Consider the following 56,803-nt stretch of genomic DNA (forward strand, 5'->3'; position numbering starts at 1 on the left):
GGGAAACCTCAAACTGATTTTGCAAGGAAACAGCCCGTTCGGTGGCTGTTTCCGGCAATTAGAAGATCTGCAGATCCTTCGATTCCTATGTCTAATCAGCAGCTTCCGTGTTCTTCACGGCCGACTACATAGAGCAGGGAAATCCAGTGCTGGGCATCCGCGTCGCTGATCAGTTCCGTGGCGCCGAGAAGGTTGACGCGGCCGATCGATAGGCCGGTTTCTTCTTCCGCCTCGCGTCGAGCCGCCTGCTCGGACGGCTCCATATGATCGACCTTGCCGCCCACAATGCTCCAGTGGCCGGCTTCAGGAGCGCGCATGCGCCTGTAAAGCAGGATCTTGCGGTCGCGCAAAACCACCAGGCCAACGCCAAGGCCCGGGAAATCGATGCCAGGCGTGCCCATATTCGTCAGATCTTGGCGTTGGCCGTGATCAGCATGAAGGCGGGAATTTCATCACCGAAGCCAACCGGCGTCGGACCGTCGTCGTGGTCGCGATAGCGGCGGCGGTCGCGATTGTCGTCGTTTGCCGGGTAAGGACGAGCGGCGCGCGAGCTCTGCTGCGGCTTGTTTTGTTCTGCTTTGCGCTCTTGCTTCACGCTTTCGACCTTTGCTGGTGCTGCTGTTTCCATCGTCTCGACGTCATTATCTGCGACGGCGATTTCAGATTTATGACCTCGACGGCTCTTGCCGCGGCCGGTGTCCTTGTCCCGGCCCTTGCGACGCGAGCGATCGTCGTCGCGGCTGGGTTCGGGCGGAGGCAAGGCGGAGAGGTCGCCGTTCAACCACTCGACCTTCTCGCCGATCAACTTTTCGATCGCGTCGGCATGTTTCTGGTCGTGGCGGGTGACGATGGTGAATGCAGCGCCGGAACGGCCTGCGCGGCCGGTACGGCCGATACGATGCACATAATCCTCGGAATGGATCGGAACATCGAAGTTGAAGACGTGGCTGACGTCGGGAATATCGAGACCGCGAGCGGCGACATCGGAAGCCACGAGAAGCTGGAGATTACCGTCCTTGAAGTTCTGCAGCATGGCCATGCGCGAACGCTGATCCATGTCGCCGTGCAGAGCGCCGGCGGAAAAGCCGTGGCGGTCGAGCGAACGGAAGAGATCGGACACGTCCTTCTTGCGGTTGCAGAAGATGATTGCGTTCTTCAGATCGGTTTGAGCCTTGATAAGATCGCGCAGAACAGCACGCTTCTCATAATCCTTGCCATGCGAGGCAACGAAGCGCTGCGTTACCGTCTTTGCGGTGGATGCCGGCTTGGCAACTTCGATCCGCTCCGGATTCTGCAGGAAGCGATCCGCAAGCTTCTGGATCTCGGGCGGCATGGTTGCCGAGAAGAAAAGTGTCTGACGGGTGAACGGGATAAGCTTTGCGATGCGCTCGATATCCGGGATGAAGCCCATGTCGAGCATGCGGTCGGCTTCGTCGATGACGAAGATTTCGACAGCACTCATCAGAAGCTTGCCGCGTTCGAAATGGTCGAGCAGGCGGCCCGGGGTGCAGATCAGAACATCCGCGCCACGCTCGAGCTTGCGATCCTGATCTTCAAACGAAACGCCGCCGATCAGCAACGCGACATTCAAGCGGTGGTTCTTGCCGTACTTTTCGAAGTTCTCCGCAACCTGGGCGGCTAGTTCGCGGGTCGGCTCGAGGATCAGAGTCCGGGGCATGCGGGCGCGGGCACGGCCCTTTTCCAGCAGCGACAGCATCGGCAGAACGAAAGACGCAGTCTTGCCCGTTCCCGTCTGCGCAATCCCGCAAATATCGCGGCGCTCAAGCGCAAAGGGGATGGCACCAGCCTGAATTGGGGTTGGCGTCGTGTAACCCGCGTCGGTCACGGCGGAAAGCACTTTTTGGCTCAAGCCAAGATCAGCAAATGTCGTCAAAGGGAAAACTGTTTCCGTTCCGGTTCGGCCGTACTCTGGTTGAGTCGGCGTGATTGCGTGGCGCAATGCAGCGCGACATAAGCCGAAACTCTCCTTAAGTCAAGGAATACAGGCCTTGCAGCCAGTGCAGAGGTAAAGACGTGGTTAGCGCGCGTAGTTACTGTATGTAACTCGCAAGCTTCAAGCCCGCATTCATGAAGTAAATGGGATCAATGGCACGACCATCCTGACGGACTTCATAGTGTAAATGCGTACCGGTGGACCGGCCGGTGCTGCCGGCAAGGCCAATCACGTCCGTGCGGTCGACTTTGTCGCCAATTTTCACGAGAATTTCCGACATGTGGCCGTAACGCGTGGAAATGCCCTTGCCGTGATCCACCTCGACCATGTTGCCGTAGCCGCCAGTCCAGCCGGCCGCTATGACCTTGCCGGGTGCCGTCGGGTGAACCTTTTCGCCAGGCGCAAAACGGAAATCGATGCCGGAGTGGAGTGCGAGGCGGCCGAGGAACGGATCACGCCGGTTCCCAAACGAGCTGGTGATCTCCTTGCCGGCGGCCGGATTCTGGAATGGCAGCGATTCGGCCATGCTCCGTACAGTCTCCAGGCGGGTGAGGGCATCGTCCAACTGCGCAAGCGACGTATCGAAATCATCGTTGCTCTCAGGCTCTACGTAAGGGCCGCCGACTGCGGTGTCATCCTGCTTCAAGCGCTCGGCCGGGACCGAAATCCTGAACCGCGTCAAGACCTTCGATATGGCATTGGCGGCGCCGCCGGCATCGCTCGTCAGTTGCGCGATGCGGGTGCGTTGCTTCTGCTCAATATCCTTCAGAGACAGCGTTACCTTGGAAAAAACCCGGTCAGCTCGGTCGCCGACGGTTTCCTTTGCCGGCACATCAGCCAGCGTCGCGTTATCAGGCGTCGCCTCAGCAGGTTCTACAGCGCCGGCAAGCTGATTCTCGATAGCCAGAACTGCGCCGGAGAGCGAGGCATGCTTCTCGTTTGCGTCGGGCGCGTAGGACTGGAGTGGTGTGGCCGCCTTGTTTCCGAGCCCGGAACTTTCGGCCCGGTCAAGAAGGGAGCCCAACTTGCCGTGGCGTGAGGTGAGCGCCAGTTGTTGCTCCATCAATTTGTCGACCTTGTCTTCGACGACCTGCTGATCGAGCAACTGGCGGGAGGTAACGCGATCGACCTGAGCTCGCAGAGCGGCGATCCGGTCCTCATAGTCGTGCTGCATGCGCGCCTGTCTGGCCATTGCCGCGCCGATCAGGTCGTCACGCAGCACGAGATAGGATGTGGCCAACAGATAGCCGATCGCAAAGACCCCGACAAAACATAAGACAAGCGCCGCCATCCACGGCTTGACGGTGAGGTGACGGACCCGGTCACCGCTCGCCAGGATCAGGATATGCTCTTGTTTTCGCTGACCGAATACGCGGCTATGCTGTGCATGCGTCACGGAGAATCTCCCAATCGAAGGCCGATGCCTCAATTGCCGCAATTACGCACGATTATGGTTAATATTTACTTAGGTCAGTATGGCTGTCGTGATCGGATCAGGCATTGCTTGTCGATGTCAGCGATCGGTAGAAGGATGGCGTCAGTCCTGCTTCGGCCCGGGCGATGTCGTTGAAGGGAGGCTTCAACGGTCCGCGGAAATTGGCGCGTACCAACTCGTGGAATGTCCGTGCCGGATCCCGCTTTTCTCTGGCGCAAAGGAAGCGGAACCATTTGGCGCCTATCGCAACGTGACCTTTCTCGTCGTTGTAGATGACATCGAGCACGGCAGCGCTCTCCAAATCCCCGGTTTCGCGCATCTTGGCCTGCAGCGACGGTGTGACGTCCAACCCGCGAGCCTCGAGAATAAGCGGGACAACGGCGAGGCGCGCCGTCAGGTCATTCCTCGTCGCGTGCGCGGCCTGCCAAAGGCCGTCATGGGCGGGGAGGTCACCGTAGTCGGCGTCGAGGTCATTCAGGCGGGCGCGCACCATGCGGAAATGTTTCGCTTCTTCGAAGGCAACCTGCATCCACCCGTCGAAGAAGGAGTTCGGGACGGGTTCGGTCGCGAATCGCGCAACGATATCAAGCGCCAGATCGACGGCGTTGAGTTCGATGTGGGCGATGGCATGCAGCAGCGCGATGCGCCCCTTGACGGTATGCAAGGACCGCCTCTCCACCTGCGTCGGCGGTATCAAGTCCGGCTTATCCGGACGGCCCGGCCTCTCAGGCAGCGGCGCGTCAAGTGGCGAACGCAGGGACAGTGTGCGAGCAAACCAACGCGTCGCAGTTTCCTGGGCGAGCGTCGTCTTCTTATCGAGATCAGTTGCTCGGATAGCGTCGATCGCTCCGCCGCGCAGGGACGTGATGCTGGAGCGAGAGGTCATCGCGACAGGTTCTGCACGGCGGCAAGAACGATTTCTGCGTGGCCGGGCACCTTCACCTTCTGCCAGATCGTTCCGATGGTCCCATCCTCACGAATGAGGAAGGTTGTGCGCTCCACGCCCATGAAATTGCGTCCATACATGCTCTTTTGTTTCCACACGCCGTAGGCCGCCAGCGTCGTCTTCTCTTCATCGGACGCCAGGACAACCGAAAGACTATGCTTCTTGATGAAGCGATCATGGCATTTTGCGGAATCGGGAGACATGCCGATGACGGCAGCACCGGCCTTTTCGAACTGGTCTGCAAGCGCCGTGAAAGCCAACGATTCGGCCGTGCATCCTGTCGTGTCGTCCTTGGGATAGAAGAACAACACCAGCGGCTTACCACGGAAATCGGCAAGCGCGACGCGGCCTCCGCCATCGCGCGGGAGATTGAAGTCAGGCGCCGTCGTGCCGATGCTGACATCCGTCATGGAGAGACCTTTCTTTTGCCGAGTTTATGGATAACAGGTGATTTGCCAGATATATATTGGACGGGCAGTCGTCCAGCCAGTCTGGTCCAAACCGCAAATTAGGGAGTTAGGCGAGACGCATGTCGGCGATCCGCGGCGAGAAAATTACATTCCGCAAGAAAGACATCGTCGCACTGCATGAGCTCCCTTCGGCGCAGGCCGAAGATCCCATGATCGTCAGTTGCCCGCCGTCGCGTTCGCGCATGCGCAAGACCGCCGGCGCCACGGGTGGCTGCATCGCCATTATTTTCTTCGTGCTCGCTGCAATTGTCTTCACGGTAGAAAGCGGCATATTCGACGGGCCGCTGACGCGGCAGGCGCAGGCTGCACTCAATTCGGCCATCGGGCCTCGCTATAGGGCGGAGGTCGGCTCCACTGCTATCCGCTTTACCTCGAACCTGCGCCTTGCGCTCGAAGCTCGCAACGTCAACATGATTGACGAGAAGAGCGGACAGCACCTGTCGACCACACATGCGATGCGCATGGCGCTCGACCCGCTACAACTCTTTCGCGGTCGGATTGCGATTGCGCAGATCGAGGCGGAAGATATCGCACTCGACACAGCGCTGCTGCCGTCTGGAAAGCCGCTCAAGCTCGATGACGTTCGCATCGACGAGATTCCGACGGCGATGGAAGCTGCGTTCGCTCAACTCGACATGATCGACAGTTTTGTCGAGCGGGGTGGGACGCGCTCAGTGAAACTCTCGGGCATAGATATCAAGCTGGCCGATACGGCGAATGGTCCACTCTCGATCGTCGTCGACAGCCTGGACTTCACAAGGACACGCCAAGGCGCGCTGGCGCTGGATGGTGAGGTCGCGATCAACGGCAAGGCAGCGACGCTCAGCGTCATCACCGAAAGAACCGGCGAACGTACCTCGAAGTTGACGGGACAACTGGCGGGCGTCGACCTGGGACCGTTCACACTCAAGCGGAATGTCCAGGGTCAAATCCGGCAGGGCATCGACGGCTCTGGTGATGTGACGATCTCGGCAGTTCGCACCGGCGATCAAGCCGAGCCGGCGCTCGGCGCGTCAGTCGACCTGGAGCCTGGGCAATTCTATATGGATGGCGACCAGCAGGAGTTGAGCGGAGGGCGCATCAACCTCGCCTACGACTTTGACAAGCAGAAGCTTGAGATCGCGAAATCGCGTGTTCAGTTCGGCGCGACATCCGTACCGCTTACCGGCGCTCTTATCGATCTGGACAAGATCGATGCCGCTGCAGGAAAGGGCTTCGGGATAGATCTGCTGGTCAGTGGCGGCACCGCGGCCCCCACCGCGTCAGGCGAGCAACCGCTCGCCTTCGATATCCAGGCGACCGGTCGCTACCTCGTTACGGACCGCGAACTCGAATTCCCGAACATGCGGGTTTCGAGCCCTGCTGGCGGTCTTTTTGGCTCGCTGCATGTTCGTCTGGGCGACGTGTCGCCGGAGATCAGCTTTGCCGGGCAGTCACAGCAGTTGCAGACAACGGCCGTCAAGCAATTGTGGCCATTCTGGATGGCGTCGAAGGGCCGCGAATGGGTTCAGCGCAACCTCTTCGGGGGCACCGTCACCGACGCATCAATCTCCGTCTTCATTCCGTTCGGACGCCTGGACGAGGCGGTCGGCAAAGGTCTGAAACTCGACAAGAACCAGATCCGGATTGCTTTCGACATCGCAGATACCCGAATGAACGTGGCCGGCGACATCCCGCCAATCCGCGATATGAATGCCCACTTTGATCTGAGCGGTCCGCGGGCGACAATCTCGATCAAGAGCGGGACGGCATTCTTTCCGTCCGGACGATCGGTGAGCGTCGGCGAGGGCACGTTTGTCCTGCCATCGACCTACGACAAGCCGCTCATGGCCGAACTCAATCTTCCCATTTCCGGCGCGGCTGACGCGGTCGGCGAATTGCTCACCTATAAGCCGATCCAGGTGTTACAGCGCGCGGGCTTCGTGCCCGAGGACCTGAAGGGCAAGGTGTCGGCGAAAGTGCAGGCTCGCATCGGGCTGATCTCGTCGCAGAGTCCTCCTCCTGCTGAATGGAAAGCGGTCCTGCAGCTACAGGATCTCGATGTCGCCAAACCGTTTTCGGGCCGCAAGATCACTGGTCTCGACGGCGTGTTGAACGCGGATCCAAAGCAGGTCAGCCTCGACGGAAAAGGGCTGATCGATGGCATTCCCGCCGGGATCAAGCTTGTCGAGCCGACGGACAAGTCGTCCAATGTCCAGCCGCAGCAGACCATTACTGCCACCTTGAACAATGATCAGCGGGAAAAGGTGCTGCCCGGTCTCAACGACATCGTCGATGGTAGCGTCGACGTGGAACTCAATCGCATCGATCAGGACCGACAGGCGGTCACTGTCGACCTTGGAAGGGCGCGGCTGTCTCTCCCATGGATCGGCTGGTCCAAGGGCGGCGGGATCGGCGCGACGGCCACATTCGAGGCCTCCGGCCCTGCAGACAACACCGAGTTGAAGAACTTCGTCCTCAAGGGGGATGGATTCGGGGCAAATGGCTCGCTTGTTATCGGCAAGGGCAATCTCGTGAAGGCGGATTTCGACAGTGTCAAACTGTCGTCGCTGGACGACTTCTCCGTTTCGGTGAAGCGCGGCAAGGGAGGGTTTGATGTCTCCGTGTCAGGCGAGAGTGCAGATGCACGTCCGATCATCGCGAGATTGAAGTCCAGCAGCGGCGGTGACTCCGACCACAGCGGCAGCATATCCGTTCGAGCCAAGCTCGGCCGCGTCGTCGGTTTCAATGACGAGAAGTTGCGCAATGCCGAGATGACCTATGTGTCGTCAGGCGGGAGGCTGCAGACACTGAATTTTACCGGCGTCACCGACAGCGGCGAGGCGTTCGTAGCCCAGACGAAGGGAAATGGCGTTATCAATGTCACGAGCGGCGATGCCGGCTCTGTTTCCCGCTTCGCCGACCTCTATCAGCACATGATGGGCGGCTTGCTCAATATGCAGATCCGCCTAGGGGCGGGCGACAATTGGGATGGCTCCATCGACATCAGGCGCTTCTCGCTTATCAACGAACAGCGCTTGCACTCGATCGTTTCGACGCCGGTCGGCGAGGAGCAACGAAGCCTGAATTCAGCGGTAAAACGGAACATCGATACATCGGCGCAGCGTTTCCAGCGCGGCTTTGCGCGCATTGTTTCTCAGAACGGCGTCGTCAGTATCGAGAACGGCGTGGTGCGTGGTGACCAGGTCGGCGCGGTGTTTCAGGGAACGGTTCGTAACCAGCGCGGCAGGATGGACATGACGGGTACCTTCATGCCTGCATATGGCCTCAACCGGCTGTTTGCCGAATTGCCGTTGATCGGCATCATCCTTGGGAACGGCACGGATCGCGGCCTGATCGGCATTACCTTCAAGCTCACAGGAAAGTTGGAATCGCCGGATCTGATCGTCAATCCGTTGTCGATCATCGCGCCGGGCGTTTTCCGCAACATCTTCGAATTCCAGTAGGCACAAAAAAGCCGGCGCGAGGCCGGCTTTCTGTCTGAGACGTTGACCACGCTTAGGCAGCGCGGCGGATCAGGATGTGCTTCTTCTTGCCGAGCGATAGCTTGATCACGCCATCAGCGGTGATCTCTTCGCTGCCGATGATCTTGCGCTCGTCGCTGACGGCCTGGTCGTTGATGCGCACCGCACCGCCCTGAACGTGGCGGCGGGCCTCGCCGTTCGAGGCTGCAAGGCCGGCGCGGACGATCAGCGACAGAAGGCCGATGCCACCGTCGAGTTCGGCAGCCGGGACGTCGACAGACGGAAGGTTCTCGGCAAGGCCGCCTTCCTCGAAGGTCTTGCGGGCGGTTTCGGCAGCCTGCTCGGCGGCAACACGACCATGCAGGATCGCGGTGACCTCAGTCGCCAGGATCTTCTTGACCTCGTTGATCTCGGAACCGGCAAGCGCTGAGAGGCGTGCGATTTCGTCCATCGGCAGCGTGGTGTAGAGCTTCAGGAAGCGCGAGACGTCAGCGTCCTCTGTGTTGCGCCAGTACTGCCAGAAGTCATAGGCCGACAGCATGTCCGCGTTGAGCCAGACAGCGCCGGTCGCAGACTTGCCCATCTTGGCGCCGGAAGCGGTCGTCAGCAGCGGCGAGGTGAGGGCGTAGAGCTGCGGCGTCCCCATGCGGTGACCGAGGTCGATGCCGTTGACGATGTTGCCCCACTGATCCGACCCCCCCATCTGCAGACGGCAGTCGTAGCGCTTGGCCAATTCGACGAAGTCGTAGGCCTGCAGGATCATGTAGTTGAATTCGAGGAACGACAGCGACTGTTCGCGGTCAAGGCGCGTCTTGACGCTGTCGAAAGCCAGCATGCGATTGACCGAGAAGTGCCGGCCGACATCGCGTAGGAATTCGAGGTAGTTGAGCGATCTCAGCCACTCTGCGTTGTTGATCATCAACGCATCCTTCGGGCCTTCGCCGTAGGAGAGGTAGTTCGAGAAGACGCGCTTAATCGAAGCGATGTTGCTCTCGATGGTATCGACGGTCATCAGCTGCCGCGCTTCCTCCTTAAAGGAGGGATCACCGACCATGCCGGTGCCGCCGCCCATCAGCGAAATGGCGCGATGGCCGGTCGCCTGCATCCAGTGCAGCATCATGATCTGGATCAGCGAGCCGGCATGCAGGCTGGGAGCGGTGGGGTCAAAGCCGATATAGGCCGTTACCGTTTCCTTGGCGAAGAGTTCGTCGAGGCCCGTTTCATCGGAAATCTGATGAATGAAGCCGCGCTCTTTCAGCGTACGGAGGAAATCGGATTTGAACTCGGACATGACCTTTTGCTCTCGGGTGCGGATTTTCGGATTGGCTATTGTTGAAGTGACGCGGCGCGTTTAGCACTGTTTTGCCGAACAGTCACCATTTGGCGAGAATCTTCCAGCGAGGGGTCATGGAGAAGATCAGGACCGCGATCGGCTTGATGAGCGGAACATCAATGGACGGCATCGATGTGGCGCTGCTGCGGACCGACGGCCGAGCCTTCGTCGAGCGCGGGCCGTTCCTCGGTGTTCCGTATGAGCCAGCCTTCCGCGACCGATTGAAGCTGGCGCTGGAGCAGGCGAAGTCTATTGCGAAACGTGAGCAGCGGCCGGGCGATCTGGCGTCTGTCGAGCGTGAACTGACGTTACGTCATGTAATTGCCGTGAGGGAATTTCTGGCTACGAATGCGCTCGATGCCTCGTCGATCGACGTCATCGGCTTTCACGGCCAGACAGTGTTACATCGCCCGGACGAAGCGCTGACGGTCCAGATCGGGGATGGGGCGCTTTTGGCACGGGAAACCGGCATTCCCGTTGTCTACGATCTTCGTGCCAACGACATGATGCATGGCGGCCAGGGCGCGCCATTGGTTCCGGTCTATCATGCGGCGCTCGCCGCCAACGTCCCTCATGCCACGTTGCCGGTCTGCTTCGTCAATATCGGCGGGATCTCAAACCTGACTTATATTGGCGCGGATGGCGTCATAGTCGGTTTTGACAGTGGCCCGGGCAATACGCTGATCGACCAGTGGGTCGAAACCCATGCGGGCGTGCCGTTCGATCAGGGCGGCATGATAGCCTCCGAGGGACGGATCGTGGGGGAACTGGCCGATCGCTATTTGAATAGCCCGTTCTTCACCGCAGAGAAGCGGCGCTCGCTCGACCGCAACGACTTTCCGCCGCCGTCGGGTGCAGATGCGGAGCTTGTAGACGGCGCCCGCACACTTGCCTATGTCGCGGCCGCCTCGATCATCAAGTCCGCCGGTCACTTGCCGGTCACGCCGGCCCTCTACGTCATCTGCGGTGGTGGTCGGCTCAATCGCGTGCTGATGCAAGATTTGAAAGATATCGCCCATCGCAACGGCGCCGAGGTGATAACGGCGGAGCAGGCGGGGTTCAATGGCGATTCCATGGAGGCTGAAGCCTGGGGCTATCTCGCGGTAAGGTCGTTGGACCGCTTACCATTGACATTTCCCGGCACGACCGGCGTGCGTGCGCCCGTCAGCGGCGGTGTCGTGGTGAAGCCGTGATGCAACAGGCGATTCTGGAGACGCCGCGCCTAGTCGCGGTCATGTGGGAACCTGACGACGCGGGCCTGATCCATGAGCTTCACTCCACGATTGAGACGACACGGTATCTTTCGGGCGCTGCGCCGTGGTCGCGTGAGAAAGCCGAGGAACGGCTGCGCAATTGGTTCGGCGAGCAGGAGCGGGATGGAGCCACCAAGTACAAGATCCTCAGTCGTGACGACGGCCGCTTCATTGGCAGCGCGGGCTTTTCCCTGCTTGGCGGTGAGCGGCAGGATTTCGAACTCGGCTATTCGCTTCGGTTCCAGGAATGGGGCAAGGGTTATGCGACGGAGATTGCCGGCGAGTTGGCGGAATGGTTCTTCGAACGGAACTTCGCGCAGCAGTTCATCGCATCCACGCATCCGGACAATGCCGCATCTCAGCATGTCCTAACGAAAATCGGCATGCGAAGCCGCATGCCGATGATCATTGACGGATTGGCCTGTCCGACGTTCGAACTGACCGCCGGGATGCGGACCGCTTAGCGGATCCGCTTGGCAGCCGGTTCCGGCACGAGTTCGCCGTTCAGGCGGCGATCGAGGTAATCCTCGCATTCGCTCATCAGCGTCTCGACCTGGCCGTTGAAGAAGTGGTTGGCGCCAGGCACCGTGCGGTGCGTGATCAGGATACCCTTCTGCGTCTTCAGCTTCTCAACGAGGCCGTTTACGTCCTTCTCGGGCGCAACCTTATCGGCTTCGCCGTTGATGATGAGGCCGGAAGACGGGCAGGGCGCGAGGAACGAGAAATCATACGTGTTCGGTTGCGGCGCGATCGACATGAAACCTTCGATTTCCGGGCGGCGCATTAGAAGCTGCATGCCGATCCAGGAGCCGAAGGAATAACCGGCAACCCAGCAGGTCTTCGAATCAGGATGCAAGCTCTGTACCCAGTCGAGCGCGGACGCGGCGTCCGAAAGCTCGCCAGCGCCGTGGTCGAATTCACCCTGGCTGCGACCGATTCCCCGGAAATTGAAACGCAACGTCGTGAACCCGCGCTTCTGGAACATGTAGAAGAGCTGGTAGACGATCTGGTTGTTCATCGTGCCGCCGAACTGGGGGTGCGGGTGCAGAATGAGGGCAATCGGTGCGCTTTTTTCCTTGGAGGGCTGGTAGCGGCCTTCAAGACGGCCGGCAGGGCCGTTGAAAATGACTTCGGGCATCGGTACTCCGGCTTTTATTTTTCGCGTTCGGCCCTGCGTAAGACTTGACGAATGTTGTCAGCTTTTCTAAAACGCAGTTTAGAACAATTCGAAACTTGCATGACGATCCACGCATTGTGGGATGTGTCATAAGGCAAGCCCGGCCGAAATTTCAAGGAAAATGAGCCGAGCCGCCTCGCAAGGATTTAGCGCAGGACAAAAGATCATGGCGCCGCCACGCCTTTATCTCGATTGGAACGCGACTTCGCCGCTGCATCCGAATGCGCGCGACGCGGTCCTGCGCGCGTTGGACCTGTTCGGCAATCCAAACTCGGTCCACGGCGAAGGCCGAGCCGTTCGTGCTGCGATCGAGCATGCACGACGCCAGGTGGCCGCACTTGCAGGGGCTGATCCGGCCCATGTAATCTTTACGAGCGGCGCGACAGAGGCAGCCAATATGGTGCTGACGCCCGAGTTCAGGATGGGGCGCACGCCGCTTAAAGTCAGCCAGCTTTACTATTCTGCCGTCGAGCATCCTGCGATGCGGGAAGGCGGTCGCTTCCCGAAGGAACAGACGGCGGAAATTCCGGTGACGGAGGCCGGCGTCGTCGATCTCGATGCGCTTGGTGCTTCGCTTGCCGCTCATGACAAGTCGGCCGGGCTGCCGATGGTCGCGGTCATGCTCGTTAACAACGAGACCGGCATCGTCCAACCGATTGCCGAGGTTGCGAAGCTGGTGCAGGCGCATGGCTGCCTTCTTGTTGTCGATGCCGTACAGGCAGCCGGTCGCTTGAAGCTGGATATCAACGCGCTCGGCGCCGATTTCCTAATCGTCTCGTCGCACAAGATCGGCGGCCCGAAAGGCGCCGGTGCGCTTGTCACGCGCGGTGAAGTGCTGATGCCGCGACCGCTGATCCATGGCGGCGGCCAGGAGAAGGGTCACCGCTCGGGGACTGAGAACTCGCTTGCGGTGATCGGGTTTGGTGCTGCCGCCGAAGCTGCTGCGATGGAATTTGAGGCACGCAACGAAGCGATCTCCGTGCTCCGTGACCGACTGGAAACCGGAATGCGAGGCGCGGCACCTGATGTCGTCATCTACGGCTCCGATGGCCAGCGCGTTTCGAACACGACTTTCTTCACCCTTCCGGGGCTGAAAGCCGAAACGGGCCAGATCGCCTTCGATCTCGAAGGTGTGGCGCTTTCTGCCGGGTCTGCCTGCTCGTCCGGCAAGGTCGGCGAGAGCCATGTCCTGGTTGCCATGAGGCGAGACCCCAAGCTCGGCGCTTTGCGCATTTCGTTGGGCTTTGCCACCACCGAAGAGGAGATCGACAAGGCGATTTTGGTCTTCGCGAAAATAGCCGCTCGGCGCAAGCCGGCCGGGGAGGCGGCTTGACCGCTTCATAAATTTGCGGAAACGCAATTTTCCGCTTGCCATTCGGGCTGAAAAGTCCCTTTTGGCCACCTACATACGGGGCAAACGATACTGCCCGAACGACAAGCTGCCGGACCTTTTCTCCGGCGAGATTGGAGAATGACATGCCCGCCGTCCAGGAAACGGTTGATCGCGTTCGTCAGATTGACGTCGATCAGTACAAATACGGTTTCGAGACCATTATCGAAATGGACAAGGCGCCCAAGGGCTTGTCCGAAGACATCATCCGTTTCATCTCCGCCAAGAAGCAGGAGCCGGAGTGGATGCTCGAATGGCGTCTGGAAGCCTACAAGCGCTGGCTGACCTTGGAGGAGCCCATCTGGGCTCGCGTCGATTATCCGAAGATCGATTTCAACGACATCTATTACTACGCCGCGCCGAAAAGCACGCCCGGCCCGAAGTCGCTTGACGAAGTCGATCCTGAAATCCTCAAGGTCTACGAAAAGCTTGGCATTCCGCTCAAGGAACAGGAAATCCTGGCTGGCGTCGAGAAGCCGAAGATCGCCGTCGATGCCGTCTTCGACTCTGTCTCCGTTGTCACGACCTTCAAGGAAGAGCTTAAGAAAGTCGGTGTGATCTTCATGTCGATCTCGGAAGCCATTCGCGAGCATCCGGAACTGGTGCAGAAGTACCTCGGCTCCGTCGTTCCGACCTCCGACAATTACTACGCGACCCTGAACTCGGCCGTGTTCACCGATGGTTCGTTCGTGTTCGTTCCGAAGGGCGTTCGCTGCCCGATGGAGCTGTCCACCTACTTCCGCATCAACGAAAAGAATACGGGCCAGTTCGAACGCACGCTGATCATCGCCGAGGAAGGCGCATACGTCTCCTACCTCGAAGGCTGCACCGCGCCGCAGCGCGACGAAAACCAGCTGCATGCCGCTGTCGTTGAGCTCGTTGCGCTCGATGATGCCGAGATCAAGTACTCGACGGTCCAGAACTGGTATCCGGGCGATGCGCAGGGCAAGGGCGGCATCTACAACTTCGTCACCAAGCGCGGCGATTGCCGTGGCGACCGCTCGAAGATTTCGTGGACGCAGGTCGAGACCGGTTCGGCTATCACCTGGAAGTACCCATCCTGCATCCTGCGCGGCGATGACTCCAGAGGCGAGTTCTACTCGATCGCCGTCTCCAACGGCCACCAGCAGGTCGATAGCGGCACGAAGATGATCCATCTCGGCAAGAACACGTCGAGCCGTATCATCTCCAAGGGTATCGCCGCGGGCGTGTCGCAGAACACCTATCGCGGCCAGGTCTCGGCGCACCGCAAGGCATCCAACGCCCGCAACTTCACGCAGTGCGACTCGCTGCTGATTGGCGACAAGTGCGGCGCCCACACGGTTCCCTATATCGAGGCGAAGAACTCCACGGCGCAGTTCGAGCACGAGGCGACCACCTCGAAGATCTCGGAAGACCAGCTCTTCTATTGCCTGCAGCGCGGCATTCCGGAGGAAGCGGCGATCGCCCTGATCGTCAACGGCTTCGTCAAGGAAGTCCTGCAGGAACTGCCGATGGAATTTGCTGTCGAAGCGCAGAAGCTCATCAGCATCTCGCTTGAAGGCAGCGTCGGCTGACGCGACACGACATGAATGCGCGAGGGCGCGTGGATCGCGCCTTTCTCCGATTGCTTTTTATGGGAAAATACCATGCTTGAAATTAAGAACCTGCACGCCCGCATCGCCGAAGACGGCACCGAGATCATCCGCGGCTTGAACCTCACCGTGAAGGCCGGCGAAGTGGCCGCCATCATGGGCCCGAACGGCTCCGGCAAGTCGACGCTCTCCTACATCCTGTCCGGCCGCGAAGACTACGAAGTCACCGAAGGCGACATCCTCTACAACGGCGAGAGCATTCTGGAGCTCGACGCTGCCGAGCGTGCCGCCAAGGGCATCTTCCTGGCCTTCCAGTACCCGGTCGAAATTCCGGGCGTTGCCACCATGCAGTTTCTCAAGGTTGCGATGAACGAGCAGCGCAAGGCGCGCGGCGAAGAAGAGCTGAAGACGCCTGACTTCATGCGCCTCGTCAAGGACGCAGCCGGAAAGCTGCAGATCAACACTGAAATGCTGAAGCGCCCGCTGAACGTCGGTTTCTCCGGCGGTGAGAAGAAGCGCGCCGAAATCCTGCAGATGGCCCTCCTGCAGCCACAGCTTTGCGTTCTCGACGAAACCGACTCCGGTCTCGACATCGACGCGCTGAAAATCGTTGCCGACGGCGTCAACGCGCTGCGTTCGCCGGATCGCGCTGTCGTCGTCATCACGCACTACCAGCGCCTGCTCGACTACATCGTCCCGGATACCGTTCACGTTCTCTACAAGGGGCAGGTGATCAAGTCGGGCGACAAGACGCTGGCGCACGAGCTGGAAGCCAATGGCTACGCCGACATCATCGGTGCGGCAGCCTGATTGAGGCGGAAAGGACGAGTCTCATGAACATGCAGACGACGAGCCGCCAGACCGCCGCGGAAGCGGCGCTCATCGAGGCTTTCAACAACCAGATCGGCGAACTGCCGGGCGACGGTTCGGTCATCGCCATCCGGGACAGGCTGCTTGACGACCTGAAGAAGGCCGGTTTGCCGACGCGCCGCATCGAGGCCTGGCACTATACCGACCTCAAGACCCTGCTGCGCGCCATTCCGGATCAGGCTGGCGACGCCGGCTCCGAAGCTCGCGACCCGCTGGTCGAAGAGTCCTCCGTTTTGTCGGTTATTCAGGGTGTTCCTGATCTTAAGGCTTCGGTCGATGGTCTGGACATATCAGGCTATGCGGCTCTGCTCTCCAACGGCACGGCTGCCACCAGCCTCGGCGCGCTCGGCAATGACGACGCGATCGGCCGGATCAACGGCAGCTTCGTTCGCGATGGCTACGTCATTGACGTTGCCTCGGAAACGACGTTTGACGAACCGCTTGAGATCCAGTTTGTTCACGCTGGCGGCCAGACGCATACGCGCCTGCCGGTCACCTTCGGCGCGAACGTAAAGGCGACGGTCATCGAACGTCACCTTGCAGTGACGTCGGATGCGGCTTTCGTGTCCCACATCAGTGACATCACGATTGGCGAGGGTACCGAGCTCACCTGGATCATCATCCAGCAACAGGGCGCTGATGATACGCACCTCGGCCAGATCCGTGTCGATCTCGGCACCGATGCCAAGCTGAAGCTGTTCGTCATCAATGCCGGCGGCAAGCTGGTTCGCCAGGAACTGCACATCAAGGTGACTGGCGAGGGCGCCGATCTGACGCTTCGCGGGATCAACCTGCTGGGCGCTGAAACGCATACGGACGTTACCATGGTTCTCGGCCATAACGTCCCGCATACAGGTTCCACGGAAGTGATCCGTAACGTCGTCTTCGACCGCGCCAAGGGTGTATTCCAGGGTATGATCCGCGTTGCGCCCGATGCGCAGAAGACCGACGCGAAGATGGCGTGCAACACTCTATTGATATCTGACGACGCCGAGTTCTCGGTGAAGCCGGAGCTCGAGATCTTCGCTGACGACGTTCAGTGCGGTCACGGTGCAACCGTTGCCGACATCGACGACAACCATCTCTACTACATGATGGCGCGCGGCATTCCGGAGAACAAGGCGCGCGCCATGCTCGTCAATGCCTTCGTTGCCGAAATCGTCGAGGAACTGGAAGACGAAGCTCTGGTCGAGGCGCTGGAAGGCGTCATCTCGGCCTGGCTCGAAAAGCACGCCTGATCGGATAGCGTCATGGACAAGATAGTTCCGGCAACCGCATACGACGTCGAAGCCATTCGCAAGGATTTCCCGATCCTTGCGAAGGAAGTCTATGGCAAGCCGCTGGTCTATCTCGACAACGGCGCCTCCGCCCAGAAGCCGCAGGCCGTCATCGACGCGATTTCCCACGCCTATTCGAACGAGTATGCGAACGTTCATCGTGGTCTGCATTTCCTCTCGAATGCGGCCACGGACGCCTATGAGGGCGCTCGCGAGAAGGTCCGGCGCTTCTTGAACGCGCCTGATATCAACGACATCGTGTTCACGAAGTCTTCAACGGAAGCGATCAACACCGTCGCCTATGGCTGGGGCATGCCCAAGCTCGGCGAGGGCGACGAGATCGTCATCTCGATCATGGAGCATCACTCCAACATCGTACCGTGGCATTTCATCCGTGAGCGGCAGGGTGCCAAGCTGGTCTGGGTACCCGTCGACGACGAGGGTGCTTTCCACGTCGAGGATTTCGAAAAGAGCCTGACGGAGCGGACCAAGCTCGTCGCGATCACGCATATGTCGAATGCGCTCGGCACGGTGGTTCCGGTCAAGGAAATCTGCCGGATCGCGCATGAGCGCGGCATTCCTGTACTGGTCGATGGTTCGCAGGGCGCCGTCCATATGCCTGTCGACGTGCAGGATATCGATTGCGACTGGTACGTGATGACCGGCCACAAGCTTTACGGGCCGTCGGGCATCGGCGTGCTGTATGGCAAGAAGGAGCGGCTTCGCGAGATGCGGCCCTTCCAGGGCGGCGGCGAGATGATCTTCGAGGTGACAGAGGATGCCGTGACCTACAACGATCCGCCACATCGCTTCGAAGCTGGCACGCCGCCGATCGTCCAGGCGATCGGGCTCGGCTATGCGCTCGACTACATGGAAAAGGTTGGCCGCGAGGCGATCGCGCGCCATGAGGCTGATCTCGCGGCCTACGCCGCGGAGCGGCTGCAGGCGGTCAATTCGTTGCGGGTGTTCGGCACGGCGCCGGGCAAAGGTGGTATCTTCTCCTTCGAGCTTGCCGGTCTCCATGCACATGACGTGTCGATGGTAATCGACCGTCAGGGTGTTGCGGTCCGCGCGGGCACGCATTGCGCCATGCCGCTCTTGAAACGCTTCGGCGTCACCTCCACATGCCGCGCGTCCTTCGGGATGTACAATACACGGGCCGAGGTCGATGCCTTGGCAGATGCGCTTGATTATGCGCGCAAGTTCTTTGCCTAAGGAGTGTCCATATGAGCTTGGACGAAAGCGAACAGAAGATCGACGTGCGCGAAGGCATCGTGCATTCCAGCATTCCGGCCGACGAACTGGCGCGGCTGAGCGACGACGTAATTTCGGCGCTCAAGACGGTCTATGACCCTGAAATTCCGGCTGACATTTTCGAGCTCGGGCTGGTCTACAAGATCGACATCGAAGACGATCGCATGGTGAAGATCATGATGACGCTGACTGCGCCGGGCTGCCCCGTTGCCGGTGAGATGCCGGGTTGGGTGGAGAACGCGGTCGGCGCGGTTGAGGGCGTATCCGGCGTCGAGGTCGAGATGACCTTCGATCCGCCGTGGACGCCGGACAGAATGTCGGAAGAGGCGCAGGTCGCCGTCGGCTGGTATTGATCGGTTAAGCTACTGGCACTACATTTGAATCATGAAACGCCGGACCTTGAATCCGTGCGCGGAAGGAGAAAAGGCCCATGGGCTTTGCAATCATGAGCATGACGGAGACCGCTGCGAACCGCGTGAAGGCGATCGTCGAGAACTCCGGATCAGAGGCCAAAGGCATTCGCGTCGGGATCAAGAAGGGCGGCTGTGCAGGGATGGAGTATACCATCGACCTCGTGACCGATCCGAACGCCAAGGACGATTTGATCGAGCGGGATGGCGCCAAGGTCTGGGTCGAACCATCAGCAGTGCTGTATCTCCTCGGCACCGAAATGGGCTTCGAGAGCACGACGTTGCGCTCCGGTTTTACCTTTACCAATCCAAACCAGACGTCTGCGTGCGGCTGCGGCGAATCCGTGGAACTGAAGCCTGCAGACCTTGCGGCGCTTGCTGCCCAGGGCAATGCTGTCGTGCCTGCGCACTGATTGTCACAATCATTCGAATTCTCGATGAGGCCGCCGGTTCGGCGGCCTTTTTGATTTTACCTCTTCGCAATAGCGCCTTAAGGGCTCTCTTTCGAAAGTCCGCGGGATTGTCTCCTGTGGAGGGGAAGCGACTGACCAATGCTATTGCTGTTTGCGAAGGGCGCCCTGCTGGGCGTCATCATCACGGCCCCGCTGGGGCCGATTGGAATGCTGTGTATCAATCGTACATTGGAGCGCGGCTTTACTGCTGGCTTCTCCTGTGGCCTCGGAACGGCGCTCGGTGATGCCAGTTATGCCCTGGTCGCAGTAACCGGAATCGCGGTCTTCGAGCAGGCCATGTCGGTAGCAACGCTGCCTCTGGCGATTGGCGGAGGCTTATTGCTCCTGGCGCTGGGCTATCGAGGGCTGACGCACGATCCGGTCAGGGCTGCAAATGTCAGGGCGGCGGGCCTCCTGGGCACAACAGCTGCAACGTTTTTTCTGACAATCTCCAACCCGGCCACCATTCTCTCCTTTGGCGCGCTGTTCGCCGGTTTCGGGTTGACGGAGGAAACGCGGCGTTTCAGCTCGGCCGTGATCGTGGGCGGCGTCTTCAGCGGATCGCTTGCTTGGTGGTTTCTTCTGAGCGGTACGGTCAGTGTCGCCAGGGGCAAATTGCCAATGAATTTCACAGCAAAGGTCGTGCGCGGAACAAGCTATCTGCTGATACTCTTCGGCCTCGCAGCGCTCGCCTCAGCAGCCTACTCGCTCCTCTAGTTTCAGGCCGGCTCCCTTGAAGGCAGGCAGAATCCGCGATAGGCCTGCGACGTCACAAACAAGCGCAAGCCACTATGAATAAACGCATTCTTGTTACCGGCGGCGCCGGCTTCGTCGGCACACATCTTTGCAGAAGGCTGCTCGACGGAGGGCATCGGGTTGTCTGCATGGATAATTTCTCGACGGGCTCCATGCACAATGTCGCGGAATTGCTCAATAACCCCGCCTTCAGCTTGCTTACTCAGGACGTGAACGAGGCCGTGAACCTCGAGGTTGACGAGATCTATAACCTCGCATGCCCAGCCTCACCGGTCCATTATCAGGCCGACCCGATCGCCACGTTGAAGACGAGTGTCGTCGGCGCGCTCAACATGCTCGAGCTGGCTCGAGACAGGAATATTCCGGTATTGCAGGCATCGACATCGGAGGTTTATGGCGATCCCCATGTCCATCCGCAATCGGAAAACTACTGGGGCAACGTCAATCCGATTGGCCCGCGTGCTTGCTACGACGAGGGGAAGCGGAGCGCCGAGACATTGTTTTTCGACTATCGCCGCCAGTTCGAACTACCGATCAAGGTCGTGCGCATCTTCAACACCTACGGGCCGCACATGCATCCCGCCGATGGAAGGGTTGTCGCAAATTTCATCAAGCAGGCGCTATCGGGCGACGACATCACCGTCTATGGCGACGGAACACAGACGCGGTCGTTTTGCTACGTGGACGACCTGGTCGCGGGTCTGATGGCCATGATGAGCAGTCGTCCGGATGTTACGGGTCCGATCAATCTTGGCAATCCGGAAGAGTTTACGATCCGACAGTTGGCGGACCTCATCCTCGAATTGACCAACTCCAATTCACGCATCGTCCATCGCCCTCTACCCGTAGATGATCCGCGTCAGAGGTTGCCGGATATCGAAAAGGCGAGGCGGCTTTTGGACTGGACGCCGAGCGTTCCGCTCCGCGACGGCCTGACGCGCACCATTGCCTACTTCAAGACCGTTCGTGAGGCACCGGTGCTGGCAGCCGTTTAAGCCAGTTAGTCCCGATCCCAGTGTTCTTCGATGAGGTTGGCAGCGCGCCGCGCCTGGGTTGCGAAAGTAAGCTTACGTGCCAGCGCCTGACCACGTTCCGCAATGGCCTTGGCTTCGATTTGGTGGCTGCGCACCCAATCGATCTTCTCGCGAAAGTCCGACATGTCGGCAGCGACCGGTACATAGTGTTCGAACGGCTTGAGTTCGTCATAATACCACTGGCGAAAGCCGAATTGTGACTCGACCTTCAGCACGCAGCATCCGTAGAGCATGCGCACCAGGAGGTTCGACCAGGTGTTGGTATAGCCATCGATATCAATCGCGAACTTGCGCCCAAGCCAACTTTGGGCCGCAATCGGCTGCCCCAGAAGCTTTTGCCGGTCCGCCAGCGTGCCGTAGTCGTCCGCAGTCGGATGGAGATCGACGAACTTGACGTCCAGTCCCGCCATGTCCCTGAGTTGCAAGACCATCCGGATCCTCTGAAGGACGGCGGGATTGTTGATGTCTTCCGGCGAAAAGCTCGCCCAGCCGCAGCCATTCATGCCGCCGCGCCAGACGATGTCGTTCGAGCGCTCCTCCCAGCGCGGCGCTGTCTGGCCGCGCTCCAACTCGGCGGCAAAGCCGTCGTTCTGGAAGAAGTGCGGATCTGGCAGCCCCACATGCTGAGGCAACCGCACGGACGCCGCAAATCGTGCGTTGGAGACCGCCTCTCCATCCGAGGCGTTCACGGTGATGTACCTCACCTCTGGCGGGCACAGGCTCAGCCAATAGGCATAGCTGCAGACCTTGTACCGCATGTATCCGGAAAACCACCGTGTCGCGGCGCTCTCGAGAACGAGGATGAAGTGTTGCCCATGCCGCTCGATCCGAACATCTCGAGGCGGATTCCCGGCATCGGTGTAACCAATGCGTACCTTTGGCGGCTTGGCGCCGACCCGTTTGAACTCGCGCCTGAAATAGGGTGCAACCCGTCGCGTGCTGTAGAGGCGAAGCGGGTTGAGGGTGGAAGAATACGTCATCATATTCCTGAGCTTACGCGACAATCGTCAAACGATCGCTGACGCGATCACGCGGCAATCAATATGGTGGATTGGGGCCAAAGAACAGATCGCGTGTGTGCGCATGCAGCGCGCAAGCCGGTACCGAACGAAGGCTTGGTCCAAGGGAGGTTGGACCGGTTGTCAGCTCTTGATGTCGATGCCCGCTTCGATGGCAGCTTCTATGAAGGCACGTCGTGCATCCTCGTTCGTGCGCTTGCCCTTGACGACGTCGGCGCAGATCAACAAGGCGCGGTCGAGCGCCGGACCGTCTTCGGTCGGCCAATCCTCGATCATCGTCCAGGAGGCCGCCTGCGTCGTTGCGATCGTCACGTAGTTGCCCGGCTCTTCAAGGGCAAGCAGGACCGGCTTTGGCCAGGGAGCCTGCGTCAGAGAATCGCTGTCGTCTTTTGGCATTCCGCGCGGACCTTCATTTCCAGTGTAAGTGCGGAACGGCCCTCCCTGAAAAGGGAAGGCCGTTCGGATGTTACTCAGCAGCTTCCGCGTAGCTCTCAACCGGCGGGCAGGTACAAATCAGGTTGCGGTCGCCGAAGACGTTGTCGACGCGGTTGACCGGTGACCAGTACTTGTCGACGCGGAAGGCGCCGGGTGGGAAGCAGGCCTGTTCGCGCGAATAAGGACGATCCCATTCGCCGACGAGATCCTCGACTGTGTGCGGGGCGTTCTTCAGCGGGTTATTGACCTTGTCCGAGCGACCTTCCTCGATGTCGCGGGCCTCCTGGCGGATCGCCAGCATCGCCTCGCAAAAGCGGTCGAGTTCGGCTTTGGTTTCCGACTCCGTCGGCTCGATCATGAGCGTGCCGGCGACCGGCCAGCTCATGGTCGGGGCGTGGAAGCCGCAGTCGATCAGGCGCTTTGCGACGTCGTCGACCGTCACGCCGGCGCTATCGACCAGCGGGCGCGTGTCAATGATGCACTCATGCGCCACGCGCCCGGCCTCGGACTTGTAGAGCACGTCGTAGGCGCCCTTCAGCCGTGCGGCGATGTAGTTGGCGTTGAGGATCGCCACCTTCGTCGCCTGCGTCAGGCCTTCGCCGCCCATCATCAGGCAGTAGCTCCAGGAGATCGGCAGGATCGATGCCGAGCCGAAAGCCGCAGCCGATACCGCGCCCTTACGACCGTCGGTTTCCGGATGACCCGGAAGGTAGGGTGCCAGATGCGCCTTGACGCCGATCGGACCCATGCCCGGGCCGCCGCCGCCATGCGGGATACAGAACGTCTTGTGCAAGTTGAGGTGGCTGACGTCGGAACCGATGTCACCAGGACGGGACAAACCGACCATGGCGTTCATGTTGGCACCGTCGAGATAAACCTGGCCACCATGCTTGTGCACGAGGTCGCAGATTTCCTTGACGGTTTCTTCGAAGACGCCGTGTGTCGACGGGTAGGTGATCATGCAGCAGGAGAGGTTCACCGAATACTGCTCCGCCTTGGCGCGGAAATCATCCATGTCGATGTCGCCGTTCTCACGAACCTTGACGACCACGACCTTCATGCCGACCATCTGTGCCGAGGCAGGATTGGTTCCGTGCGCCGACGTCGGGATGAGGCAAACGTCGCGATGGCCGTTGCCGTTGGCGATATGGTAGTTGCGGATCGTCAGCAGGCCAGCATATTCGCCCTGCGCGCCGGAGTTCGGCTGCATGGAGAAGGCATCATAGCCGGTTACGGCGCAGAGCTTTTCCGTCAGATCGTCGATCATCTCGCGATAACCGAGCGCCTGATCGGCTGGAACATACGGATGAATATCCGAGAACTCAGGCCAGGTGATCGGCAGCATTTCCGCTGTAGCGTTCAGCTTCATCGTGCAGGAGCCGAGCGGGATCATCGCGCGATCGAGCGCCAGATCGCGGTCCGACAGCCGGCGGATGTAACGGGTCATCTCGCTTTCGGCGCGGTTCATGTGGAAGATCGGATGCGTCAGGTACTCGCTGGTGCGGGCGAGGCCCTTCGGCAGGCGATAGCTCGGCTCGAAGTCGCCGACAGCAAAATTGCCGCCGAAGGCGCGCCAGACGGCTTCCAGCGTTGCCGGGCGCGTACGCTCGTCAAGGCTCATGCCGATCTTCGTCGCGCCGACCTTGCGCAGGTTCACACCTTCGGCGACGGCTGCCCGCATGATGAGGCCCTGCATATGGCCGACATCGACAGTAATGGTGTCGAAGAAAGTTTCGGGCTCGATGGTGTAGCCGAGCTTTTCCAGGCCCTTGGCCATCAGCACGGCCTTCTGATGAACCTGCTGTGCGATCGCCTTGATGCCCTTCGGGCCATGGAAGACGGCGTACATCGAGGCCATGACGGCAAGCAGCACCTGCGCTGTGCAGATGTTCGACGTCGCCTTTTCGCGACGAATATGCTGTTCGCGGGTCTGCAGCGACAGGCGATAGGCGCGGTTACCGCGAGCATCGACGGAAACACCGACGAGACGGCCGGGCATGGAGCGCTTGTGTGCGTCCTTGACCGACATGTAGGCCGCATGCGGGCCGCCATATCCAACAGGAACGCCGAAGCGCTGAGAATTGCCGATGGCGATGTCGGCGCCCATTTCCCCGGGCGACTTCAGAAGCGTCAGAGCGAGGATGTCGGCTGCGACGATCGCGATGGCACCGGTCTGATGCAGGCGCGAAATCAGGCCGGTGAAATCATGAACATGGCCATGCGTGCTCGGATACTGAAAGATGGCGCCGAAGACGTCGACCGGGTCCAGATCGGTGAACGGATTGCCGACGATGACGCTCCAGCCGAGCGGTTCGGCGCGGGTCTTGATCAGCTCGATCGTCTGCGGATGGCAGGCGGCATCGACGAAGAAGGCCTTCACCTTCGACTTGGAGACGCGCTCCGCCATTGCCATGCCCTCGGCAGCAGCAGTCGCTTCATCGAGCAGCGAGGCGTTGGCGACATCGAGACCGGTGAGGTCGCAGATCATGGTCTGGTAATTGAGCAGCGCCTCGAGGCGGCCCTGACTGATTTCCGGCTGGTAGGGCGTATAGGCCGTGTACCAGGCGGGGTTTTCCAGGATGGTGCGCTGGATAACCGGCGGCGTGATCGTGCCGTAATAGCCTTGGCCAATCAGCGAGACGAGCACCTTGTTCTTGTTGGCCGTCTCGCGCAGCTTGTCGAGCGCCTCGCGTTCCGTCATCGGCGCGCCCCAGACAAGCGGCGCCTTCTGACGGATGGAGGGCGGCACGGTGGCGTCGATCAGCCCGTCGAGGCTGCTGTAGCCGATGACACCAAGCATGTCAGCCATTTCAGCCGGCGAGGGGCCAATATGGCGACGGTTGGCGAAGTCATACGGCTGGTAGTCTGTAAACTGGAATTCGGTCGGCGTCGTCATTACGCGGTGAGCTCCTTGTAGGCCGCTTCATCGAGCAGGCCATCGGCATCGGTGGCGTTTGCCAGCTTCAGCTTGAAGAACCAGCCGGCGCCCTGGGGATCGGAATTGACCAGCGACGGATCGGCGACGATCGCAGGATTGACTTCGGTGATCTCACCATCGAGCGGACAATAGACGTCGGAAGCAGCCTTGACGGACTCGACGGTGGCCGCGTTGTCGTTCTTGGAGAAGGTGGCGCCAACTTCAGGCAGTTCGACGAAAACGAGGTCGCCAAGCTGATCGACGGCATAATTGGTAATACCGACCGTTGCGACAGCGCCTTCGATTTTCAGCCACTCGTGTTCTTCGGTAAATTTCAGCATGATTGTAATCTCCGGAAAATGTTTCAGCGTTTGTAGGTCGGTGTGATGAAGGGAAGGGCGCTGACCGTGACAGGCAGGTATTTGCCGCGCACTTCGGCGTAAACTTGCGTTCCAACGGCTGCGTGGGGAAGCTGCACATAACCCATCGCAACGGGACCCTCGACCGAGGGGCCGAAGCCACCCGAGGTCACTTCGCCGATTTCCGTCTTGCCTTCGGAATCCGCAAAGAGCTTGGCGTGGCCGCGAACCGGGGCCTTGCCCTCGGGCTTCAGGCCGACACGCCGGCGGGTCGCGCCGCTTTCCAACTCGCGCAGAATGCGATCAGCGCCGGGGAAACCGCCGGCGCGAGTGCCGCCGGACTTGCGGGCCTTCTGCATTCCCCATTCAAGCGCGGCTTCCACGGGCGTGGTGGTCGTGTCGATGTCGTTGCCATACAGGCAGAGGCCGGCCTCAAGGCGCAGGCTGTCACGAGCGCCAAGCCCGATCGGCGCGACGTCCGGATGTTCAAGCAACCGCTTGGCGACATCCTCCGCCTTGTCTTTGGGAATGGAGATTTCGAAGCCGTCCTCGCCGCTGTAGCCGGAGCGGGAGACCAGACAGGAAACGTCGTGCAGCCGGCAGTGGCGCACGTCCATGAATTTCATCGCGGCGACATCTGCCCACAGTTCCGCGAGCACCTCGACGGAGCGCGGTCCCTGGAGGGCGATGAGCGCGCGATCAAGGAGCGTGATGTCGCAGCTATCGCCGATATGCTTCTGGAGATGGGCAAGGTCGTCATCCTTGCAGGCCGCATTGACGACGACGAACAAGTGATCGTCGAGATGGGTGATCATAAGGTCGTCGAGAATTCCGCCGTTCTCATCGGTGAAGAAACCGTAGCGTTGGCGACCTTCCGCGAGGCCGAGGATATCGACCGGAACGAGGCGTTCCAGCGCCAGCGCGGCGTCCTCATACTTTCCGGACTTTGCCTTGATGACGACCTGGCCCATATGGGACACGTCGAAAACACCGGCGGACGTGCGGGTCTGGATGTGCTCCTTCATCACACCGGCCGGATATTGCACCGGCATGTCATAGCCTGCAAACGGCACCATACGGGCGCCAAGTGACAGATGCAGCTGATGCAGCGGGGTTTTCTTGAGGGCAGCAGTATCGTCCAACGACGCCTCCGGGGTTTGCGCCTGGAATTCCATGCGCGGGCTCAAATCTTCAGACGCAGTTGCGCCTTGTACTTCGAGCCCCCTCTGTCCCTGTGCCTGAGATTGTTATCCCTTCGGCGAGCGTTTCGAGAACGCTTCTCTCCAGAGTTCCGTCTGCCCCTTGCTGGTCCTTTGGCCTGAGAGTTTCCGGGGCGGTTGCTCCTTCGGCACCGGTCGTAGACGACCAGCTTCTCCCAACAAGGTCGAGGGCAATTATCTGGCCAGGGCTGTAGTTGGCAAGGGGGAATGTCGCCGCCGAACAAATTTTTGTCGCGCGCTTCTAATGATAGGTCGCTGCGGGTGAGAAAATCCGGCAACGCTCAGCTCTCGCTGTAGAATTCCAGGGCCTGTTTCAACCCGGCCTGCGGCTGCCTTTGCCCCATCGTCATGAGATCTAGCGCGACTTCCGTCGATTGAATGATATTGGCGGGCTCTTCGACGTCCTGGCCGCTGGCTGCCTTGGTTTGACGATCGGCGGCGCGGCGAGACTCTTTGGCAGAGGTACTTGCGGACACACGCTGTGGAATCCGAAGCGTTTCAAACGCTGCGGCGGCGGTGCTTGCGGATATGCTGCCAACCAAGACTGTCATGGTGACACGATAAGGCGCGGGGGTTCTTAACTGGCTAAATCAACCGCTAGCATTTTATGCATCTTGATCTTCCCCGCAGATGATTGGAATGTCCCGCGCGTCAAAACAGAGTAGATCCATGATTCAGGCCTTCCTTGTCGCCGTCGGCGGTGCGATCGGTTCCGTGCTTAGATACTATGTCGGCCAGTTGGCACTCAGGATTGCAGGGCCGGCATTTCCGTGGGGGACACTGACCGTCAACGTTGTTGGCTGCTTCATCATCGGCGTATTCGCGGAGATGATCGTCCGGCGCTTCGATGCCTCGCCGGAATTGCGCCTGCTACTGATCACCGGCTTCCTCGGCGGTCTTACAACCTTCTCCTCGTTCTCGCTCGATGCAATTTCGCTCTGCGAGCGTGGCGCAACTGTCGCCAGCGCGGTCTATATCGCTGCCAGCGTCGGCCTCTCCTTGGCCGCGGTGATCGGCGGACTGGCACTCATGCGCGCGATCTTGTGAGATTACGGTTTCCGTTTTCGGCAAAAATGCTCTAAAGCCAGCCGCAAAGGCCGCGCCGTGCGCGGAAACCATTTTCCGAAAGATGACGTATGGCGGGTATTGAACACAAAAAGGTGGAGCCGGATGAGGCGGGCATGCGGCTCGACCGCTGGTTCAAGGTGCACTTCCCGGGCCTCGGTTTCGGCCCGCTCCAGAAGCTGCTTCGCTCCGGACAGGTTCGCGTCGACGGTGGGCGGGTGAAAAGCGACACGCGTGTGCAGCCCGGACAGATGGTGCGCGTGCCACCGCTTGATGTCGATGCCAAGGCGAAAACCGGACCGATCGCTGGCCGCGATCTCAAGCACTCCGGCGATTTCGAACTGTTGTCGCGGATGGTGCTGCACGAAGACGACAAGGTCATCGTCCTTAACAAGCCCGCGGGCCTTGCGGTGCAGGGCGGCTCAGGCGTGACACGCCATATCGACAAGATGCTCGAAGCCTGGACCAGTCCGAAAGGCGAGAAGCCGCGCCTGGTGCATCGCTTGGACAGGGACACATCGGGTGTCCTGGTCATCGCACGCACCCGCGGCGCCGCCCAAAAGCTGACAGCCGCCTTTCGGGAACGCGACACGAAGAAGACCTACTGGTCGCTCGTGAAGGGGGTACCGCGCAAGCGCGAGGACAAGATCTCGACTTGGCTTGTGAAGGAAGCAACGCCGGATGGCGACCGCATGCGGATTGCCAAGCATGGTGAGGAGGGCGCCGACCACGCCGTTTCCTACTACCGCGTGGTCGAGACGGCGGCGCAGAGGCTCGCCTGGCTTGAAATGGAGCCCTATACCGGCCGTACGCATCAGCTTCGCGTCCATGCGCTCCATATCGGTCACCCGATCATTGGGGATCCCAAATATTTCGACGATGATCCGAACTGGGATTTTCCCGGCGGCGTTCAAAAGCGACTGCACCTGCACGCACGCCACATCGACATCCCGCATCCGTCCGGAGGGCGCCTTCGCATCACCGCGCCGCTGCCTCCGCATATGGTCCAGACCTGGAACCTGCTGGGATTTGATGAGAACTCTGCCGACGGAGCCGATGACGAATGAGACTGGCGCTCTTCGATTGTGACGGCACGCTGGTCGACAGCGCAGCACTGATCCATGAGGTGATGGCGCGGACCTTCGTGCACTTCGGATACGATAGGCCGGATGTCTCGTTGACGAAGTCGATCATCGGACTGACGCTGGATATCGCCATTGCGCGGATGCAGGGAAAGCCGCACGTGGACGACGAAGCGATCGCGATGACGGCACACTACAAGACGATCTATGCCGGTGTTCGTGACGAACCTGGAATGGACGTGCCACTGTTCAATGGCATCAGGCCGTTGATCGATGAATTGGCGCAGAACGATGACATCCTGATCGGAGCGGTAACGGGCAAGTCGCGTCGCGGTCTTGTCCACATTCTCGAAACACACGGTTTCGCACCCCATTTTATCGTTTCGCGCACGGCTGACGACTGCCCATCGAAGCCCCATCCAGCTATGGTAATGGAGTGCTGCAGCGAGATCGGCATGAATCCCGCCGATGCGATTGTTATCGGCGATGCCATCTACGATATGCAGATGGCGAAGGCCGCGGGCGCGAAAGCGGTTGGCGTGTCGTGGGGCTATGCGAGCGTGGACGATCTGGTGTCTGCAGGGGCCGACGGCATTGTTCGTCACCCGAGTGACGTTTTGAAGCATTTTTCCTGAGGTGAAGCATGCGTGATCTGTTGAACGACCTGGCGGAAGGATTGAGCCATCCGGACCCTATTCGCCGTGCCCAGATCCAGATGAAGAAGCCGTTGCCGAAGCGCTTCTACAAGGCTGTCACGATCGCGGAAGTCGACGAAGGCCATTCCATCGAGCTGGACGGCAAGGCCATTCGTACGCCAGCGCGCAAACTGCTTGTTGTCGCGACGAAGCCACTTGCGGAGCTTTTGGTACACGAATGGGAGGCGCAGGTTGAGGTGATCGACCCCTCGACCATGCCTGTGACTCGGCTCGTCAACACCGCCATCGACGGAGTTGCAGCCGACACGCAAGCCGTCTTCGACGATATCGTGCGCTTCTCCTCGAGCGATCTGCTTTGCTATCGTGCCGAAGCGCCGCAAGCCCTCGTCGAGCGCCAGAGAGATCTTTGGGACCCGGTGCTCGATTGGGCCGGCAACTCGCTCGGTGCGCGCTTCATCCTGATCGAAGGCGTCATGCACCATGACCAGCCGCCGGAAGCAATTTCTGCGTATTCCGCAGCATTGAGGCGGCACGACGATGCGACGACCCTGGCGGCCTTGCACACCATCACGACACTGACCGGCTCCGCGCTGCTGGCGCTTGCCTTCGCCGAAGGCACTCTGCCGGCGGACAAGGTTTGGTCGCTCGCGCATCTCGATGAGGATTGGACGATCGAGCATTGGGGCAGTGACGAAGAAGCCGAAGAGCGGCGCGCGAAGCGCTTTGAGGACTTCAATGCCGCTGCGGACGTTTTTTTGGCCTTGAAGGGCTGAAACATATTGCGTTGAGCCGGGTTATCGCGAAAATCTGCGAGTCTATTGGGGGCGGATGCGGATTTTCTTAATGAGCTGGGTCAAGTCGTGCTTTTTACCGGTGGCGCTGGTTTGCATCGCGCTTGCCTCGTGCTCGATTTTCGCAAAGGAGCAACCCGCCCCGGTCTATGACGTGCGAAGCGCTGTCGTTGTCAGCGCGCAGAAGATCCCGCCAGCAATCCTTGCCGGTGTCGGCGATCGGGTAAATGCCGCGATAAACGCTACGGTGCGAACAGACGTCTATCCGCGCGTTGTGCTGACAATCCGGATCCTTTTTGTCGAAAAGGGCCAGGGCTTCGACAAAAGCCGGAATGTCGCAAAGGTCAGCGTCGATGCCGCCTCCGTCGACGATGGTTCGGTCATCGCCGTCAGTGCGTTTGAAGTGACAAGCTTCTCCAGTAGTCCAACGGCAGCCGACGAGATCCTCGCCGAGGATATCGCCGCTCGCATTCGTTCCGCTTTCTCACTGAGCGCCGGACGCGCTTGAACCAGCCGCGTGATCCGCGGCGAGGAGTATCCATGAAGGAAATTCTTGAGGAACTCGAACGCCGGCGCGGCATTGCACGGCTCGGTGGAGGCAAGGGGCGTATCGACGCGCAGCATCAGCGCGGCAAGCTGACGGCACGTGAGCGGATCGATCTTTTCCTGGACGAAGACTCCTTTGAGGAGTTCGACATGTTTGTCGAGCATCGATCCAACGATTTTGGCATGGACAAGACGCGGATCGCCGGTGACGGCGTGGTCACCGGTTGGGGAACGGTGAACGGGCGAACGGTATTCGTCTTCGCGAAGGACTTCACGGTGTTCGGCGGTTCGCTCTCGGAAGCGCATGCCGAGAAGATCATGAAGGTTCAGGATATGGCGCTCAAGAACAGAGCGCCGATCATCGGCATCTATGATGCCGGCGGCGCGCGTATCCAGGAAGGCGTGGCGGCGCTGGGCGGGTATGCGGAGGTCTTTCAGCGCAATGTGCTCGCCTCCGGCGTCATTCCGCAAATCTCGGTCATCATGGGTCCATGTGCCGGCGGTGACGTCTACTCGCCCGCCATGACCGATTTCATCTTCATGGTCCGTGATACCTCCTACATGTTCGTGACCGGCCCCGACGTGGTGAAGACGGTGACGAATGAGACCGTCACCGCGGAAGAGCTCGGTGGCGCCTCGGTGCATACGACCAAATCCTCGATTGCCGACGGCGCCTACGACAATGACGTCGAGGCGTTGCTGCAGGTTCGGCGACTCATCGACCTGCTACCGCAGTCGAACACATCACCGGTGCCCGAAATCGAATGTTACCAGTCGGTGACAGATGCCGATGCATCGCTCGACACACTGGTGCCAGCGAACGCGAACAAGCCCTACGACATCAAGGAATTGATCCTAAAGACGGTGGATGAGGGTGATTTCTTCGAGATCCAGGCGAGCTTCGCCAAAAATATCGTCTGCGGCTTCGGTCGGATCGAAGGCTCGACCGTCGGTTTCGTGGCAAACCAGCCGATGGTGCTCGCCGGCGTGCTCGACAGCGATGCGTCGCGAAAGGCAGCGCGGTTCGTCCGCTTCTGCGACTGCTTCAACATTCCGATCGTAACCTTTGTGGACGTGCCCGGCTTCCTGCCTGGAACCGCCCAGGAATATGGCGGGCTGATCAAGCATGGTGCGAAACTGCTGTTCGCCTATGCGGAGGCGACGGTGCCGAAGCTCACCGTCATCACGCGCAAGGCGTTCGGCGGGGCCTATGACGTCATGGCATCGAAGCATTTGAGGGGGGACTTGAACTATGCTTGGCCGACGGCTCAGATCGCCGTGATGGGCGCGAAGGGGGCCGTCGAAATCATCTTCCGCAAGGATATCGCCGATCCCGAAAAGATCAGCGCGCATACGAAGATGTACGAAGATCGGTTCCTTTCTCCGTTCGTCGCTGCCGAGCGCGGTTACGTGGACGAGGTCATCATGCCGCATTCCACACGCCGACGGCTGGCGCGGGGCCTAAAGATGCTTCGCAATAAAGACCTGAGCAATCCTTGGAAGAAGCACGACAATATTCCGCTTTAAGGAGAATAAAGTGGGGAAAGCCAAGGAAAATCAACAGGAAGTGATCGCCCGTCAACGATCCGTGTCTTCTTTCCTCCTGGCGAAGCAGCTAACCCTCCGCTGTCTTTATTCAAAAGGAGAGTCTACATGGAACGACTGAGCGCCTACCAGTCCTACGCGCTTGCCGCTCTGCGCATCATCACTGCGCTGCTGTTTATCGAGCATGGAACGATGAAGCTTTTCGCGTTCCCGGCCGCGCAGATGGACGGCCCGCTGCCGCCCTTGCTGCTGGTCGCCGCTCTGCTCGAAGTGGTCGGTGGCCTGCTGGTGCTGATCGGGCTGTTTACGCGGCCGGTCGCCTTCATCCTTTCGGGCCAGATGGCTGTTGCCTACTTCATGGCGCACGGATCGAAAGCGTTCTGGCCGGCTCTGAACGGTGGCGAGGCGGCAATTCTGTTCAGCTTCATCTTCCTGTTCATCTTCTTCGCTGGCCCCGGTGCTCTGTCGGTCGAGGGGCGCAAGGCCTCCGCCTGATGCAATAAAATGCCGTGGCCGGCTTTACCGGCCGCGGCTGCGGCTCGCTACCCGTTTTTTGCCGCCTCAGGCAAGACGCTCCGCGTGCCACTTCAGATGATCGTCCATGAAGGTCGAAATGAAGTAGTAGGAGTGATCGTAGCGCTCGTGCAGGCGCAGCGTAAGCTTGATGTCAGTATCCTTCACAGCCTCTTCGAACAGCCATGGACGCAGCCCGCTCTCCAGGAAGCCATCGGCCTTGCCTTGGTCAATCAGGAACTCGGGAAAACGTGCGCCGTCGCTTACCAAGGCGCAGGCATCATATTTCCGCCAGGTGGCACGGTCGGAGCCCAGATATTTCTCAAACGCTGGGGCCGACCAATCCGCGGTCGAAGGCTCCACGATGGGCGCAAAAGCCGAGCAGCTCTTGAACCGATCTGGGTTCCGGAGCGCGATGGTCATGGCACCGTGACCGCCCATCGAGTGACCGAAGATGCCCTGGCGGCTCATGTCCATGCGGAAGTGTTGGCTAACATAGGCCGGAAGTTCTTCGGTGATGTAGGTGTACGTCTGATAGTTTTCCGACCAAGGCCTTTCCGTCGCATCGAGATAGAAACCGGCGCCTTGGCCCATCTGCCAATTGGTAAGCTCATCCGGGACGTCATTGCCGCGCGGGCTCGTGTCCGGGCAGACGACGATCAGGCCGAGCTCTGCAGCCATGCGCCGATATTCGCCCTTTTCCATAACGTTTGCATGCGTGCAGGTTAGGCCTGAGAGATACCAGACAACCGGGCAGGGCTCCTTGATGGCCTTTGGTGGGACGAAAACTGCAAAAGTCATGTCGCACTTGCAGGCGTCGGATTCGTGCGTGAAAACACCCTGCATGCCGCCAAAGGCAGTCGTCTGTGAAATTATGTTCATTCTTTATCGTCCGTTTTTGGGGTAAGAGCCTTGGCCCGGCGGCACAGGCGATCGAAAGTTTCGAGGAAGCGGGAGCGATCCTTCGGGCCGAAGGCCGCATTGTAACCCTTGCTTTCGCCGGTCTCTCTCAGGTGAGCGCCGAGATCGCGCATAGCGCTCGCCATGCCGATATTGGTATCGTCGAAGACCCGACCCGTCGGACCGCTGACGAGCGCGCCAGTTGCCACGCAACGGACCGCGAGCGGGACATCGGCAGTGACGACCACGTCACCGACACTGGCATGCTCGGCAATCCAGTTGTCGGCGGCATCGAACGAGGCCGAGACGATGACATTGTGCACCATCGGATCGCGGGAAGGACGCAGACCGGAGTTCGCCACGAAGGTCACTTCCATGCCGTGGCGCTCGGCGACCTTGAGGATTTCCGGCTTCACCGGGCAGGCGTCTGCATCGACATAAATCATGAATTTCAATCTGCTTTGATGGAAACGCTAGGAGGCCCCGACGGGCGCGTAGCGGCGGTTCGTTCGGGGTCTCATAATCCGACGGCTGCCATTCGTTCAAGACGTCAGGCTTCCTTCAGTGTGCCTGCCTTTTTCGCCAACCAGGTTGCGATGACATCCATCAGCGTTGGGTTCAGGCAATCATAGGGCGTGAGGCCTAGCTCGTTCAGGCGACCGCGGACACCTGCCATCGCCGAAGGCGGCGTGCCGGATTCGATGATCGACGACACGAAGGCCGCGAATGTCGGCTCCGGCCAGCCACTCTCCTGAAAGCGTTCCGGATGAATGAAATCGAGCCCTTTGAAGGCATGTTCGCGCTCCACCGGTCCGTACATATGAACGCCGCAGGCCTTGCAGGCATGGCGCTGGATCAGCGCATCCGGATCGACGACCTGCAGCTTGTCGCCATTTTCCAGCACCGTGACGTTTTCATGCGGGGTCACGGCGACCACTGAAAAAGCCGCTCCCTTCGGCTTCCAGCATTTCGTGCAGCCGCAGGCGTGATTGTGCGCGATAGTACCCTTGATAGCGACCTTCACAGGACGGTCGACGCAGGCGCAGACCAGCGTGCCGCCGTTGAAATTTGCCTGGCCCTTTTTCACACCGCCGTCGAGGGCGGGGTGCAGCGATACTTGACTTGGCATGTTCAGCTCCTCCTCCTTAGCTGCCCACGGCTCCCAAATCAGGATCAATTTGCGAAAAAGCCGCAGGCCATTTTAAAGTCGCACCGCATTCCGTCGTCCTCGCCTCAATACAGTACCACGCTTCGGATGCTTTCGCCGGAATGCATGAGTTCGAAGCCCTTGTTGATGTCTTCGAGCGGCATGGTGTGGGTGATCATCGGATCGATCTCGATCTTGCCCTGCATGTACCAATCGACGATCTTCGGCACATCGGTGCGGCCACGTGCGCCGCCAAAGGCCGTGCCCATCCAGGAGCGACCGGTAACCAGCTGGAACGGCCGGGTAGAGATCTCCTGGCCGGCACCCGCAACACCGATGACCACGGACTTGCCCCAGCCGCGATGCGAGGATTCCAGCGCCTGACGCATGACCTTGGTGTTGCCGGTGCAGTCGAAGGTATAGTCTGCGCCACCGATCTGGTCGGCGCCGCGCTTCGTCATGTTGACGAGGTAAGGCACGATGTCGTCGCCGACCTCCTTCGGGTTGACGAAATGCGTCATGCCGAAGCGCTCGCCCCAGGCCTTCTTGTCGTTGTTGAGATCAACGCCGATGATCATGTCGGCGCCGGCGAGGCGCAGGCCCTGGATGACGTTAAGGCCGATGCCGCCGAGACCGAAGACGATCGCGGTCGCGCCCATCTCCACCTTGGCGGTGTTGATGACGGCGCCGATGCCCGTGGTTACGCCGCAGCCGATATAGCAGATCTTGTCGAAGGGTGCGTCGGGATTGACTTTGGCGACGGCGATCTCCGGCAGCACCGTGTAGTTGGCGAAGGTTGAGCAGCCCATATAGTGGTGGATCTTGTCCTTGCCGATCGAGAAGCGCGAAGTGCCATCCGGCATCAGCCCCTGGCCCTGTGTCGAGCGGATGGCGGTGCACAGATTGGTCTTGCGCGACAGGCAGGACGGGCATTCGCGGCATTCCGGCGTGTAGAGCGGAATGACATGGTCACCCTTCTTCACCGAGGTCACACCTGGACCGACATCGACGACGATGCCGGCGCCCTCATGGCCGAGGATCGCCGGAAACAGACCTTCCGGATCGGCGCCCGAGAGGGTGAAATCATCCGTGTGGCAGATGCCGGTCGCTTTCACCTCGACCAGCACTTCGCCGGCTCGCGGTCCCTCCAACTGAACGGTCATCACTTCAAGCGGTTTTCCAGCCTGTACGGCAACGGCGGCGCGAACGTCCATGTCAGATGCTCCTACTGATTTGATTGGGCGGAGCTTTGCACGCACGACGCGGCCCGCTCAAGGGAAAACTGTCCGTGGGCGTGAGTTTCCGCCTCGAATAGGCTGATTGCGCCAATCCCTATACGGCCTGCGTCAAAAGAGCTTTTCAGTTGCGAAAATAATGGCATAGCCATGCACCGCGATGGCCGCGTAGAGGCCGAAGGCAACCAGCATGCGCTCGCCGTCCTTCATCTCTTCGAGCATCTGGCGCGGCTTCACGGAAGCGCCGCTGACGAGGCTAACAAGCGTGAAAACGAGCAGGCCCGCGGTTAGCACGTTCGCCGGCAAACCGATCTCGAATCCGATGCCGAGAATGCACAGGGTGACAACAAAACTGGCCGCAATCTGCGACCTTCGCGTGCGGAAAATTTGCCGGAGCACCTGGCCGCCGTCGAAACGGTGCATCGGCAGCAGGTTCAGCAGGTTGAAAGCGCCGAGGATCAACAGGAAGATGAGCAGAGGTCCACGTGACGCCAAGGGCAGCAGACCGGCATCGGCGAGCTGCGTGGCGACCGCGAGGATCGGGACAAGGAAAGCCGACATTCCTGCACCCATAAGGGCGCAGGTCGCCACCTCGAATAGCGACCGGTAGGGCCTCCCGCCGACCGCGATGCCACCCAGCAATGGCACGAAGATCATCCTGACGGATGCGTGACCGAACATGCGGTAGGCCGCCATATGCCCGAGTTCATGGAAGACAATGACAAGGGTCAGGAATGTCGAGAGCATCAGGCCACCTGCATCGAACCCAAGGAAGGGCCAGAGCAGCAGTGTCGACAACACCGCAAGACCGCCTTGGACCAGAGGTCGCTCAAAGTAGCCCTGTGGCAGCGACTCCCCTGTTTTCAACCATCCATCGAGCGCCTTCATTTCCCGGCGCAGGACGAAATAGCGGAACAAGAGGAACGCCAAGCCACGGTAGCGGTCGGTCTGTTCGATTTCCAGCAGCGCACCATCGGGTGTCGGTCGAATCATACGGCGCTCCCGGTAGTGGTCCCAGAATGTGGGATCCAGCGTGCTGTCATCGATGATGTGAGCCTGGAAGCCGTGGGCATTGCTCGCCATCCATGGCAACGGTTCCAATGCAAGTAGCCGTCGGGACGGCGCGCCGTTCTTGTCGAGATGCCAGTAGGTCTGTTCCACCACGCCGCGCCGATCGGCAAGGGCGTGACTGCTGATGACCGAGTGGTGCCAGGATGCGTCCGGACCGGCGGGGTTCATCGCGTTCCAGAGTCTATCGGGGGAGCATCCGTAGGTCCGGCTGAGGCAAATGGTTCTGCGTCCCAGCGGGATTCGCATCAGAAGCCAGAGAAAACCGAGATTTATGACCAGCAAGAGGGTCGCCGATTGCAGCGCCGTCATTTGCTACCTCCACCGGGCATCCCGCCGGTGGGGCCACGATAGGCGGCCAGCCGTTAACAAAACCTAACCAGCGAGGCAGCAAGAGGCGTTAGCGTCCGTCAGGCAAACTCGAGAATGACGGCATCAACGGCAAGGCTCTCTCCGGGCTTGGCGTTGATCTTGCTGACGACCAAATCGCGCTCGGCGCGCAGCACGTTTTCCATTTTCATGGCTTCGACCACGGCAAGCGTTTCGCCCGCTTTGACTTCCTGGCCCTCGACCACGGCAATCGAAACGACGAGACCAGGCATCGGGCAGAGCAGCAGCTTCGACGTATCCGGCGGAAGCTTCACTGGCATCAGCTTATCGAGTGCGGCATGTCGGGGCGTCAATACCTTGGCTTTCAGCGATATTCCCTGCCAGTCCAGCCGGAGGCCATTGAGAACCGGGCGGATCTGCGCAATCACGCTTTGGCCCGCGACCTTGCCGCGCCAAACGGAATCGCCAGGTCTCCAGTCGGTGACGACATTGGAAATCTTGCCGCCAATCTGGATGTCCATGTCGAACGGGATCGTCACGAGCCCATCGACCAGACGTGCATCGACGTAACTGTCACCCAGCCTGACGGTCCAGTCCTCACGGGTCGCGCCGGAGGGGCCGCGCAAGCGATCGGCGAAGCGCTCCCGACGGTTGGCTTCAACGAGAGACGCAGAAAGAGCGACGGCCGCGAGGGTGGCTTGCTGATGTGCGTCCGGTACCATCGGCGCAAATCCATCAGGGTATTCCTCCGCGATGAAACCGGTCGACAGACGCCCTTCGCGCCAGCGGGGGTGCTTCATCAGCGCGGCCAGGAAGGGGACGTTGTGTTCAATTCCGTCGACGACGAAACCGTCGAGTGCCTCGCCCATCGCCTCGATCGCTTCAAGACGTGTCGGGGCCCAGGTGCAGAGCTTCGCGATCATCGGATCGTAGTACATCGAAATCTCGGCACCTTCGAAAACGCCCGTGTCGTTGCGCACGATGGTGTTACCGGACTTGCCTTCGGCGGGTGGCCGATATCGCGTTAGGCGCCCGATCGATGGAAGAAAGTTTCGGTAGGGATCCTCGGCATATAACCGGCTCTCGATCGCCCAGCCGTTCAGCTTTATGTCGCTCTGTGTAAAGGGGAGCTTTTCACCGGCTGCAACGCGGATCATCTGTTCGACCAGGTCGATACCCGTCACCAGTTCGGTAACCGGATGCTCGACCTGCAGGCGCGTGTTCATTTCCAGAAAATAGAAATTACGGTCACGATCGACGATGAATTCCACCGTGCCGGCGCTTTGGTAGTCCACGGCGCGGGCGAGCGCGACCGACTGCTCGCCCATGGCCGCGCGAGTTTCCGCATCAAGGAAGGGCGAGGGAGCCTCTTCGACGACTTTCTGGTTGCGGCGCTGGATGGAGCATTCGCGTTCGCCGAGATAGACGACGTTGCCGTGCCCGTCCGCGAGCACCTGGATCTCGATGTGGCGGGGCTCGACAACATATTTTTCGATGAATACGCGATCGTCGCCGAAGGAACTCTTCGCCTCGGAACGCGCTCGGTCGAAGCCGTCGCGGACTTCCGCTTCGCTCCAGGCAATGCGCATGCCCTTGCCGCCGCCGCCGGCAGACGCCTTGATCATGACGGGGTAACCGATCTCGGCTGCGATCTTTTCCGCGTGAGACGCATCCTCTATGACGCCGAGATAGCCGGGGACGGTGGAGACCTTGGCGGCGTTGGCGAACTTCTTCGACTCGATCTTGTCGCCCATCGCCATGATGGCTTTCGGCTTCGGACCGATGAAGACAATGCCTTCCTTCTCCAGAGCTTCACAAAACGACGCTCGCTCGGAGAGGAAGCCATAGCCGGGATGAACCGCTTCGGCGCCCGTCTGTTTGCAGGCAGCGATAATCTTGTTCGCCACGAGGTAGCTTTCGGCCGCCGCAGCGGGACCGATATGAACGGCCTCATCAGCCATCTCCACGTGGAGTGCATCCCGATCCGCATCCGAGTAGACGGCCACCGTCGCAATTCCCATGCGGCGCGCAGTCTTGATGACGCGGCAAGCGATCTCGCCGCGGTTCGCGATCAGGATTTTCTTGAACATGGAGACTCCACCCAAAACATGCGTTCCGAAGTTTTACGCATAAAACCCCGGAACGCACAATCAGCCGAAAGAATATCGGCGTGTCTCAGGCCACGGCGGTTTCGTTGCCGAAACTGTCATCGACGATCCTCAGCCATCGGCTGCGGCGTGGGGCTTCGGCATAATCCACGAGTTGGAGCGCCGAGAGAATGTCGGCCCAACGCGGGTGATTTCCCGCCGGCAGCGTTTCCTCCGCGATCCGCATCATAACGCCCCAAGTGAGGGGCGGCGCACTGATAACGCCGGCATCGCTTATGCCGCGGAGAACCCGCATCATGTAATCGATATCCTGTCGCGTGATGCCCTTTCGATCCACTGCGCGCGATAGCCGGTATCCGCCGACGTTTTCCGCCAGCGCAAGACGTAACTGATCGAGTGCAAAGGCGCGCAACTCATCCGGCACGTTTACCGCGATCTCCATCACGTGCAGAACCAGTTCGAGCTCGAGCTCCGAATTGACCACGCCGTCGGTCGCGACCATGCGTATGAGCCAGGCCACATTGATCTCGTCGAGAGACCCCTGAGGGTAGCTATAGTTGACGATGAAGCCAGCGAGTTGCTCCACAAAGAAGGAGTTCCACTCCGGGCATTTTGCGGGGCAGGAATTGTTCAGCGCCAACATGGCGACAACGTTGTCGGCGGTCCGGATGCCTTCCGGGAAGGTATGTTTGCGCAGCAGACCGATGTCTTCGGTGGTCAGCTGATGCTTCCCGGCAATCACACATGCCGGAAAAGCGAGACGGAATTCGCTCATCTTTTGTCTCCAGGACCTCATCATGAGGCCGAAGGGCCCTTCTACTGCGAGCGAATTGATGATCCCTCAAGAAGCAGTGTTAATGGCGCGCTCAAATAGTCACGACGTTTTTAACGATCGCGCCTGCACACGCTCCCGCCAGATGATGAAGAGACCGGACGCGACGATGATCAGGATGCCGATCCACTTCGAAACGTTGGGAAAATCGCCGAATAGCGCGTAGCCGAGTACTGTTGCTGAAATGATCTCGAAATACTGGAATGGTGCGAGCAGCGACAGCGGTGCGAGCCGGAAGGCTCGGACGATGACCATATGGGCATAGCCCGAAATCGTCCCGAGGATCAGCAGCAGAACCAGTCCCAATGCCGAGGAGGGCAGGGAGGGATGGAAATCGCCGACGCCAAGTCCATTGCCCGCGATCAACGCGACAGCCATGAACGCGGTGCCGCCGATACCAGCCATCGTCTGCATGGTCAGCGGGGAGTCAGCAATGCCGATCGCCCGGTTCATGAAGAGATAAAGCGAGTACAGGAAGGCGCAGAAAACGGGTAAGAGCGCCTTCAGGCCGAAGATCTCATAGCTCGGCTGAATGACGATCATTGCGCCACCGAACCCGACGACAATCGCCATCCACCGACGCCAGCCAACCTTGTCTCCGAGGAAGATCGCCGACAGCGCCGTGAGCATGAGGGGCTCGACAAAATAGATCGCGAATACGTCCGCGAGCGGCATATATTTCACGGCAACGAAGAAGAGCAGACTCGCCGCCCCATGGAGGGCACCGCGCAACAGATTCATCCACGGGCGCTTGGCGTGAAGCGCCTTGCGGCCGAATACCGCGAAAAGGAACGGCAGCGTGCACACGAGCTGGAAGAAGAAGCGGTAGAATGTCACCTGGCCGGGCGACATCGCCTCGACGGTCGCCATGTATTTGGCGATCGCATCCATCGTCGGCAGCACGAGCATCGCGCCTGCCATCAGGGCCATTCCCTGGAGGGGATTCTGGTATTCGGGAGGATTGCGCATCAGTGAGATTCTATATTCGGTCCAAGCGGCTATATAGAAAGTCATGGTGCGGGTGAAGGGACGGAAGGCGCTCTGCGACCCAATGAGCACTCAGCAAGACGCAAACGATGCGCCGTGGCATCGCCGTGAGGGTAAACCTTGGTGTAGTAGCCGCGCTCGCATCGTCGGCCTATGTTCGACTGTCGCGCTGAGCCGCCGCGTGACATGTGCGCCTCTAGATCGGCGCATGGGGTCAGAATTTTTCGTTGTGGGATCGTGATGGGTCATGAAGTTCACCTGCTGCCGCTGCTTATCAGTGTGATGGGGCTCGCTGGGATTGTCATTTGGCATATGCAGGGACAGGGACGCCCGACCCAGCGCCTGATCGTTCAGATCGCAGTCTTCCTGTCAATGACCGCCGTGCTTGCCTACGCTCGGATTGTGCCGTTCCGCTTCGACCCCGCGGACCTAAACGGCGCCAACGCGTTGATGGTATCGGCCAAGATTCTCTGGTGGGTCCATTTGTCGTGGGCCGTGATCGGCTTCGTTCGTATCTACATCGTCCTGGACGGGCGGCCACGAGAAGCGAGACTGATCCAGGATCTCATCGTCGCACTCGTCTATCTCGGGGTGCTGTTGTCAATCATGGCGTTTGTTTTCGGCGTGCCGATCGGAACGCTGCTGGCAACGTCTGGCGTCATCGCCATCATTCTCGGTCTTGCCCTACAGAGCACCTTGAGCGACGTATTTTCCGGCATCGCTCTCACGCTAGGCCGCCCCTATGTCATCGGAGACTTCATTTATCTGAGCGATGGCACCGAGGGACGTGTTGTCGCCACCAACTGGCGCTCGACTTACCTTTTGACAGGCGCTCATAACATCGTGGTGCTGCCCAATAGCGTCCTGGCCAAGCTGGGGCTGACGAATGTCAGCCGGCCGGACGAGAACCATCAAATCGACCTGTCGATACGGGTTGCCCCGACACACATGCCCCGAACCATTGTCGAGGTGATGCACACCGTGCTCGACAGCTGCAACCTCATCGTGAAGCAGCCACCCCCAAACGTCGTGCTTGCCGGCATTGACGGCAGCGCCGTGACTGTCGAACTGCAATTTCGCGTCACCAGCCCGGCGCAACGAGGTGCTGCGCGAACCGAAGTCATCGACCTCGTATATCGTCATTGCAAGGCGAACGGCCTGCAGTTGGCGCTCCCCCCGGAAAGCCCACTTGCAGGAGACTACCTTCGAAGCGCGCCGCGTCCCGCGACGCCCCCGGCGCAGAGCCTCATCGACGCTATTTCGATCTTCTCATTGCTGAGCCAGGAAGAGCGCGATGTCCTCGTCGCGTCTGCCAGCCGACGAACCTTTTCCCCGGGGGCTGAAATCGTCCGGGAAGGGGGGCGTCTTGCCAGCCTCATGATCGTACGTGCGGGCATCATCGCAATGAGGAAGGGTGACGAGGAAGTGGCGCGGTTGGCCCCCGGAGACTTTTTCGGAGAACAGGGATCACTCGCCGGTATGGCAGAGCAACATGGGCTCTATGCGGTAACGCGGGTCACCGTCTATGAGATCGACCAGACTGCTTTTGCGCCGCTGATGCGTGAACGACCGGAACTCGCCGAAGACCTCGCTGCCCATCTTGCTCATCGCGAAGGGCTCGGGGTGAATTCCGGGGTACCGACAATCCACAATGAGCGGCGCAGACTGGATTTGCTCAAAGGAATTCGGTCGATCTTTCGCGCGCACCGGGAACACCTGAACCCTTGAGGCTCGATCAAGGCGACCCCATCCCAACGGAAGCCTAAACTAGTCCAAATTGGTGTGTTTTTGACACCGCGGTCGGCACCCGCGCTGGCGTGCCCGGTCATGTTCGCTCTGCGGCAAGAGTCAGGCGGCCGATCCGATCGACCCAAACCGGCGCGGTCGGTTCGGCAAACCTTCGTATAGATTTGGCAAACCTTCGTATATCTATTGTGCCCAATGCCCGTCGCATAGGATCGGCTTCGGTCACAATCAATGACGTCAACGAAGGAGAATTGCCATGCGAAGGCTCGCAAGTGGCTTGCTTTGCGCAACGCTGATGGCTGTGCCTGCCGTAGCCGCGGATAAACCCCACAATGCCAAGGTCTCGATCGTATTCGACCACGTGCTTCCGAACGTACCCGGAAAAAGCGTGCGCGGCGTGCTCGTCGAATACGGTCCCGGCGGGTCCAATCCCTCGCACACGCACGCCAAAAGCGCCTTCATTTACGCCACCGTGATCGAAGGCAGCATCAAGAGCCAGGTCAACGATGGCCCGGTCAAGGTCTACAAGACCGGTGAAAACTGGATCGAAGTCTCCGGCGATCACCATAAAGTCAGCGCGAATGCGAGCAACACGAAGCCTGCGAAGATTCTTGCCGTATTCGTCGTCGACACGGCCGAGACGGAGCTGACGACCCCCGACAAGTAAGCAGTTACTGTGGGGCGGGAGGAGGCGACGGCAGTGCCGCCTGCTACTGCCTCAATCTCAAAACCTGAGATGTCCTCGGTGGATATCCAGTCTCAAAGGATAGAACCATGAAAATCGTCATCATCGGAGGCACGGGCCTCGTTGGAACGAAAGTTGCGGAGCGCCTGCGCAAGCAGGGACACGATGTAGTGCAGTCGTCCCCGTCGACCGGGGTCAACACACTCACAGGCGAGGGACTCGACGACGTACTTGCCGGCGCGAACGTCGTACTCGACGTCACCAACTCGCCGTCATTTGAGCCGAGCGCCGTTCTCTCGTTCTTCCAAACGTCAACAACAAACCTGCTCAAAGCAGAGCGCGCGGCAGGCGTCGACCACCACGTCGCGCTTTCCATCGTTGGCATCGAGAGATCGTCCGAGAACGGTTACTTCCGGGCCAAGGTTGCTCAGGAAGACCTCATCAAGAAGGGTGGCATCCCATACACCATCGTCCGCTCCACCCAGTTCCTCGAATTCCTGGGCGGGATTGCCGATAGCGCGACCGTCGATGGGACAGTCCACGTTTCGCACGGCGCGTTCCAGCCAATTGCTGCGGACGAGGTTGCAGGCTTCGTCGCTGAGGCCGCTGCTGGTGCTGCCGAGAACCGAACCATCGAAATCGCAGGGCCTGAGAAGAAGCCCCTGAGTGATTTCGTTAAGGGCTATCTCACCGCTATCGGCGACAAGCGAACGGTCGTCGTCGATCCCCAGGCCAGGTACTTCGGTTCGCTAGTCGATGACCAGTCCTTGGTTCCTCTCGGACCAGCCAAGCTTGGCAAGCTGGACGTCAAAACGTGGTTTGCACAACGTCCCCAGGCAGCTGCCTGACCAGATACGGCCTGGCGGCACCCCGCCGCCGGGCCTGCGTTTTTGAACGCGGGAGATTGCCAGGAGAAGGAAGATGGTCGAATTGCCTCGCCAGGATACCTTCGAGAAAGCCGCCGAGACTGACAGAGGAACCACCGATGGGACTCCTGTCGATACGTTGAAGCCGACAGTGCCCGCGAAGTCGAACAGGAGCCTCTGGAAGAGACGATCTCTCGCCTTGGTCCTGCTCGCAGGCGCGGCGTTTGGTGTTCGATACGGCCATTACTATTGGACAGCCGGGCGCTTCATCGAGTCTACCGACAACGCCTACGTGAAGGCCGACTACACGACCGTCGCCCCCAAAGTGGCCGGCTATATCAAGGACGTGCGGGTCAGCGACAATGACCCAGTCACAGCCGGTCAGGTTCTCGCAACAATCGATGATCGCGATTTCCAGATCGCTCTCAACTCGGCACGCGCAGACTTGCAAGGTGCGGAGGCCGCCATTGCCAACCTGGATGCGCAGATTGAACTTCAGGCATCCGTGATCGAGCAGGCGAGGGCCTCAGTCGATGTCTCGAAAGCATCCTATAACTTTGCAAAATCTGATGCGGCGCGAAATGCGCGGCTGACATCAAATGGGTCCGGTACTCTGTCGCGCGCCGAACAGAGCCAGTCCATATTGGATCAGGCGTCTGCAGCGGTAGAGCGCGATCAGGCCGCGTTTGTTGCCGCACAGAACAAAGTGCGAGTCCTTAGCACACAGCGCGACCAGATCGTAGCCCAGCGAGATCGAGCCGAGGCGGCCGTCCAGCAGGCCAAACTCAACCTTTCCTATACGAGCATTGTTGCAGCAGTCGACGGAACCGTTGGTGCGCGGTCGATCCGTGTTGGCCAGTTCGTCTCGTCCGGCACCCAGCTCATGGCGGTGGTTCCGCTCCATGCCGTGTATGTTGTCGCGAACTTCAAGGAAACCCAACTCACTTACGTTCGCCCCGGCCAAACCGTCGAGATCAGGGTCGACAGCTTTCCGGATCTTACGGTGAAGGGTCACGTCGACAGCATCTCGCCCGCCAGCGGCCTGGAATTTTCGTTGCTTCCACCCGACAACGCGACTGGAAACTTCACCAAGATCGTGCAGCGCATTCCGGTCAAGATCCTCATTGATGACGAGGGTATCGCCGGCAAGCTCCGGTCCGGAATGTCGGTGGAGCCTGAAGTGGATACCAAGGCCACCCGGATGTCGGAAGGAATATGAGGATCGGTGCTTCCATGGTCGTGATCGGCAGTCAATGGAAGCCCGAAGGAGTGAGGTCTCATGGCTACTCTTCTGATCCCTGCCAACAGCAATCAGCAGTTTGCGAAATCGGTCGAGCCCGCGCTGAGTGCTTTTCGGATGTGGTGCGCGGTGGTCGGCTCAACGCTCGGCGCGTTCATGGCCGTCCTGAACATTCAGATTGTCAACGCATCACTGGCAGACATCCAGGGAGCCATAGGAGCCGGGAAGGACGATGGAGGGTGGATATCGACCTCCTATCTGATCGCCGAGATTGTCGTTATTCCCCTCACGGGCTGGCTGGCGCGCGTCTTTTCTGTCCGCACCTATCTCCTAGTCAACGCCGCCCTGTTTCTGGTCTTCTCGGTTGCCTGTGCCTTTACCGCTAATCTGCAACAGATGATCGTGCTGCGCGCGATCCAGGGCTTTACCGGCGGCGTCCTCATCCCCATGGCATTCACCATCATCATCACGTTGTTGCCGAAACCCAAGCAACCGATGGGCCTCGCGCTGTTTGCGCTGTCGGCAACCTTTGCTCCCGCCATAGGACCGACGATCGGGGGCTACCTGACGGAGAACTACGGTTGGGAGTTCATCTTCTACGTCAATCTGGTCCCTGGATCGCTCATGATTGCGATGCTCTTCGTATCTCTGGAGCCCGCCCCGATGAATTTGGGTCTGCTTGCCAAGGGCGACTGGCCGGGCATCGTCACGATGGCCGTTGGATTAGCAGCCTTGCAGACGGTGCTCGAGGAAGGGAACAAGGAAGACTGGTTCGGGTCCGACTTCATCGTTCGGCTATCGGTCATTGCCGTGGTGTCGCTTACGCTTTTTCTCATCATCGAGATAAAGTCGGCTCACCCGCTTCTGAACCTGCGGCTTCTCCTGCTCCGCAATTTCGGTTTCGGTGTCGTTGCCAATTTTCTGCTGGGAATGGCACTCTACGGTTCGGCCTTCATTTTGCCGATCTATCTCTCACGGGTTCAAGGATACAATTCGGAGCAGATCGGGGTCGTTCTTGCCTGGACGGGCATACCTCAGCTTCTGCTCATCCCGCTTGTACCGCGGATGATGAAGGTCTTCGACGTCCGTTTGCTGATCGTCGTCGGATTCAGTCTCTTTGCGGCCTCGAACTTCATGAATGTCTATATGACCGCTGATTACGGGAGCGACCAGCTTTTCTGGCCGAATGTCGTGCGTGCGGTCGGACAGGCGCTCGTCTTCACTCCGCTTTCGGCGATTGCAACAGCGGGTATCGAAGAGCAGAACGCCGGTTCGGCGTCTGCGCTGTTCAACATGATGCGCAATCTCGGCGGCGCTGTCGGAATTGCTTCCCTGCAGACTTTCCTGACGAAGAGGGAGCAATTTCACTCCAACATTCTGACCAATGCGGTCAGCGCCTTTGAGGAGGCGACTCGTGATCGTGTCGCGCAGTTGACGGCCTATTTCATGAGCCACGGCGTCAGCGACCAAGCAATGGCGACACACAAGGCCGTTGTCGCGATCGCGCTCAGAATCAGGAAACAGGCCAACATCATGGCCTTCAGCGATACTTTCTTCCTGTTGGGGGTGGCGCTCGTCGTGGCCTTGCTTGCCTCGCTCCTGCTGAAGAAGCCCGTCCAGCTCTCCGAGGGTGGCGCGCACTGACTGCTACAGCCGACTGTGCAAGCTTGGAGCAATCTGAAGTTGCAACTTATCTTCCACATCACGTCGATATGGAGGAATGAAAAACGTGCGAGTAAATTCTGATAGTTCGATCTACAGCCTCATGATGCCAACGTCGCGTAAAGCACCGTCTGTTTCCGACGAAAAGCTGCAAGTTGTGTCGGCGCCCAAGGCCCCGGCCGTTCGTTCGGACGATCAACTCATCGATGATTTTTACGCGCGCCTGACCAAACAGCAACTCGATTGGGCCGACAGCAACAAGGACAGCACTGTCACTAAGCGCGAGTACATGGATTCACAGGCACGCCTTGCGAAGATCGACAATCGTGTGTTCGATCCTGCAACCGCTGAGCAGCATTGGAACAAGCTCGATCCCAGCGGCAAAGGATGGCTCAACGAAAGCGAGTTGCGCGAAGGTTACGAGAACCTCCTACCGGTCAGTGTCGGACATCTGGATGCGAACTACGCCGAGCGTCTCCGCACGAGGCAGGGGTAGCGTCCATCGAGACCGCGAATTTCCCATAATCTCTCACGCGACATCTTGCACGGACATGCTCGTGAACAGCCACTCGTGGAAGGAAAGCGTCCCTGTTGCGATCATGCGAGAGGGTAGAAGGCCGTCCTTCGAGAGGGCAACGCCGAAATAGCGGGCAGTAGGGTCGAGGACGACCGGACGGGGGTCTTCCGCGGCGGTAAGAAGCTCCTGCGCGATTTCCACCAGTTCAAAAGCTTCGGGGCCGCCGATCTCAACAATTGAGTTCGACGGCTTCGCGGTCGCCAAGTTGGTAATCGCGCCAGCCGCTTCGTCGGCAGCTATCGGTTGGACACGAACAGAAGGCACTCTCAGCGTTTCGTCCACGGCGCTTGCATCGACAATCCCATTGAAGAACTCGAACATCTGCGTCGAGCGTGCAATCGTGAATGGCAACCCGGAGGCTCGTATCAGGTTTTCCTGCACCAGCTTTGCGCGAAAATAATCGTTCTCCACCAGTCGATCGACAGCAACAACCGACAGCGCAAGGTAGTGTGTCACTCCGGAAGCTTTCGCGGCGGACAGAAGGTTGCCGCTTGTTTTCCTGAAGAAGTCGAGTGTATCGGTCTCTCCGAATGATCCGGTATTCGTCACGTCAATGACGACATCTGCTCCGGACAGTGCACGTTCCACGCCTTCACCCGTGTAGGCGTTGACGCCTGTGCTCGTAGAGGCTCTTGTGATGTCGAATCCATCGCGTTCAAGGATGCGAGCGATCTTGCATCCCATCATGCCGCTTGCGCCGATAACCGCGATCTTCATCTCATGCCCCTCGTAGTTTGCTGTCTCATTCGATCCGTCTCGATTTTTGGGGTGCTGTTAGATTCGGTTGTTGGTCGAAGAAGGTCAATGCAAACCAAGGTTTGGGGTGATCGGGCCGGCACTGTCGCCGGTCGTTGCGGCTCCCTAGGTCGCCCCCCCCGGGACGTAAACCAAGGTTTACCATCCCAGGATCTCTAACCCGTGATAAGTTGGCGGTGAGCACAATTCCGCGAGCGGCGAACCCATCACGAGAGGGGCGAGCGGGAACCGGCCCTTCAACATCGGGAGTGCGATTGGTGAGCGTTCGCCTTTTAGTCGAGGTGAGATCATGGAAAGCCTGACAACGAAGGCGGGTTTATCCGCCGAACCTATCGTTCACGTCATCGACGACGACAAGGAGATCCGGGAGTCTTTGCTCGATCTCTTCATGATCACGAACAGGCGCGCCTCTGCCTACTCCAGCGGTCCTGATTTCCTTAAGACTGTTGACACGACCGCGCCCGGCTGTGTCGTGGTCGACCTTCGAATGCCCGAAGGCAGCGGCTTGGATGTCCAAAGCGAACTCATCACCATGGGAAGCAGGATGCCCGTGATATTTCTGACCGGCCACGCGGACGTTCGGGCGAGCGTCAGAGCCATGAAGGCGGGAGCCACCGATTTCATCATGAAGCCATTCGTCAACCGGGATCTACTCGATGCCGTGGATCTCGCAATTCAACTGGATGGCGAAAGACGAAAGATTGAAGCCGAACAAGCTCATGTCCGGTCACTGGTCGACACGCTGACCCCGCGAGAGCATGAGGTCATGCTGGCCGTTGTCAGTGGGCTTATGAACAAACAGATCGCCTTTGAACTCGGGATCAGCGAGATGACTGTGAAGCTCCATCGGATGAGCGTGATGCGAAAGATGCAGGCTCGCTCTCTTGCCGACCTTGTTCGCAAAGTCGAGAAGCTCCAGATCCGTTGATCCGGCGGGTACGAAGCGACAACGCCGGAACACCCGCCAGCCTCCAGCGCAGAATACTAGTGGCTGAGATATTCGAACTGCCGAACCAACTCCGCCAGGGACGCCGCCCGCATCTTTTTCATGGCACGCCCACGATGGAGCTTCACCATGATTTCGCTGATGCCGAGTTCAAAGGCGATCTGCTTGTTCATCGACCCGCCCACGACGAGTCCGATGATCTGGACTTCGCGTGGGGTGAGGGTGGCAGCTCGCTCCAGTATTTCTTTGCGATACGCTCGCTGGGTCTGCCGCTCCCGATCGATCGTGAAGGCGGTTGTAATCGCCTCGACAACCTCATGTCGCTGCAACGGTTTTGGCAGAAAGTCCACAGCGCCCGCCTTCATGGCACTGACGCTCGTTGTCACGTCCCCGTGTGCCGTCATGAAGACCACGGGAAGGTCGTATCCACGCGTCTTCAGTTCCTTCTGGAATTCGATGCCATTCAGATCGGGTAGCCGCACGTCGAGCAGAATGCAGCCGCCTGCATCCTGCGAAGCGTGGCTGAAGAAATCGAGGGCCGCATCGAAGCCCAAGGCGTGAATTCCAAGCGACTCGAGCTGATCTATAAGTGAAATGCGAAATTGCTCGTCGTCTTCCACCACGTGGACGGTCTGCTGAACCAGAGGTTCGCCTGTCTGCATATGAGGAGCATTGGCCATGAACGTCCCCCGGACAGCTCATTTGCTCATGGCATATTAGCGATCGCAATTTTCGCAGGCAAGTAAGCGAACGTTGCATGACGAAGATCCGAACGCTTTCTGCACCGTGGCCTTGCTGGTCGGCTATCCGCTTGGAAACGGGAGGAACCGGAAATAGCAACAGGCCTGAACCTTCTGTTATAGACCTGCATGAGGTCTTCGAGCCAACGATCAGTGCCCATCACGGTCGCCTGGTCAAGCTCATGGGCGACGGTCTGTTGGTGGAATTCCATAGTGTCGTCGATGCCGTTCGCTGCGCCGCAGACATGCAGCACATTGAGGTTGAACGCAATGCGGACAGGCAACCCGATCGTCGACTTGAATTTCGCATGGCCATCAACCTTGGGGATGTGATTGTCGAAGGCGATGACATTCAGGGGGACGGGGTCAATATTGCCGATCGCCTGCAGGGGCTGGCGGAGCCGGGAGGAATTTGCATTGCCGCCAATGTGCACGAGCAGGCCAAGAACAAGCTCGACTTCGCTTTTCCAAGCATGTTGCGATGGCACTCGAAGCGAAGCCGGACTTTTCTGTCGCGGAACGGGGCAAGAGGCTGGCCTACAAATACGACGCCGATCGGCAACGTTTCCTTGACGGACTGCGCTGCGCCGGCCTCCCAGAATAGCATTTTGAGTAGGCGTTTCGTGCATTTAGGCGCCGCAGCCTCAGTTCTGCTCGTTCCAATATCTTTGCCAGAGGTCGAGCCTGGGCTTCAGCGGATCGGGCCCTACGATCGCGCCGTCGTTGGTGAAGTTGATGAGTTTATCGGTATTGGGGTCGTAGATGGGCCAATATGGCCGTGAGCCACCATTGGGATCGCCCTTTCTTGCAAAATCGACCCAATAGCCACTCGCAAGTGCGGCCATGGCCCAGTCGGCAGGCGTAACCTTGTCTTTCACCAATGCGGCTGGGATGTCGAACATATACGGAGTCTCAAAGCCGTGCGGAGTGCCTTTCCATTTCGGATCATCGCGCAGCGCCTCGGCGACATAGGAGAAGCGATACCACCAGGTCGGCTGACCTGCTCGGATCATCTCGTCAGCGAGATGGCGAGACGGCTCGACAATCGTCTTGTCTGCGAAAAGCTGCTGTCTGAGCTCTTCGAGCGTCTCTCGGTTCCCGGGATCATAAAGCGCGCGAGCCTCTGCCGCAGCCTTCCCGAATATCTGGAACAGGTCGTCTTTCGTCGCGGCCTGGCCGATACCAAGATCACGACTATTCGCTCCGACAATGACGGGCACTGGGGCTTGACGTCCTGCTGCGAAGGCCGCCTCGGGCGTTTCGAGCAAAAACTGTCCATCAAGGATAGGTCCTGAAATGCCGATGACCGGCTTGCTTGTCGACATTCCCGCCAGCGCCTCTGGTGCCGATGCACCCTCGGTCAGCTTTTCAGCAGGTAGCGCCCGGAGCGCTGCGAGAGCGCCGGAATCGGTGCCAGTGATTCCGAGAGAGTCGGCAAAGTCCAACGCGGCTTTCTCCCCTTGCTTCAGCGATGACAGCGGCAAGCTTTGGGCACGCGCCGTGGGAGCGCCCGGCGACTGCAAAATGGCTGCCTGGAAGAGCCCTCGCGACAAAGGCGACACCATGTGAGCCATCACCGAGCCGCCGCCTGCTGACTCTCCGAATATGGTCACCCTCTTCGGATCGCCGCCGAAGGCCTTGATGTTCTGTTGCACCCATTTCAATGCTGCAAGCTGGTCCATGTAACCATAGTTACCGACCGGTTCATCAGGAGATTCCTCTGTGAGCCCAGGATGAGCGAAGAAACCCAACCGTCCTAGGCGGTAGTTCATGCTGACGAACACAACTCTCTGCGCGGCGAGCTGGTCGCCGGGATACTGAAGGGTATTCCCGTGTACAAGAGCGCCGCCGTGTATCCAAACCATAACCGGAAGCGGTGTCCTGGAACGTTTGACTGGTGTCCAGATGTTGAGAGTCAAACAGTCTTCGGACTTTGGCAAATCATCGGCCTGCACGCATGAAGGACCGAAGCTCCGCGCTTCCCTGACGCCATTCCATTTCGACACCGGCGTTGGATTGCGCCATCGCAGATTACCAACAGGCGGAGCGGCGTAGGGTATACCTTTGAAGCTAATGACCGTGCCTATCGTCTCACCTCGCAGCATTCCGCTGTCGATTTGAACGGTATCGTCTGCAGCATCAGTTCTTGGTGCAAAGATCATCTGACACGTTGCGACCGCCAAAACGAGCAAGAATTTGCTACTGCGGTCTACGGGCACCATCCCCTCCAATCACCAGATTCTGACAGTCTGCAGGTAAAAATACTCCCCTCTGGCGACATCAAAAAGCGTTCATCCGCTCACGACAAATGCTGTGCGTAACGCACCCATTTCGCGTGCGTCGTGTCTGCGTGCATCTGATCGCGGACGCTTCACCTCAAACATGATGCTTGAAATATTGCACCTCGCGCTCGTGCTTCTCAGCCGCTTCGCGTGATTTGAACGTGCCGAGATTTTTGCGCTTGTGGGTCTTTGGATCGACCTTGCGTGAATAGAGCCGATACTCGCCGGATTTCAGCCTACGGATCACGACAGCCTCGTTCGTGGTAGTCCGTAAATTCCAAAAAGACTTGAAGGTTCCCGTTTGCTGCGGTGGCATGAGATGTCCCGCTTGCCGGCGTAACTCACACGTTGGGCGGGTGCGCGCGACCTCTTCAAACACTCGTGATCGGAACGCCACTCGGTTGGACTGAACCCTAAAGCGGGCGTAAAAAGCAGTGCGAGCAACTACAGTGCCGCTCAGGGGAGAGCAAACCATGGCGCCGGGCCTTGCTACAGCTGTTAATTCGCCCATGGGAGCCGCCAAGACCGTCGAGAAACTGTCAGGCAATGGCTGGGCTATGGATGCCAGCGGGAGGTGGACCTATCTGTCCCATGATCTGCAGCTCGCGCTCGCGAAGACCCCGGAAGACCTGAATGCGTGGTGGAGTGAGGGAGAGGGGGCCTGGAAGCAACTGGTTCACCCCGACGACTACGAACGTGTTGCCGGGGAGTGGCGGCATTGCCTTCGGTCAGGGTATCCGTTCGACAGTGAATTTCGCATCAGACGCAGGACCGGCTTTGGTTGGGTACGAAGCTCCGGTCGATCCATCCTGGACGACTCTGGCGACATCGTCGGCTGGTACGGGACCTCGCTAGATATCGATAGCGACCGAAAAACTGTCGACGCCTTGCATGACCGGGAGCTCGAACTCTCGCTGTTGGTGGATTCCGTACCGAGCCATCTTTGGCGGCTGACGCCCGAGGGAGAACCGAGCTTCTTCAACAAGAGAATGATCGACTATCTCGGCCGGGACGTCAGCGATATCCAGATACCTGGCCTCAGCCGACTGGACGCCATGATCGAGATGGCAATTCATCCGGAAGATGCGGAAGAGTTCGGTGGCGCGCTCAATCAGAGCCTGGTAACGGGCGAGAGCTTCTTCATGAGATATCGCCTGCGTCGCCATGACGGCGTTTACAGGTGGATGTCCAGCCGTGCGGAATCGGTGCGAGACCACGATGGCCGCATCGTCCAATGGTACGGCCTCTGTCACGATGTCAACGATCAGGTCACCACTGAGGAGGCGCTCAGGCGAAGCGAATGGCACCTGCAACGCTTGATCGATGCCTTGCCGGTCCACATCTGCAGTTGGACAGCCGCGGGAGAGCTTTCCTACGTAAGCAAGCGCTTTCTCGAAGAAGCCGGATTGTCGAAGGCGAGCTTTTCGGAGTTCGCGAAGGCCGCGCTGGACTTGATCCATCCGGACGACGTCGCGCAGGTTCGAGGTCAGGCTCTCCAATGCATTCAGAAGGGCGACGCATTCTCAATGAGATATCGCCGACGACGGAAAGACGGAACTTTTCGTTGGACGGCCGACAGGTTCGAGCCCCTGCGCGGTACTAACGGCACTATTGTTGAATGGTATGGCCTTTCAGTTGATGTCGATGAGGAGATGCGGATTCAACAGTCGCTGCGGGAGAGCGAGCACTCTCTTCATCAGCTGGTGGAGACACTGCCGGCACTCATCTACTGCCTGGCCCCTGATGGCAGGCCGATCTATCGCAGCCAGAAGCTGAGCGAATATCTGGGCTTCAGGATTGAGGAAGATGCAGAAACCGGTAAGAGCCTCCACGCCACCTTGGAAGCGATCATCCATCCCGAGGACCTCCCCGCCGTTAAGAGAAAATACAGCCAGTCGCTGCCGACAGGAAAGCCGTACGCGATGAGGCACCGAATGCGGCGGTTCGACGGAGAATATCGCTGGATGGAGACCCGGGCACTGGCGATGTACAATGCGGAAGGTGAAATCGTTCAATGGAACGGCGTGTGCCTCGACATCGACGATTGGCTTCGTGCGCAGGAGGAACTGCGACTAGCCCAGAGGAACCTTGCCAGGGCCAGCCAGGCGGCGAGCCTGGCTGAGCTCACCGCATCGATCGCGCACGAGATAGGTCAACCGCTCGCGGCGATGATCTCCAGTTCCGACGCGTGCCAGCGGTGGCTGAACGCAGAACCGCCGAATATGGAGCGAGCCCAGAAGGCGCTGGATCGTGTTGTGAGAAGTGCGAATACCGCGACGGACGTCGTGAACCGCATTCGGGCGCTTTTCAAGCATTCCGACGACTCACGTCGTGTCAACGCATTTGGTAACGTGGTTACCGAAGCGCGCGACTTGATGGCAGAAGAGGCACTGAGACGAGGCGTCCGGATAAACTCGCGTATCGACAGCGATCTTCCGCCGCTGTTCTTCGATCACATTCAAATCCAGCAGGTCCTCGTCAATCTTATCCGGAATGCGATGGAAGCGATGGATGCGGCTCCAGATCGCCGCCTCCTGCAGCTGCGCGTGCGCCGTGATGAAGACTGGGTTCACACGGAGATCGCCGACAATGGTCCGGGCATCGACAATCCTGACCGCATTTTCGAGCCGTTTTTTACGACAAAGGGGCAGGGGATGGGCATGGGGCTGGCGATCTGCAGGTCGATTCTCGAATCCCATGGCGGGAGAATCTGGGTCGAGAAAAATGATCCGAATGGCGCAAAATTCGTCTTCTCGCTACCGGTGAAAGCCGAGGCGGCCCGGGCATAATAGCCTTCCCAATGGGTTCCGATCGGTCAGACCGTGACCGCGGCTTCGATGGCTGAGCGGAGTTCGCCACCAGCAAATGGTTTGAAAAGACAGAGACCGGTGCGTTTTGCTTCTTTGATAAGCGCATCCTGAGCGTGACCGGTCATGAACACAACAGGTATGGTGATGTTCCGCCGTCGTAGCTCATTGCTGAGGTCGATCCCACTCATGCCAGGCATCGAAATATCGAGGACAAGACACTTCGTATCCGGGATTCGAGGGAATGCGAGGAACTCGGCGGCCGACGCGAATGTCACCACGGAATAGCCAGACACCTCCAGCAGATCGAGCAGCGATTCCCTCACTGCTTCGTCATCATCTATGATCGCAATTAGCGTCGGATGCATATTCATCGTTTTCTCATCAGCACAAACCTGGTCATTGTTCGCCGGGGCAGTCTTCCTTGCGGCTGCCTATGTCGTTTTGTCGAAGGATGAATGAGAACGTGGCGCCCCCAATCCGGCGTGACGTAGTGCGCCCGCTCAACCGGTCTGCGGCGCGGGGTGATCCGCTCGAGAACTGGTGCTCCCTAAATGGCGGCCCGTCGGGGTTTGGTGCGACCACGAGAGCCGAAGCACCATTCACGGCGCTCGCCCGGCGGCAAACGCGTTGGCTATCTACCCGCAGCTGGTCAACGAGGACGTCAATCGATCCTAAATGCGAGCAGGCTG

General features: G+C 59.4%; 52 protein-coding genes, 2 pseudogenes and 2 riboswitches. Of the genes and pseudogenes, 28 read left to right on the forward strand and 26 right to left on the reverse strand.

Going from position 1 to position 56,803, the window contains the following annotated elements; genetic code table 11:
* Nucleotides 1-125 precede the first annotated feature (125 nt).
* The 5 genes and pseudogenes from IB244_RS24090 to IB244_RS24110 all read right to left on the reverse strand — a co-directional run.
* Nucleotides 126-401: pseudogene (locus tag IB244_RS24090) on the reverse strand (NUDIX domain-containing protein); the annotation flags it as partial.
* Nucleotides 402-406: 5 nt separating this feature from the next.
* Nucleotides 407-1,894, reverse strand: a complete 1,488-nt coding sequence (locus IB244_RS24095; protein ID WP_018854898.1) for a DEAD/DEAH box helicase — start codon at nt 1,892-1,894, stop codon at nt 407-409.
* 157 nt (nt 1,895-2,051) lie between these two features.
* On the reverse strand, nt 2,052-3,350 hold the full coding sequence (locus tag IB244_RS24100) for a M23 family metallopeptidase (protein ID WP_192305932.1): 1,299 nt from the start codon (nt 3,348-3,350) through the stop codon (nt 2,052-2,054).
* A gap of 97 nt (nt 3,351-3,447) precedes the next feature.
* Nucleotides 3,448-4,275 (reverse strand): ferritin-like domain-containing protein, encoded by an 828-nt coding sequence (locus IB244_RS24105; RefSeq protein ID WP_192305934.1) that lies wholly within the window; start codon nt 4,273-4,275, stop codon nt 3,448-3,450.
* Nucleotides 4,272-4,745: a peroxiredoxin gene (locus IB244_RS24110; RefSeq protein WP_018854901.1), complete on the reverse strand. Its 474-nt coding sequence runs from the start codon at nt 4,743-4,745 to the stop codon at nt 4,272-4,274. The genes IB244_RS24105 and IB244_RS24110 overlap by 4 nt, the downstream gene beginning before the upstream one ends.
* A gap of 119 nt (nt 4,746-4,864) precedes the next feature.
* On the opposite strand from IB244_RS24110, the gene IB244_RS24115 reads away from it, so the two are divergent.
* Nucleotides 4,865-8,251, forward strand: coding sequence for a DUF3971 domain-containing protein (locus IB244_RS24115; RefSeq protein WP_192305936.1), 3,387 nt, complete (start codon nt 4,865-4,867; stop codon nt 8,249-8,251).
* Between the two features lie 52 nt (nt 8,252-8,303).
* Here the strand turns inward: IB244_RS24115 and tyrS are convergent, their stop codons facing one another.
* On the reverse strand, nt 8,304-9,560 hold the full coding sequence (gene tyrS / locus IB244_RS24120; protein ID WP_018854903.1) for a tyrosine--tRNA ligase: 1,257 nt from the start codon (nt 9,558-9,560) through the stop codon (nt 8,304-8,306).
* A 116-nt stretch (nt 9,561-9,676) separates the two neighbouring features.
* Between tyrS and IB244_RS24125 the strand changes: the two genes are divergently transcribed.
* Both IB244_RS24125 and IB244_RS24130 read left to right on the forward strand, forming a co-directional pair.
* A complete protein-coding gene (locus IB244_RS24125; RefSeq protein ID WP_029792344.1) occupies nt 9,677-10,795 on the forward strand; it encodes an anhydro-N-acetylmuramic acid kinase in 1,119 nt (372 codons plus the stop codon).
* Nucleotides 10,795-11,319, forward strand: coding sequence for a GNAT family N-acetyltransferase (locus tag IB244_RS24130; RefSeq protein ID WP_192305938.1), 525 nt, complete (start codon nt 10,795-10,797; stop codon nt 11,317-11,319). Before IB244_RS24125 ends, IB244_RS24130 begins: the two co-directional genes overlap by 1 nt.
* On the opposite strand, the gene IB244_RS24135 is transcribed toward IB244_RS24130, so the two are convergent.
* Complete coding sequence (locus tag IB244_RS24135; protein ID WP_007789602.1) at nt 11,316-11,993, reverse strand: alpha/beta hydrolase; 678 nt, start codon at nt 11,991-11,993, stop codon at nt 11,316-11,318. The genes IB244_RS24130 and IB244_RS24135 overlap by 4 nt on opposite strands.
* A 205-nt stretch (nt 11,994-12,198) precedes the next feature.
* Between IB244_RS24135 and IB244_RS24140 the strand changes: the two genes are divergently transcribed.
* The 9 genes from IB244_RS24140 (at nt 12,199) to IB244_RS24180 (ending at nt 21,010) form a co-directional block, all read left to right on the forward strand.
* Nucleotides 12,199-13,365, forward strand: a complete 1,167-nt coding sequence (locus IB244_RS24140; RefSeq protein ID WP_192305940.1) for a cysteine desulfurase family protein — start codon at nt 12,199-12,201, stop codon at nt 13,363-13,365.
* Nucleotides 13,366-13,508: 143 nt separating this feature from the next.
* Nucleotides 13,509-14,978 carry a Fe-S cluster assembly protein SufB gene (gene sufB / locus IB244_RS24145; protein ID WP_192305942.1) on the forward strand — a complete coding sequence of 490 codons (1,470 nt, stop codon included), beginning with the start codon at nt 13,509-13,511 and terminating at the stop codon, nt 14,976-14,978.
* 72 nt (nt 14,979-15,050) lie between these two features.
* Nucleotides 15,051-15,806, forward strand: a complete 756-nt coding sequence (sufC, locus tag IB244_RS24150; protein WP_018854909.1) for a Fe-S cluster assembly ATPase SufC — start codon at nt 15,051-15,053, stop codon at nt 15,804-15,806.
* A gap of 23 nt (nt 15,807-15,829) precedes the next feature.
* On the forward strand, nt 15,830-17,104 hold the full coding sequence (gene sufD, locus IB244_RS24155; protein WP_018854910.1) for a Fe-S cluster assembly protein SufD: 1,275 nt from the start codon (nt 15,830-15,832) through the stop codon (nt 17,102-17,104).
* Between the two features lie 12 nt (nt 17,105-17,116).
* The gene (locus IB244_RS24160; RefSeq protein ID WP_018854911.1) at nt 17,117-18,358 is read left to right on the forward strand and encodes a cysteine desulfurase; all 1,242 of its coding nucleotides are present in this window, start codon (nt 17,117-17,119) and stop codon (nt 18,356-18,358) included.
* Nucleotides 18,359-18,369: 11 nt separating this feature from the next.
* Complete coding sequence (locus tag IB244_RS24165) at nt 18,370-18,750, forward strand: SUF system Fe-S cluster assembly protein (protein ID WP_018854912.1); 381 nt, start codon at nt 18,370-18,372, stop codon at nt 18,748-18,750.
* A 77-nt stretch (nt 18,751-18,827) separates the two neighbouring features.
* Nucleotides 18,828-19,220: a Fe-S cluster assembly scaffold SufA gene (gene sufA, locus IB244_RS24170; protein WP_018854913.1), complete on the forward strand. Its 393-nt coding sequence runs from the start codon at nt 18,828-18,830 to the stop codon at nt 19,218-19,220.
* A gap of 138 nt (nt 19,221-19,358) precedes the next feature.
* Entirely contained in the window at nt 19,359-19,976 is a 618-nt protein-coding gene (locus tag IB244_RS24175; protein ID WP_018854914.1) for a LysE family transporter, read from the forward strand.
* Nucleotides 19,977-20,050: 74 nt separating this feature from the next.
* Nucleotides 20,051-21,010 carry a UDP-glucuronic acid decarboxylase family protein gene (locus IB244_RS24180; RefSeq protein ID WP_018854915.1) on the forward strand — a complete coding sequence of 320 codons (960 nt, stop codon included), beginning with the start codon at nt 20,051-20,053 and terminating at the stop codon, nt 21,008-21,010.
* 5 nt (nt 21,011-21,015) lie between these two features.
* Here the strand turns inward: IB244_RS24180 and IB244_RS24185 are convergent, their stop codons facing one another.
* The 6 genes from IB244_RS24185 to IB244_RS24210 all read right to left on the reverse strand — a co-directional run bounded on the left by IB244_RS24185 (nt 21,016) and on the right by IB244_RS24210 (nt 27,550).
* Complete coding sequence (locus IB244_RS24185; protein ID WP_156828714.1) at nt 21,016-22,029, reverse strand: glycosyl transferase family 90; 1,014 nt, start codon at nt 22,027-22,029, stop codon at nt 21,016-21,018.
* 162 nt (nt 22,030-22,191) lie between these two features.
* Nucleotides 22,192-22,464 carry a DUF982 domain-containing protein gene (locus IB244_RS24190; RefSeq protein ID WP_018854917.1) on the reverse strand — a complete coding sequence of 91 codons (273 nt, stop codon included), beginning with the start codon at nt 22,462-22,464 and terminating at the stop codon, nt 22,192-22,194.
* Nucleotides 22,465-22,534: 70 nt separating this feature from the next.
* On the reverse strand, nt 22,535-25,399 hold the full coding sequence (gcvP, locus tag IB244_RS24195; protein WP_018854918.1) for an aminomethyl-transferring glycine dehydrogenase: 2,865 nt from the start codon (nt 25,397-25,399) through the stop codon (nt 22,535-22,537).
* Nucleotides 25,399-25,761, reverse strand: a complete 363-nt coding sequence (gene gcvH / locus IB244_RS24200) for a glycine cleavage system protein GcvH (protein WP_018854919.1) — start codon at nt 25,759-25,761, stop codon at nt 25,399-25,401. The genes gcvP and gcvH overlap by 1 nt, the downstream gene beginning before the upstream one ends.
* A 23-nt stretch (nt 25,762-25,784) precedes the next feature.
* A complete protein-coding gene (gcvT, locus tag IB244_RS24205) occupies nt 25,785-26,921 on the reverse strand; it encodes a glycine cleavage system aminomethyltransferase GcvT (protein WP_192305944.1) in 1,137 nt (378 codons plus the stop codon).
* Between the two features lie 74 nt (nt 26,922-26,995).
* Nucleotides 26,996-27,076: riboswitch (glycine riboswitch) on the reverse strand.
* A gap of 3 nt (nt 27,077-27,079) precedes the next feature.
* Nucleotides 27,080-27,167, reverse strand: a riboswitch (glycine riboswitch).
* Between the two features lie 113 nt (nt 27,168-27,280).
* Nucleotides 27,281-27,550 (reverse strand): hypothetical protein, encoded by a 270-nt coding sequence (locus IB244_RS24210; RefSeq protein ID WP_018854921.1) that lies wholly within the window; start codon nt 27,548-27,550, stop codon nt 27,281-27,283.
* A 118-nt stretch (nt 27,551-27,668) separates the two neighbouring features.
* Here IB244_RS24210 and crcB point away from each other — a divergent pair, with 118 nt between their 5' ends.
* The 7 genes from crcB (at nt 27,669) to IB244_RS24245 (ending at nt 33,179) form a co-directional block, all read left to right on the forward strand.
* Nucleotides 27,669-28,046: a fluoride efflux transporter CrcB gene (gene crcB, locus IB244_RS24215; protein WP_018854922.1), complete on the forward strand. Its 378-nt coding sequence runs from the start codon at nt 27,669-27,671 to the stop codon at nt 28,044-28,046.
* Between the two features lie 89 nt (nt 28,047-28,135).
* Complete coding sequence (locus tag IB244_RS24220; RefSeq protein WP_018854923.1) at nt 28,136-29,131, forward strand: RluA family pseudouridine synthase; 996 nt, start codon at nt 28,136-28,138, stop codon at nt 29,129-29,131.
* On the forward strand, nt 29,128-29,781 hold the full coding sequence (locus tag IB244_RS24225) for an HAD-IA family hydrolase (protein ID WP_018854924.1): 654 nt from the start codon (nt 29,128-29,130) through the stop codon (nt 29,779-29,781). Before IB244_RS24220 ends, IB244_RS24225 begins: the two co-directional genes overlap by 4 nt.
* Before the next feature lie 8 nt (nt 29,782-29,789).
* Nucleotides 29,790-30,575 carry an ATP12 family chaperone protein gene (locus IB244_RS24230; RefSeq protein ID WP_192305946.1) on the forward strand — a complete coding sequence of 262 codons (786 nt, stop codon included), beginning with the start codon at nt 29,790-29,792 and terminating at the stop codon, nt 30,573-30,575.
* A 70-nt stretch (nt 30,576-30,645) separates the two neighbouring features.
* Nucleotides 30,646-31,101, forward strand: a complete 456-nt coding sequence (locus tag IB244_RS24235) for a hypothetical protein (RefSeq protein WP_025661161.1) — start codon at nt 30,646-30,648, stop codon at nt 31,099-31,101.
* A gap of 32 nt (nt 31,102-31,133) precedes the next feature.
* Complete coding sequence (locus IB244_RS24240; RefSeq protein WP_018854927.1) at nt 31,134-32,666, forward strand: acyl-CoA carboxylase subunit beta; 1,533 nt, start codon at nt 31,134-31,136, stop codon at nt 32,664-32,666.
* A gap of 126 nt (nt 32,667-32,792) precedes the next feature.
* Entirely contained in the window at nt 32,793-33,179 is a 387-nt protein-coding gene (locus IB244_RS24245; protein WP_018854928.1) for a DoxX family protein, read from the forward strand.
* Nucleotides 33,180-33,245: 66 nt separating this feature from the next.
* On the opposite strand, the gene fghA is transcribed toward IB244_RS24245, so the two are convergent.
* The 8 genes from fghA to IB244_RS24285 all read right to left on the reverse strand — a co-directional run bounded on the left by fghA (nt 33,246) and on the right by IB244_RS24285 (nt 41,738).
* Complete coding sequence (gene fghA, locus IB244_RS24250; RefSeq protein ID WP_018854929.1) at nt 33,246-34,079, reverse strand: S-formylglutathione hydrolase; 834 nt, start codon at nt 34,077-34,079, stop codon at nt 33,246-33,248.
* Nucleotides 34,076-34,543, reverse strand: coding sequence for a YaiI/YqxD family protein (locus tag IB244_RS24255; protein ID WP_029792328.1), 468 nt, complete (start codon nt 34,541-34,543; stop codon nt 34,076-34,078). Before IB244_RS24255 ends, fghA begins: the two co-directional genes overlap by 4 nt.
* A 104-nt stretch (nt 34,544-34,647) precedes the next feature.
* Nucleotides 34,648-35,226, reverse strand: coding sequence for an S-(hydroxymethyl)glutathione synthase (gene gfa / locus IB244_RS24260; RefSeq protein ID WP_029792327.1), 579 nt, complete (start codon nt 35,224-35,226; stop codon nt 34,648-34,650).
* 104 nt (nt 35,227-35,330) lie between these two features.
* A complete protein-coding gene (locus IB244_RS24265) occupies nt 35,331-36,458 on the reverse strand; it encodes an S-(hydroxymethyl)glutathione dehydrogenase/class III alcohol dehydrogenase (protein ID WP_018854932.1) in 1,128 nt (375 codons plus the stop codon).
* A 132-nt stretch (nt 36,459-36,590) separates the two neighbouring features.
* On the reverse strand, nt 36,591-37,859 hold the full coding sequence (locus tag IB244_RS24270) for a hypothetical protein (RefSeq protein ID WP_029792325.1): 1,269 nt from the start codon (nt 37,857-37,859) through the stop codon (nt 36,591-36,593).
* Nucleotides 37,860-37,957: 98 nt separating this feature from the next.
* Nucleotides 37,958-39,967, reverse strand: a complete 2,010-nt coding sequence (locus IB244_RS24275) for an acetyl/propionyl/methylcrotonyl-CoA carboxylase subunit alpha (RefSeq protein ID WP_018854934.1) — start codon at nt 39,965-39,967, stop codon at nt 37,958-37,960.
* An 85-nt stretch (nt 39,968-40,052) separates the two neighbouring features.
* Nucleotides 40,053-40,760 carry a hypothetical protein gene (locus IB244_RS24280; protein WP_018854935.1) on the reverse strand — a complete coding sequence of 236 codons (708 nt, stop codon included), beginning with the start codon at nt 40,758-40,760 and terminating at the stop codon, nt 40,053-40,055.
* Nucleotides 40,761-40,859: 99 nt separating this feature from the next.
* A complete protein-coding gene (locus IB244_RS24285) occupies nt 40,860-41,738 on the reverse strand; it encodes a DMT family transporter (protein WP_049809231.1) in 879 nt (292 codons plus the stop codon).
* 306 nt (nt 41,739-42,044) lie between these two features.
* Here IB244_RS24285 and IB244_RS24290 point away from each other — a divergent pair, with 306 nt between their 5' ends.
* The 6 genes from IB244_RS24290 (at nt 42,045) to IB244_RS24315 (ending at nt 48,499) form a co-directional block, all read left to right on the forward strand.
* Nucleotides 42,045-43,532, forward strand: coding sequence for a mechanosensitive ion channel family protein (locus IB244_RS24290; RefSeq protein WP_029792321.1), 1,488 nt, complete (start codon nt 42,045-42,047; stop codon nt 43,530-43,532).
* A gap of 274 nt (nt 43,533-43,806) precedes the next feature.
* Complete coding sequence (locus IB244_RS24295; protein ID WP_029792320.1) at nt 43,807-44,217, forward strand: cupin domain-containing protein; 411 nt, start codon at nt 43,807-43,809, stop codon at nt 44,215-44,217.
* Between the two features lie 107 nt (nt 44,218-44,324).
* Nucleotides 44,325-45,083 carry an SDR family oxidoreductase gene (locus IB244_RS24300; protein ID WP_018854939.1) on the forward strand — a complete coding sequence of 253 codons (759 nt, stop codon included), beginning with the start codon at nt 44,325-44,327 and terminating at the stop codon, nt 45,081-45,083.
* A gap of 73 nt (nt 45,084-45,156) precedes the next feature.
* The gene (locus tag IB244_RS24305; protein WP_029792319.1) at nt 45,157-46,320 is read left to right on the forward strand and encodes an HlyD family secretion protein; all 1,164 of its coding nucleotides are present in this window, start codon (nt 45,157-45,159) and stop codon (nt 46,318-46,320) included.
* 60 nt (nt 46,321-46,380) lie between these two features.
* Nucleotides 46,381-47,985, forward strand: coding sequence for an MDR family MFS transporter (locus IB244_RS24310; RefSeq protein WP_192241966.1), 1,605 nt, complete (start codon nt 46,381-46,383; stop codon nt 47,983-47,985).
* A gap of 76 nt (nt 47,986-48,061) precedes the next feature.
* Nucleotides 48,062-48,499 (forward strand): hypothetical protein, encoded by a 438-nt coding sequence (locus IB244_RS24315; RefSeq protein WP_029792748.1) that lies wholly within the window; start codon nt 48,062-48,064, stop codon nt 48,497-48,499.
* Between the two features lie 33 nt (nt 48,500-48,532).
* Here the strand turns inward: IB244_RS24315 and IB244_RS24320 are convergent, their stop codons facing one another.
* Nucleotides 48,533-49,297 carry an SDR family oxidoreductase gene (locus IB244_RS24320; protein ID WP_029792749.1) on the reverse strand — a complete coding sequence of 255 codons (765 nt, stop codon included), beginning with the start codon at nt 49,295-49,297 and terminating at the stop codon, nt 48,533-48,535.
* Between the two features lie 328 nt (nt 49,298-49,625).
* On the opposite strand from IB244_RS24320, the gene IB244_RS24325 reads away from it, so the two are divergent.
* The gene (locus IB244_RS24325) at nt 49,626-50,264 is read left to right on the forward strand and encodes a response regulator transcription factor (RefSeq protein ID WP_018854944.1); all 639 of its coding nucleotides are present in this window, start codon (nt 49,626-49,628) and stop codon (nt 50,262-50,264) included.
* 56 nt (nt 50,265-50,320) lie between these two features.
* Here the strand turns inward: IB244_RS24325 and IB244_RS24330 are convergent, their stop codons facing one another.
* On the reverse strand, nt 50,321-50,962 hold the full coding sequence (locus IB244_RS24330; protein WP_018854945.1) for a response regulator transcription factor: 642 nt from the start codon (nt 50,960-50,962) through the stop codon (nt 50,321-50,323).
* Between the two features lie 182 nt (nt 50,963-51,144).
* Here IB244_RS24330 and IB244_RS24335 point away from each other — a divergent pair.
* Nucleotides 51,145-51,498, forward strand: a pseudogene (locus tag IB244_RS24335) (adenylate/guanylate cyclase domain-containing protein); the annotation flags it as partial.
* Between the two features lie 168 nt (nt 51,499-51,666).
* Here the strand turns inward: IB244_RS24335 and IB244_RS24340 are convergent.
* Both IB244_RS24340 and IB244_RS24345 read right to left on the reverse strand, forming a co-directional pair.
* Nucleotides 51,667-53,244: a carboxylesterase/lipase family protein gene (locus IB244_RS24340; protein WP_210333079.1), complete on the reverse strand. Its 1,578-nt coding sequence runs from the start codon at nt 53,242-53,244 to the stop codon at nt 51,667-51,669.
* Between the two features lie 154 nt (nt 53,245-53,398).
* Nucleotides 53,399-53,551 carry a hypothetical protein gene (locus IB244_RS24345; RefSeq protein WP_112647943.1) on the reverse strand — a complete coding sequence of 51 codons (153 nt, stop codon included), beginning with the start codon at nt 53,549-53,551 and terminating at the stop codon, nt 53,399-53,401.
* Between the two features lie 226 nt (nt 53,552-53,777).
* Between IB244_RS24345 and IB244_RS24350 the strand changes: the two genes are divergently transcribed.
* Nucleotides 53,778-56,093 carry a PAS domain-containing sensor histidine kinase gene (locus IB244_RS24350; protein ID WP_113470447.1) on the forward strand — a complete coding sequence of 772 codons (2,316 nt, stop codon included), beginning with the start codon at nt 53,778-53,780 and terminating at the stop codon, nt 56,091-56,093.
* Between the two features lie 26 nt (nt 56,094-56,119).
* Here IB244_RS24350 and IB244_RS24355 read toward each other — a convergent pair whose 3' ends face one another.
* Nucleotides 56,120-56,485: a response regulator transcription factor gene (locus IB244_RS24355; protein WP_113470446.1), complete on the reverse strand. Its 366-nt coding sequence runs from the start codon at nt 56,483-56,485 to the stop codon at nt 56,120-56,122.
* Between the last annotated feature and the right edge of the window lie 318 nt (nt 56,486-56,803).

Origin of the sequence: Rhizobium sp. RHZ02 (assembly GCF_014851575.1) — a bacterium.
Taxonomy (GTDB): Bacteria; Pseudomonadota; Alphaproteobacteria; order Rhizobiales; family Rhizobiaceae; genus Rhizobium; species Rhizobium altiplani.

What these genes read in the sequence shown, in the direction of transcription:
- IB244_RS24325 (WP_018854944.1), top strand. Translation starts at nt 49,626, where the DNA reads ATGGAAAGCCTGACAACGAAGGCGGGTTTATCCGCCGAACCTATCGTT.
- IB244_RS24210 (WP_018854921.1), bottom strand. Translation starts at nt 27,550, where the DNA reads ATGACAGTCTTGGTTGGCAGCATATCCGCAAGCACCGCCGCCGCAGCG.
- IB244_RS24135 (WP_007789602.1), bottom strand. Translation starts at nt 11,993, where the DNA reads ATGCCCGAAGTCATTTTCAACGGCCCTGCCGGCCGTCTTGAAGGCCGC.
- IB244_RS24330 (WP_018854945.1), bottom strand. Translation starts at nt 50,962, where the DNA reads ATGGCCAATGCTCCTCATATGCAGACAGGCGAACCTCTGGTTCAGCAG.
- gcvH (WP_018854919.1), bottom strand. Translation starts at nt 25,761, where the DNA reads ATGCTGAAATTTACCGAAGAACACGAGTGGCTGAAAATCGAAGGCGCT.
- IB244_RS24355 (WP_113470446.1), bottom strand. Translation starts at nt 56,485, where the DNA reads ATGAATATGCATCCGACGCTAATTGCGATCATAGATGATGACGAAGCA.
- IB244_RS24130 (WP_192305938.1), top strand. Translation starts at nt 10,795, where the DNA reads ATGCAACAGGCGATTCTGGAGACGCCGCGCCTAGTCGCGGTCATGTGG.
- IB244_RS24340 (WP_210333079.1), bottom strand. Translation starts at nt 53,244, where the DNA reads ATGGTGCCCGTAGACCGCAGTAGCAAATTCTTGCTCGTTTTGGCGGTC.
- IB244_RS24110 (WP_018854901.1), bottom strand. Translation starts at nt 4,745, where the DNA reads ATGACGGATGTCAGCATCGGCACGACGGCGCCTGACTTCAATCTCCCG.
- IB244_RS24225 (WP_018854924.1), top strand. Translation starts at nt 29,128, where the DNA reads ATGAGACTGGCGCTCTTCGATTGTGACGGCACGCTGGTCGACAGCGCA.
- IB244_RS24175 (WP_018854914.1), top strand. Translation starts at nt 19,359, where the DNA reads ATGCTATTGCTGTTTGCGAAGGGCGCCCTGCTGGGCGTCATCATCACG.
- sufB (WP_192305942.1), top strand. Translation starts at nt 13,509, where the DNA reads ATGCCCGCCGTCCAGGAAACGGTTGATCGCGTTCGTCAGATTGACGTC.
- IB244_RS24180 (WP_018854915.1), top strand. Translation starts at nt 20,051, where the DNA reads ATGAATAAACGCATTCTTGTTACCGGCGGCGCCGGCTTCGTCGGCACA.
- IB244_RS24235 (WP_025661161.1), top strand. Translation starts at nt 30,646, where the DNA reads ATGAGCTGGGTCAAGTCGTGCTTTTTACCGGTGGCGCTGGTTTGCATC.
- IB244_RS24285 (WP_049809231.1), bottom strand. Translation starts at nt 41,738, where the DNA reads ATGGCAGGCGCGATGCTCGTGCTGCCGACGATGGATGCGATCGCCAAA.
- gfa (WP_029792327.1), bottom strand. Translation starts at nt 35,226, where the DNA reads ATGCCAAGTCAAGTATCGCTGCACCCCGCCCTCGACGGCGGTGTGAAA.
- IB244_RS24320 (WP_029792749.1), bottom strand. Translation starts at nt 49,297, where the DNA reads ATGAAGATCGCGGTTATCGGCGCAAGCGGCATGATGGGATGCAAGATC.
- IB244_RS24165 (WP_018854912.1), top strand. Translation starts at nt 18,370, where the DNA reads ATGAGCTTGGACGAAAGCGAACAGAAGATCGACGTGCGCGAAGGCATC.
- IB244_RS24290 (WP_029792321.1), top strand. Translation starts at nt 42,045, where the DNA reads ATGGGTCATGAAGTTCACCTGCTGCCGCTGCTTATCAGTGTGATGGGG.
- IB244_RS24140 (WP_192305940.1), top strand. Translation starts at nt 12,199, where the DNA reads ATGGCGCCGCCACGCCTTTATCTCGATTGGAACGCGACTTCGCCGCTG.
- IB244_RS24125 (WP_029792344.1), top strand. Translation starts at nt 9,677, where the DNA reads ATGGAGAAGATCAGGACCGCGATCGGCTTGATGAGCGGAACATCAATG.
- IB244_RS24305 (WP_029792319.1), top strand. Translation starts at nt 45,157, where the DNA reads ATGGTCGAATTGCCTCGCCAGGATACCTTCGAGAAAGCCGCCGAGACT.
- crcB (WP_018854922.1), top strand. Translation starts at nt 27,669, where the DNA reads ATGATTCAGGCCTTCCTTGTCGCCGTCGGCGGTGCGATCGGTTCCGTG.
- IB244_RS24265 (WP_018854932.1), bottom strand. Translation starts at nt 36,458, where the DNA reads ATGGACGTTCGCGCCGCCGTTGCCGTACAGGCTGGAAAACCGCTTGAA.
- IB244_RS24280 (WP_018854935.1), bottom strand. Translation starts at nt 40,760, where the DNA reads ATGAGCGAATTCCGTCTCGCTTTTCCGGCATGTGTGATTGCCGGGAAG.
- tyrS (WP_018854903.1), bottom strand. Translation starts at nt 9,560, where the DNA reads ATGTCCGAGTTCAAATCCGATTTCCTCCGTACGCTGAAAGAGCGCGGC.
- sufA (WP_018854913.1), top strand. Translation starts at nt 18,828, where the DNA reads ATGGGCTTTGCAATCATGAGCATGACGGAGACCGCTGCGAACCGCGTG.
- IB244_RS24255 (WP_029792328.1), bottom strand. Translation starts at nt 34,543, where the DNA reads ATGATTTATGTCGATGCAGACGCCTGCCCGGTGAAGCCGGAAATCCTC.
- IB244_RS24310 (WP_192241966.1), top strand. Translation starts at nt 46,381, where the DNA reads ATGGCTACTCTTCTGATCCCTGCCAACAGCAATCAGCAGTTTGCGAAA.
- IB244_RS24105 (WP_192305934.1), bottom strand. Translation starts at nt 4,275, where the DNA reads ATGACCTCTCGCTCCAGCATCACGTCCCTGCGCGGCGGAGCGATCGAC.
- IB244_RS24115 (WP_192305936.1), top strand. Translation starts at nt 4,865, where the DNA reads ATGTCGGCGATCCGCGGCGAGAAAATTACATTCCGCAAGAAAGACATC.
- IB244_RS24350 (WP_113470447.1), top strand. Translation starts at nt 53,778, where the DNA reads ATGGCGCCGGGCCTTGCTACAGCTGTTAATTCGCCCATGGGAGCCGCC.
- IB244_RS24160 (WP_018854911.1), top strand. Translation starts at nt 17,117, where the DNA reads ATGGACAAGATAGTTCCGGCAACCGCATACGACGTCGAAGCCATTCGC.
- IB244_RS24240 (WP_018854927.1), top strand. Translation starts at nt 31,134, where the DNA reads ATGAAGGAAATTCTTGAGGAACTCGAACGCCGGCGCGGCATTGCACGG.
- IB244_RS24315 (WP_029792748.1), top strand. Translation starts at nt 48,062, where the DNA reads ATGAAAAACGTGCGAGTAAATTCTGATAGTTCGATCTACAGCCTCATG.
- IB244_RS24185 (WP_156828714.1), bottom strand. Translation starts at nt 22,029, where the DNA reads ATGACGTATTCTTCCACCCTCAACCCGCTTCGCCTCTACAGCACGCGA.
- IB244_RS24230 (WP_192305946.1), top strand. Translation starts at nt 29,790, where the DNA reads ATGCGTGATCTGTTGAACGACCTGGCGGAAGGATTGAGCCATCCGGAC.
- IB244_RS24275 (WP_018854934.1), bottom strand. Translation starts at nt 39,967, where the DNA reads ATGTTCAAGAAAATCCTGATCGCGAACCGCGGCGAGATCGCTTGCCGC.
- fghA (WP_018854929.1), bottom strand. Translation starts at nt 34,079, where the DNA reads ATGAACATAATTTCACAGACGACTGCCTTTGGCGGCATGCAGGGTGTT.
- IB244_RS24295 (WP_029792320.1), top strand. Translation starts at nt 43,807, where the DNA reads ATGCGAAGGCTCGCAAGTGGCTTGCTTTGCGCAACGCTGATGGCTGTG.
- IB244_RS24270 (WP_029792325.1), bottom strand. Translation starts at nt 37,859, where the DNA reads ATGACGGCGCTGCAATCGGCGACCCTCTTGCTGGTCATAAATCTCGGT.
- sufD (WP_018854910.1), top strand. Translation starts at nt 15,830, where the DNA reads ATGAACATGCAGACGACGAGCCGCCAGACCGCCGCGGAAGCGGCGCTC.
- IB244_RS24220 (WP_018854923.1), top strand. Translation starts at nt 28,136, where the DNA reads ATGGCGGGTATTGAACACAAAAAGGTGGAGCCGGATGAGGCGGGCATG.
- gcvP (WP_018854918.1), bottom strand. Translation starts at nt 25,399, where the DNA reads ATGACGACGCCGACCGAATTCCAGTTTACAGACTACCAGCCGTATGAC.
- IB244_RS24300 (WP_018854939.1), top strand. Translation starts at nt 44,325, where the DNA reads ATGAAAATCGTCATCATCGGAGGCACGGGCCTCGTTGGAACGAAAGTT.
- IB244_RS24190 (WP_018854917.1), bottom strand. Translation starts at nt 22,464, where the DNA reads ATGCCAAAAGACGACAGCGATTCTCTGACGCAGGCTCCCTGGCCAAAG.
- sufC (WP_018854909.1), top strand. Translation starts at nt 15,051, where the DNA reads ATGCTTGAAATTAAGAACCTGCACGCCCGCATCGCCGAAGACGGCACC.
- IB244_RS24245 (WP_018854928.1), top strand. Translation starts at nt 32,793, where the DNA reads ATGGAACGACTGAGCGCCTACCAGTCCTACGCGCTTGCCGCTCTGCGC.